Consider the following 56,774-nt stretch of genomic DNA (forward strand, 5'->3'; position numbering starts at 1 on the left):
GCACGCACACGCCGATCTCGGCGCCTTTCTCGGCGGCCAGCTGCTTGAGCCGGATCGCCGCCGACAGCCCGGCGGGGCCGCCGCCGACGATCACGACGTCGTATTCCATCGATTCGCGCGGGCCGTATTGCTCGATGAGGCTTGCGGGGGTCATTGGCGTTCCTCTAACCGTTAGAATGCTTTTATTCGGGAGCGTATTGTCTGCGAAACGAAACGCTTGCCGCAACAACATGCAGGTAGATTAGCACGATCGTTCTATTTTTGTGCTAGGGTAATGCCGCTCGGGCTGTGCCAGCCCGGGCTGGCGCAACGACATCGAAAGGGGATGTGCAAATGGGTCGATCGATCAATCTGGAAGGCAAGGTTGCGCTGGTCACGGGCGCGTCGAGCGGCCTCGGGCAGCGTTTTGCGCAGGTGCTGTCGCAGGCCGGCGCGAAGGTCGTGCTCGCGAGCCGCCGCGTCGAGCGCCTGAAGGAACTGCGTGCGGAGATCGAGGCCGCGGGCGGCGCCGCGCACGTCGTGTCGCTCGACGTGACCGACGTCCAGAGCATCAAGGCGGCCGTCGCGCATGCGGAGACGGAAGCCGGCACGATCGACATCCTCGTGAACAATTCGGGCGTGTCGACGATGCAGAAGCTCGTCGACGTCACCCCGGCGGATTTCGAATTCGTGTTCGATACGAACACGCGCGGCGCGTTTTTCGTCGCGCAGGAAGTCGCGAAGCGGATGATCATGCGCGCGAACGGCGGCGGCAACGGCAAGCCGCCGTGCCGGATCATCAACATCGCGTCGGTGGCCGGGCTGCGCGTGTTTCCGCAGATCGGGCTGTACGCGATGAGCAAGGCGGCGGTCGTGCAGATGACGCGCGCGATGGCGCTGGAGTGGGGCCGCCACGGCATCAACGTGAACGCGATCTGTCCCGGCTATATCGATACCGAAATCAATCATTACCTGTGGGAAACCGAGCAGGGCCAGAAGCTGCAGTCGATGCTGCCGCGCCGGCGCGTCGGCAAGCCGCAGGATCTCGACGGGCTGTTGTTGCTGCTCGCGGCCGACGAGTCGCAGTTCATCAATGGCTCGATCATCTCCGCGGACGACGGCTTCGGCCTCGCGTGAGCGGATGACATTTCGCAACAAAGAAGACTGCAATGAGCGCCACAAGCGATTACTCCCCCGTTTTTGAGATGTCGATGCCGATCCGCTGGGGCGACATGGACGCGTTCGGCCATGTGAACAACACGGTCTATTTCCGCTACATGGAGCAGGCGCGGATCTCGTGGTTCGAGCAGCTCGGCATTGCGGGCGGCAACGGCGAGGGGCAGGGGCCCGTCATCGTCACCGCGTCGATGGAGTTCCTGAAGCAACTGCACTATCCGGGTGACGTGATCGCGAAGATGTCGGCTGCAAAGCCCGGCCGAAGCAGTTTCGACACCGGCTTCGAGCTCACGCGCGCGGACGATCCGCAGCATGTCTATGCACGCGGCAACGCGCGCTGCGTGTGGGTCGACTACGCGCTCGGCAAGTCGGTGCCGCTGCCGCCACTGCTGCGCGACACGATCGAGCGCGCGCTCGCGACGAAAGTCGGCTGAGCGCGGATACCGGCAGGCCGGCGCAAGGCCGCCGGTGGCACGCCGTGCCCGATATTTCCCCGGATCGGCCGCCGCGCGCGGCCGATCGTCATTCGCGCGTCGCGATGCTATGCAATGCGCGTTTACTGCCCGAGCAGGCGCTGCAGCAGTTCCGGCGTGTTGTTCGTCCAGTATTTGCGCATCAGCCGCGCGCGATAGATGTCGACCGTGCGTGAGCTGATGTCGAGCACGCGCCCGATCTGCTTGCTGGTCTTGCCGGTCGCGAGCTGGGCGGCGATCTCGCGCTCGCGCGGGGTCAGCTCGACCGCGACGCGGCGCGTCGCGCTCAAATCCTCGAAGGTCCAGACGCCCGCCGAGAGCGGCGCGGTGCGGTCGAGCGCGCGGCCCGTCACGTGGCACCAGAACAGCTCGCCGTCCGCGCGTTTCATGATTCTGTCATCCGAGTAGACGCCGTTCGCGACCATCACGCGGGCGATGCGTTCGCCGATGCGCTGGAATTCGTCCGTCGACGGGTAGAGCACCGCGTACGATTTCCCGATCAGGTCGGCCCGTGCGCAGCGGAAGATCGACGCGAGCGCGTCGTTGCAATCCTCGATCACCCGGTCGCGCGACAGCACGAGGCCGAGCGGCGCGAGGTGGAAGGCGGTCTGGTAATCGAGCTCGGGCATGGCGCAGGCAAGCGGAGGCAAATGCTTATGTATTTTTGCGTATTGTGCCGCATCGGCGTCACATCGTACCCTTTCAGGCATCTCGCGGCGGTGTGTCGCGACATAAAAACAGCGCGCTTCGACGCAGGCATCGCCGCGCATGCATAGAATGGTGCGGCGGGCTTGCGCCACGTGGCGCGTGAACCGGTTTTGCTGGTTTCCATAGAGGAAGGGACAACAGATGAACAAAGTCTATCCAAGCGCGGCTGCCGCGCTGGAGGGGATCGTCCGCGACGGACAGACCTTCGCGGTGGGCGGCTTCGGCCTGTGCGGCATTCCCGAGGCGCTGATCGCGGCGTTGCGCGATTCGGCCGTCAAGGGCATCACCTGCATCAGCAACAACGCGGGCGTCGACGGTTTCGGCCTCGGCCTGCTGCTGGAAACGCGCCAGATCAAGAAGATGATCTCGTCGTACGTCGGCGAGAACAAGGAGTTCGAGCGCCAGTATCTGGCCGGCGAGCTCGAGCTCGAATTCACGCCGCAGGGCACGCTCGCCGAAAAGCTGCGCGCGGGCGGCGCGGGCATTCCCGCGTTCTTCACGAATACCGGCTACGGCACCGTGATCGCGGAAGGCAAGGAAACGCGCCAGTTCGGCGATCGCCACTACGTGCTCGAGCCGTCGCTGACGGCCGACGTCGCGCTCGTCAAGGCGTGGAAGGCCGACAAGTCCGGCAACCTGATCTACCGCCGCACCGCGCGCAACTTCAACCCGATGTGCGCGATGGCCGGCAAGATCACCGTGGCCGAGGTCGAGGAGATCGTCGAGAACGGCGCGCTCGATCCGGACCACATCCATACGCCTGGCATCTTCGTGCAGCGCATCGTGCTGAACGCGACGCCTGAAAAACGCATCGAACAACGCGTCGTACGCGCGAAAGGAGACTGACATGGCCTGGAATCGTGACCAGATGGCCGCGCGCGCGGCGAAGGAACTGCAGGATGGCTTCTACGTGAACCTCGGCATCGGCCTGCCGACGCTCGTCGCGAACCACGTGCCGGAAGGCGTCGAGGTGTGGCTGCAGTCGGAGAATGGCCTGCTCGGCATCGGCCCGTCGCCGACCGAGGACGAAGTCGACGCCGATCTCATCAACGCCGGCAAGCAGACCGTCACGACGCTGCCGGGTTCGTCGATCTTCTCGTCGGCCGATTCGTTCGCGATGATCCGCGGCGGCCACATCAACCTCGCGATCCTCGGCGCGATGCAGGTCAGCAAGCAGGGCGACCTCGCGAACTGGATGATCCCCGGCAAGATGATCAAGGGGATGGGCGGCGCGATGGACCTCGTCGCGGGCGTGAAGCGCGTCGTCGTGCTGATGGAGCATGTCGCGAAGGGCGATCAGCACAAGATCCTCGACGAATGCAACCTGCCGCTCACGGGCGTCGGCGTGGTCGACCTGATCATCACCGATCTCGGCGTGATCGAGGTGACGCCGGCCGGGCTGAAGGTGCTCGAGCTCGCCGACGGCGTGAGCGTCGACGAGATCCAGGCGAAGACGGGCGCACCGCTCGACGTCAGTGCCGTGGCCTGACATTACCTCGTTGCGTCATCCTCGACGCCCCGCGTTCCCGACGGAACGCGGGGCGTTTTGTCATGACCGCATGTGTCACGCAATCGCGCCGCCGCCGTCGATCAGCACCGTCGAGCCAGTCGCATAAGGCGTTGTCGCCAGGTACACGATCGCATTCGCGACATCCTCCGGCTGACCGACCCTGCGTGCCGGCAGCCGCTGCGCGGCGCCCGCATACATCGCGTCGCGTGCGTCGGGAGCGAGCTTGTCCCACAGCGGCGTCGCGATCAGGCCCGGCGACACGGTATTCACACGCACCGGCGCGAGCTCCAACGCCAGCCCGCGGGCGAGCGCCTCGAGCGCCGCGTTGATCGCGCCTTGCAGGACCGACGACGCGCTCGGCCGCACGCTGAGGTAGCCCGACACGAACGTCAGCGAACCGCCGGGCGCGATATCGATCGCGCGGGCGATGCGGTAGGCGCCCCAGAACTTGCTGTCCATCGCCGCCTGCGCGTCGTCAAGCGGCAGCGCGCGGACCGGGCCCGTGGCCGTCTTCGCGGCAGAAATCACGACGTGGTCGAACTGGCCGGCGCGGGCGCAGAATGCATCGACGTTCGCCGTATCGATGATGTCGAGCGTTTCGGTTCGCACGTGCTCGCCCGGTATGGCGTCGATATCGAACCTGCCCGGATCGCGCGACGCGATCGTCACGCGCGCGCCGCGTTGCGCGAATGCCGTCGCGGTGGCGGCGCCGATGCCGGAGCTTCCTCCGACGACGAGTACTTTCTTTCCGTGGAGCGGATCATTCATGAAGGTCTTTCCTGGGTGATGAGTTGAACGGCATCCGGTCAGATCGTTTCGGTTTCGCGCAGCGTCGACGGGCTATGCAGCGCGAAGCGCGCAATGTCGTCCTTGCGCATGAAAGCGACACCCGGGTGTGATCGCGCGTAGTGCAGGAAATCGTCCCACGCACGGACCATCTGCGGCGTGCCGCTGATCCGGTCGTGCGCACTGATCGACATCAGCCGCCGCCTGTGGCCGGCTTCCGCGTACAACTGGTCGAAATCGAGCTTGATCTGCTCGACGAACATCGTCGGCGAGTAGTTGCGGCCTTCGATCAGCAGGATGTCGTTGTTGCGCAGCGTGTACGGAACCACCGCGAAATCGCGACCATCGACGGTCTCGATGAACGGTTCGTCGCGACTGACGTCGTCGATGTGATACACGTAGCCGAGTTCCTGCAGCAGCGACAACGTATGCGGCCCGCGCCGCAGCCAGTTGCAGTTGTAGCCGGTCGGGCGCTGGCCGGTCACCGCTTCGACCATGTCGCGCGCTTCGGTCAGGAAGCGGCGCTCGTCGTCGCGGTTCATCGCGAATTGCGCGCGCCACGTCGGGCCGTGTGCGGCGGCTTCGTGGCCGCGCGACACGATCTCGCGCGCCAGTTCGGGGTGCCGGCGCGCGGCTTCCCCGATCATGTGCGACGTCACTTTCACGCCGTGTCGATCCCACAGGTCGAGCAGGCGCGGAATGCCTTCCCGGTAGCCATACGCGAACCAGGTGGCCGACGCGAGATCGATCGGCACCGACGGCGGAAACGCGACGGCCGGAAACGGGCTGTCCGCGCCGGTCGACGGTTGTCCGCCCGCCTCGAACTGCATCGAGATCGAGATCACGAGCCGCGCGCCGTCGGGCCAGAACGGCGTAGCGCCCGGCGCCGCGGGCGCCGGCGTCGGCGTCGGCGCGGCGGTGGCAGGCAGGGGCGTGCCTGCGGCCAGCACGACGCCGGCGGCGAGCCCGGCGCCGGCCTGGGCCAGGAACGTGCGGCGCGGCAGGGGTGTCGCGGGCGTGTCGTTATCGTGAGTCATCGTCCCCTCCGTCAGCCGACGAGCCCGAGCTGACGCATCAGCGTCAGGTTGTCCTCGATGTGCCAGTTTTCCGCGATCCGGCCGTGATCGATCCGGTAGATATCGGTCGCGATGAAGTCGATTGCCTGTCCGCGCCCGGCCGTTCCGTTGAATGCGCCGGTGAAATGCCCGCGGAAATGCAGGTGCACGACGACCCGGTCGCCAGCCACGATCATCTGTTCGATGTCGCAGCGCAGGTCCGGGATCGCGCCGCGCATCGTGCCGGAGGCCGCGATCGGCCCCGCTATGCCTTGTTCGCGGCCGGGCGGCAGGGTTTGGTCGGTGAAGTCGTCTGCGAGCGCCGCGCGGGCGAGGGCGGGGTCGCCGGTATTCCAGAAGCTGCCGTAGCGGCGCGCGGCCAGGATTTGCGCGCGAGCCTGCGCGGCCGGCAAGCCTGCCGCGACGGTCAGGCTGTGCGGCGAGACGAGATCGGCGGCCTGGGACGCGGCGGGCCAGAGTGCCACGACGCAAGCGGCTGCCGCGAATGCGTGCGCGACGGGGCGGGCGGCCGAACGAAGGCGGATCGACATGATTTCGAGGGTCCTGTGAAGAGCGTCATGCGACGACGCGGAACAGGTATGGTAGGTTTCCGTTCTACATGCAAATACGGGCAAAAGGCGAATGGATTCTTCGAAAAAAGGAAAGATTGAAGCGAGGCTGGCACCATGACGCTCATCGACGATTTCCCGGCGCTCGATACCTTCGCGCGGATCGTGTCGGCCGGCAGCCTGTCGGCGGCGGCGCGCGAGCTCGACCTGTCGTTGTCCGTCGTCAGCAAGCGGCTCGCGCATCTCGAGTCGCGGCTCGGCGTGCGCCTGCTGCACCGGACGACGCGGCAGCAAACGCTCACCGACGACGGCGCGCAGTTTCACGCGCAGGTGCTGCGCATCCTGGCCGAGGTCGAGCATGCCGAAACGCTGATGCGCGATCGTCGCGGCACGGTCAGCGGCGTGCTGCGCGTGACGGCGCCCGGCGAGCTCGGCCGCCTGCGCATCGCGCCGCTCGTGGCGGCCTTTCAGCAGCGACATCCGCAATTGACCGTGCAGCTGGTGCTGACCGATGCAGTCGTCGATCTGCTCGCAGCCGACATCGACGTCGCCGTGCGAATCGGCAATCTTGCCGATTCGACGATGATCGCGCGCGAGCTGGCGCCGAATCATCGCGTGCTGTGCGCGTCACCGGGCTATCTCGCGGCGCACGGGCGGCCGGCTCATCCGGCCGAGCTCCGCGCGCACCGATGCATCGTGATGGGCGACCAGCCGCGTGCCGAATGGCGGTTCGACGGCGCGCAAGGCGGCGTGGCGGTCGAGGTGACGGCCGCGCTGCTGACGAACGACGGCGGCGCGGCGCGCACGCTGGCGCTCGAAGGCGCGGGCATTGCGTTGAAGTCGATCTGGGACGTCGGCGCCGATCTCGATGCCGGCCGGCTCGTGCGCGTGCTGCCGGCCTTCGAGGCGCCCGCGGCGCCGTTGCATGCCGTCTATCCCGGCGGCCGCCATGTGCCGTTGCGCGTGCGGACGTTCGTCGATTTCCTGCGCGAGCAGTTGCGCCACGCGTGGCGCCGCGACGCTTGAACCCGTCCCGGGCGGTGCGCCGGGCGCGTGGCGCCTCGTGATTCCGAAGCGGTTTACAATCGTTTGCATCGGGCGCCGCAAGCGTTGCCCTGCGCGTCGCCCCCGTTCGACAGGATGCCAACGATGCCAACGACCCCAGCGAATCCTGCGGTTCCCCGCCAGCGGCGCGTGCAGTGCGCGAGCGCGGCCGGCCTTCACCATGTCGCCTATACCGAGTGGGGCGATCCCGCGAATCCGCGCGTGCTCGTCTGCGTGCACGGCCTGACGCGGTCCGGGCGCGATTTCGACCGGCTTGCCGCTGCGCTGTCGGATACGTATCGCGTCGTCTGCCCCGACGTCGCCGGGCGTGGCCGGTCCGATCGGCTGGCCGATCCGCGGCTCTATGCGATTCCGCAGTACGTGGCCGACATGGTGACGCTGATTGCACGGCTGGACGTCGAATCGGTCGACTGGTTCGGCACGTCGATGGGCGGGCTGATCGGCATGGCGCTCGCCGGGCTGCCGGGTTCGCCGTTGCGCCGGATGATCGTCAACGACGTCGGCCCGCGCATCGAGCCCGATTCGCTGACGCGCATCGGCGAGTACCTCGGCGTGCAGCCGCGCTTTGCGACCGAGCAGGAGGGAATCGACTATCTGACGTCGCTGTCGCTGCCGTTCGGTGCGCTGAGCGCCGACGAGTGGCGCGAGATCAACGGGCCGCTGCTGCACGAATTGCCCGAAGGCGGCTGGACGATGCGCTACGACCCGCGCATCGCCGAGCCGTTCAAGGCGACGACGCCCGAGCTGGCCGCGCTCGGCGAGGCCGCGCTGTGGCGCGCGATCGAGACGACGGACGCGACGCTGCTCGTCGTGCGCGGCGAGACGTCCGACCTGCTGTCGCGCGAGACGGCGGATGAAATGGTGCGTCGCGGCCGGCATGTGACGCAGGTCGAGATTCCGGGCGCGGGCCACGCGCCGGCGTTCGTCAGCGCCGACCAGATTGCGCTCGCGCGGCGGTTTTTCGTCGAAGGCGACGCATAAACGCGTCATAATATGCGGTTCGGCGGCACGTGGGCCGTGCCGCCGCCCGATTCCTTACCCATCACGACCGGAACATTTCATGGCAGTCATTCGTCACCACGTCGGGGCCCGTCTCTCCGAAACCGCGATCCACAACGGTACCGTGTATCTGGCCGGCCAGATCGCCGAAGACACCACGCAGGACATCCGCGGCCAGACGCGCGAAGTGCTCGGCCACATCGATCGCCTGCTCGCCGAAGCGAACAGCGACAAGGCGCATCTGCTGTCGGTGCAGATCTACATCTCGGATCTCGCGAACTTCGAAGGCATGAATGCGGAGTGGGACGCATGGGTCGCACCGGGCAACACGCCGCCGCGCGCGACCGTCGAGGCGAAGCTCGCCGATCCGGCGCTGCTCGTCGAGATCGTGGTCGTCGCCGCGCAGCGGAGCTGAGCGTTATCCGACGATGACCGTATTCCGGCAGGCCGTGCCATGACCGAATCCGTTTCCGCTTCTCCCGTCGCGGCGCCGTCGTTCGACGACGTGCTCGCGTTCGTGCGCGAGCGGGCCGGCGACGCGCGCCTGTCGTCGGGCGAGCTGCTCGCCGATCACTCGGCGGGCACGGCGGCGATCATGCGCACGCTGAACGTCGATCCGCACGCGATGCAGGCCGCCGCGCTGTTCGTGCTGACGCCGCACCTGAGCGACCCCGAGCGCGAGCTGACCGAGCGTTTCGGCGACGAGGTCGCGCGGCTCGTGGCCGACGTGCGCAAGCTGTTGCGGCTCGGTACCGTCAGCCTGCGCGCCGCGCAGAACGCGAAGCCCGACGCCGGGCGGGACGCGGCGGAGGAGCGGCGCACGCAGATCGAGGCGCTGCGCAAGATGCTGCTCGCCTTCGCGCAGGACATCCGCGTGGTGCTGATCCGGCTCGCGTCGCGGTTGCAGTCGCTGCGCTACTACGCGGCCGCGAAGCTCGATCCGCCGCCCGACGTCGCGCGCGAGACGCTCGAGATCTATGCGCCGCTCGCGAACCGTCTCGGTATCTGGCAACTGAAGTGGGAACTCGAGGATCTCGCGTTCCGCTTCGAGGATCCCGTCACCTACAAGCGGATCGCGAAGCTGCTCGACGAAAAGCGCATCGAGCGCGAGGCGTACGTCACGCAGGCGATCGCGCGGCTGCAGCACGAGCTCGCGCAGGCGCACATCCAGGCCGACGTGAGCGGCCGGCCGAAGCATATCTATAGCATCTGGCGCAAGATGCGCGGCAAGGAGCTCGATTTCTCCGAGCTGTACGACGTGCGCGCGTTTCGCGTGATCGTGCCCGACATCAAGGATTGCTACGCGGTGCTCGGCATCGTGCATCACCTGTGGCAGCCGGTGCCGAAGGAATTCGACGACTACATCTCGCGGCCGAAGCCGAACGGCTACAAGTCGCTGCATACGGTCGTGATCGGCGACGACGGCCGCGCGTTCGAAGTGCAGATCCGCACGCAGGAGATGCATCGTTTCGCGGAGTATGGCGTCGCCGCGCACTGGCGCTACAAGGAGGCCGGCGCGCGCGGCTATGGCGGCCAGTTCTCGGCGAGCGACAAGTACGACGAGAAGATCGCGTGGCTGCGCCAGTTGCTCGCATGGAAGGACGACGTCGAGGACGGCGCCGAAGTGTCGGGCGATCAGGCGTGGGCGCAATTGCGCGAGACGTCGCTCGACGACGACCACATCTACGTGCTGACGCCGCAGGCGCGCGTGATCGCGCTGCCGCAGGGCGCGACGCCGGTCGATTTCGCGTACCACCTGCACAGCGAGCTCGGCCATCGCTGCCGTGGCGCCCGCGTCGACGGGGCGATGGTGCCGCTGAACACGCCGCTCGCCAACGGCCAGACGGTCGAGATCGTCGCGGTGAAGGAAGGCGGGCCGTCGCGCGACTGGCTGAACCTGCAGCTCGGTTACCTGAAGAGCTCGCGCGCGCGACAGAAGGTGCGTGCGTGGTTCAACTCGATCGAGCAGGAAGAAAACGTCGCGCACGGCCGCGCGCTCGTCGAAAAGACGCTGCAGCGCGAGGGCAAGACGTCGGTCAACCTGGACAACCTCGCCGCGAAGCTCGGCTTCAAGTCGCCCGAGGAACTGTTCTCGGTCGTCGGCAAGGAAGAGTTCAGCCTGCGCAACGTCGAGCACGCGCTGTCCGATGCACCGCCGCCGGAACCGGCGCCTGAGGCGCCGGCCGATTTCGAGAAGCGCAGCAGCGGTGCGAGCGTCGCGCACGGCGCGTCGACCGGCGTGCTGGTGGTGGGCGTCGACGCGCTGCTGACGCAACTGGCGCGCTGCTGCCGTCCGGCGCCGCCCGATCCGATCAGTGGTTTCGTCACGCGCGGCAAGGGAATGTCGATCCACCGCAGCGACTGCCCGACGTTTCGCCGGATGGTCGAGCGCGCGCCGGAGCGCGTGCTGCAGACGACCTGGTCGGCCGACGTGCTGGGCGGGCGCGGCGCGTCCGTCTATCCGGTCGATCTGATGATCGAGGCGGGCGACCGGCAAGGGTTGCTGCGCGATATCTCCGAAGTGTTCGCGCGCGAAAAGATCAACGTCGTGGGCGTGAAGACCCAGAGCCGCCGCAATGCGGCGTTCATGCAGTTCACGGTCGAGGTATCGAATTCGGCGCAGGTGCAGCGCGCGTGCACGCTGCTCGGCGAGGTGCAGGGCGTCGTGCGGGCGGGGCGGAAATCGTGATGGGGTTGGAACGGCGCCATTTTGCTGCGGCCGCATAAAACACTTGCCAAGCCGGCCGCCGCCCCATATAATCTTAGCTTCTCTAGGCTCGTAGCTCAGCTGGTTAGAGCACCACCTTGACATGGTGGGGGTCGTTGGTTCGAGTCCAATCGAGCCTACCAACGAATTGAGAATGCCCGGCCTCCGGGTGTTCGAAGCAGTACACAACTCAACGCGAACAAGGCGAATACGGTTATGACACCGCGAACGTTGACCGAAACCACTTCGGAGCGACGCTAGTCGAGGAACGTTTTCGCCCTTTCAGTTTGAGTGAAGTATCGAATGCGGCCCCTCGAAAGCGGGGCCGCATTTTTTTTGTCGCGAAATTTTCATGCGTGAGTTCGATCTCGCGTACCTGGTCTGCCGCCCACTGTCGGCATCACGGAGAGTGCTATGGTTTCGATACGCTTGCCTGACGGCTCAGTTCGACAATACGAGCATCCGGTGACAGTCGCCGAGGTTGCGGCCTCGATCGGTCCCGGTCTTGCGAAGGCTGCGCTTGGTGGCAAGCTCGATGGCGAGCTCGTGGATACGTCGACGGTGATCGACCGCGACGCGTCGCTCGCGATCGTCACCGACAAGGATGCCGACGGCCTCGACATCATCCGCCATTCGACCGCCCACTTGCTCGCGTATGCGGTGAAGGAACTGTATCCGGACGCGCAAGTGACGATCGGCCCGGTGATCGACAACGGTTTCTATTACGACTTCTCGTACAACCGCCCGTTTACGCCGGAAGATCTGGAAAAGATCGAAAAGCGCATGCAGGAACTCGCGAAGAAGGACGAGCCGGTCACGCGCCGTGTCGTGTCGCGCGACGAGGCGGCCGGTTACTTCCGCAGCATTGGCGAGAAGTACAAGGCCGAGATCATCGAATCGATTCCGCAAAGCGACGAAATCAAGCTGTACTCGCACGGCGGCTTCACCGATCTGTGTCGCGGCCCGCACGTGCCGTCCACCGGCAAGCTGAAGGTCTTCAAGCTGATGAAGGTCGCCGGCGCGTACTGGCGCGGCGATTCGAAGAACGAGCAGCTGCAGCGGATCTACGGCACGGCCTGGACGAAGAAGGAAGACCAGGACCAGTACCTGCACATGCTCGAGGAAGCGGAAAAGCGCGACCACCGCAAGCTGGGCAAGCAGCTCGACCTGTTCCACATGCAGGAAGAGTCGCCGGGCATGGTGTTCTGGCATCCGAAGGGCTGGGCGCTGTGGCAGCAGGTCGAGCAGTACATGCGCCGCCGCGTCAACGAAGCCGGCTATCTCGAGATCAAGACGCCGATGATCATGGACCGCTCGCTGTGGGAAGCGTCGGGCCACTGGCAGAACTATCGCGAGAACATGTTCACGACGGAGTCGGAGAAGCGCGACTACGCGATCAAGCCGATGAACTGCCCGGGCCACGTCCAGGTGTTCAAGCACGGCCTGCGTTCGTACCGCGATCTCCCGCTGCGCTACGCGGAATTCGGCTCGTGCCACCGCAACGAGGCGTCGGGTGCGCTGCACGGCCTGATGCGCGTGCGCGGCTTCGTGCAGGACGATGCGCACATCTTCTGCACGGAAGACCAGTTCATCTCGGAATCGATCGCGTTCAACACGCTGGCCATGAGCGTGTACAAGGATTTCGGTTTCGATCACATCGACATCAAGCTGTCGCTGCGCCCCGATCAGCGTGCGGGTACGGACGAGACGTGGGATCGCGCCGAGCAGGGTCTGCGCGATGCACTGACCGCCTGTGGCCTCACGTGGGAAGAGTTGCCGGGCGAGGGTGCGTTCTACGGCCCGAAGATCGAGTACCACATCAAGGATGCGCTCGGCCGTTCGTGGCAGTGCGGCACGCTGCAGCTCGACATGGTGCTGCCGGAGCGCCTGGGCGCCGAGTACGTGGCGGAAGACAACAGCCGCCGCCGGCCGGTGATGCTGCACCGTGCGATCGTCGGTTCGATGGAGCGTTTCCTTGGCATTTTGATCGAGCACCATGCTGGTGCAATGCCGGTTTGGCTCGCGCCGTACCAGGCAATTGTGCTCAATATCGCCGAAAGTCAGGCCGAATATGCGCAGTCTCTGGCCCAATCGTTGCAAAAACAAGGGGTTAGAGTGGCGGCCGATTTGCGCAACGAGAAGATTAGCTATAAAATACGCGAGCACACGCTGGAAAAGGTGCCTTATCTCCTCGTCGTGGGCGATAAGGAGCGTGATGCGCAAACGGTAGCCGTGCGTGCCCGTGGCGGCGTCGACCTTGGCGTTATGCCGGTCGAAGCCTTCGTTGAGCGTCTGCAGGAAGACCTGCGCTCGTTCAAGTAACCGCCCTGGCAGCGCGGCTCGTTTTTTTAATTTTTAGAGGAAACGTAACATCGCTACTGATAAGTCGTCGCACCGCATCAACGGTGAAATCACTGCGCCGGAAGTGCGCCTGGTCGGGATCGAGAATGAACCGCTCGGTATCGTAAAACTCGCTGACGCTTTCCGTAAATCGGAAGAACTGGATGTTGACCTGGTGGAAATCGCGCCGCAAGCGGTGCCGCCGGTTTGCCGTCTGATGGATTACGGCAAGTTCAAGTACCAGGAATCGAAGAAGCAGCACGAAGCGAAGCTGAAGCAGAAGGTCATCCAGGTCAAGGAAGTCAAGTTCCGTCCGGGTACCGATGACGGGGATTACAACGTCAAGCTCCGCAATCTCGTGCGCTTCCTCGAAGAGGGCGACAAGACGAAGATCACGTTGCGTTTCCGCGGCCGCGAAATGGCTCACCAGGAAATCGGTATGCGGATGCTCGAGCGTCTGCGCACGGATCTCGACGAAGTCGGCCAGGTCGAGCAGATGCCGAAGATGGAAGGGCGCCAGATGATCATGGTGCTCTCGCCGAAGAAAAAGAAGTAACGGGCCCGCGCGCATCGCGCGCAGGTTCGACAGTGGTTCGGCGCGTTGCCCGGTCAGGGCGGCGCGCCAGCAACGACGGCGGCTGCGCAAGCGGTTCGCCGTACACAAGTGGACTGGGTTTCGAAGGGCGGGTCAAGGGCGCAAGCCAACCGCACACCCATCGCCATCTAATAAACTGGAGTTGTTCGTCATGCCTAAGATGAAGACCAAGAAGAGCGCTGCAAAGCGCTTCGTGGTGCGTCCGGGCGGTACCGTCAAGCGCGGTCAAGCCTTCAAGCGCCACATCCTGACCAAGAAAACCACGAAGAACAAGCGCCATCTGCGCGGCGCAACGGCAGTTCATGATTCCGATCTGAACTCCGTCCGCGCGATGCTCCCGTTCGCGTAACCCCTCAACTGATACTCCAAGGAGAGAAACATGCCTCGAGTCAAACGTGGGGTAACCGCACGGGCCCGCCACAAGAAGATCATCAACCTGGCCAAGGGTTATCGCGGCCGTCGCAATAACGTCTACCGCATCGCCAAGCAGGCGGTGATGCGCGCTGGTCAGTACGCGTACCGCGATCGCCGCAACAAGAAGCGTGTGTTCCGCGCACTGTGGATCACGCGTATCAACGCGGCAGTTCGCCAGCACGACATGACCTACAGCGTGTTCATCAACGGCCTGAAGAAGGCGTCGATCGAACTCGACCGTAAGGTGCTGGCCGACATGGCGGTGTTCGACAAGGCTGCTTTTGCTGCGATCGTCAAGCAGGTGAAAGCCGCCGTTGCAGCCTAATTGCGAAATTAGCACTGCGTGGTTAGTTGCAGCGAGGTTCCGGTAGTCTCGGCCGCTGCAGCGAAAACGGGGCTCTTCCGAGCCCCTTTTTTGTTTGGTGGGTAGATTTTCTCGCCAAGACCGAATGACGTTGGAAATGATGGGATCTATGGATCTGGACCAGATTGTCGCCGACGCGCAGCAGTCCTTCGAACAGGCTGCCGACATCACCACGCTCGAAAACGAGAAAGCTCGATTTCTCGGTAAATCGGGTGCGCTGACCGAGTTGCTCAAGGGCCTCGGCAAGCTCGATCCCGAAACACGCAAGACCGAAGGCGCACGCATCAACGTCGCGAAGCAGCAGGTTGAAGCCGCGCTCACCGCCCGTCGCCAGGCACTGGCCGACGCGCTGCTGAATCAGCGCCTCACCGCCGAAGCGATCGACGTGACGCTGCCGGGCCGCGGCGCCGGCACAGGCAGCCTGCACCCGGTGATGCGCACGTGGGAGCGGGTCGAACGGATTTTCGGCTCGATCGGTTTCGACGTGGCCGACGGCCCCGAAATCGAGACCGACTGGTACAACTTCACGTCGCTGAACAGCCCGGAGAACCATCCGGCGCGTTCGATGCAGGACACCTTCTACGTCGAAGGCAAGGATGCCGACGGCCGCCAGCTGCTGCTGCGCACGCACACGAGCCCGATGCAGGTGCGTTATGCGCGCATGAACCATCCGCCGATCAAGGTGATCGCACCGGGCCGCACGTATCGCGTCGACAGCGATGCGACCCACTCGCCGATGTTCAATCAGGTCGAGGGGCTGTGGATCGACGAAAACATCAGCTTCGCCGATCTCAAGGGCGTCTATACCGACTTCCTGAAAAAATTCTTCGAGCGCGACGACATCCTCGTGCGCTTCCGTCCGTCGTATTTCCCGTTCACGGAACCGTCGGCCGAGATCGACATGATGTTCGAGCAAGGCAAGAACGCCGGCAAGTGGCTCGAAATTTCCGGGTCGGGCCAGGTGCATCCGACCGTGATCCGCAACATGGGCCTCGACCCCGAGCGCTACATCGGTTTCGCGTTCGGCAGCGGCCTCGAGCGCCTGACGATGCTGCGCTACGGCGTGCAGGATCTGCGGCTGTTCTTCGAGAACGATCTGCGTTTCCTGCGCCAGTTCGCGTAACGCTGCTCGCCGCGCCGACATGTGCCCGTGCATGCCCCCGCCGGACGTTCCCGACGGGGCCCGGGCGCCGATCTAACCTGTTTCGAACGTAGACATCCATGCAATTCCCTGAATCCTGGTTGAGAACCTTTGTCGACCCGCAGCTGACGACCGACGAGCTGTCGCACGCGCTGACGATGGCGGGGCTCGAAGTCGAATCGCTGAGCAAGGCGGCGCCGCCGACGTCGAAGATCGTCGTCGGCCGCGTGCTCGAAGTCGTCAAGCATCCGGATGCGGACAAGCTCAATGTCTGCCAGGTCGACGCCGGCACCGGCGCGACGCTGAACATCGTCTGCGGCGCGCCGAACGTGGCGCCCGGCATCAAGGTGCCGGTCGCGCTGGTGGGCGCGGAACTGCCGCCGGCGGAAGAGGGCGGCAAGCCGTTCGCGATCAAGCTGTCGAAGCTGCGCGGCGTGGAGAGCCAGGGGATGCTGTGCTCGGCGCGCGAGCTGAAGCTGTCGGAAGACCACAGCGGGCTGCTGATCCTGCCGGAAGACACGCCGATCGGCCAGGACATCCGCGAAACCCTCAATCTCGACGACACGATCTTCGAAATCAAGCTGACGCCGAACAAGGCCGACTGCCTGTCGGTGTTCGGCATCGCTCGCGAGACGGCCGCGATCACCGGCGCGCCGCTGACGCCGGTCGACATCCGCCCGGTGAACGTCGAGCTCGACGAAACGCTGCCGGTGCGCATCGCCGCGCCGGATCTGTGCGGCCGTTTTTCGGGCCGCGTGATCCGCGGCGTGAACGCGCGCGCGAAGACGCCGCAGTGGATGGTCGAGCGCCTCGAGCGTTCGGGCCAGCGCAGCGTGTCCGCGCTCGTCGACATCTCGAACTACGTGATGTTCGAGCTCGGCCGCCCGTCGCACGTGTTCGATCTCGACAAGATCCACGGCGGCATCGAGGTTCGCTGGGGCAAGCGCGGCGAATCGCTGAAGCTGCTCAACGGCAACACGGTCGAACTCGACGAAACGGTCGGCGTGATTGCGGACGACCGTCAGGTCGAAAGCCTGGCCGGTATCATGGGCGGCGACAGCACGGCCGTCACGCTCGATACGACCAACATCTACCTGGAAGCCGCGTTCTGGTGGCCGGACAGCATCCGCGGCCGCGCGCGCAAGTACAACTTCTCGACCGATGCGGCCCATCGCTTCGAGCGCGGCGTCGATTACGCGACGACCGTCGAACACGTCGAGCGCATCACGCAACTGATCCTCGAGATCTGCGGCGGCAAGGCCGGCCCGGTCGACGATCAGGCGGTGAACCTGCCGCAGCGCGCGCCGGTGAAGATGCGCGTGTCGCGCGCGAACCGCATCATCGGCGTGAAGATCGGCGCCGACGAGATCGCGAACATCTTCACGCGCCTCGGCCTGCCGTTCGAGCGTGAAGACGACGCGTTCCTCGTCACGCCGCCGTCGCACCGCTTCGACATCGAGATCGAGGAAGACCTGATCGAGGAAGTGGCGCGCATCTACGGCTTCGAGAAGATCCCCGCGCGGCCGCCGGTCGCGACGAGCGAAATGCGCGCGACCCACGAGACGCGGCGTTCGATCCACGACATCCGTCACGCGCTGGCCGCGCGCGACTACGCGGAAACCGTCAACTTCAGCTTCGTCGATGCGGAGTGGGAGCGCGATTTCGCGGGCAACGACAACCCGATTCGTCTGCTGAATCCGATCGCGAGCCAGCTTTCGGTGATGCGCACGACGCTGTTCGGCAGCCTGATCGCCGTGCTGCGCCACAACCTGAACCGTCGCGCCGATCGCGTGCGCGTGTTCGAGTCGGGCCGCGTGTTCGTCGCCGATCCGTCGGTGAAGGCCGGCGAGCTGGCGGTCGAGGGTCATGCGCAGCCGAAGCGCGTCGGTGCGCTTGCGTACGGTCCGGCACTCGACGAGCAGTGGGGCGTGGCGACCCGCGCGGTCGATTTCTTCGACGTGAAGGGCGATCTCGAAGCGCTGCTCGCGCCGGCGGTGGCACGCTTCGTGAAGGCCGAGCATCCGGCCCTTCATCCGGGCCGCAGCGCCCGCATCGAGGTCGACGGCCGCGCGGTCGGCTGGATCGGCGAACTGCATCCGCGTCTGATGCAGAAGTACGAGCTGCCGCACGCGCCGGTGATGTTCGAGATCGACGCGGACGCGCTGATCGCACGTGCGCTGCCCGCGCCGACCGACGTGTCGAAATTCCCGCCGGTCCGTCGCGATATCGCCGTTGTCGTCGATCAGGCGGTCGAGGTTCAGGCACTTTTCGACGAAATGAAGAAGGCGCTTGCCGAAGAGGCCTGCCGATTCGTTCAGAAGGTTGTACTCTTCGACGAATTTCGTGCAAAATCAAATACTTCCGGTGGCCTTGCCGCGAACGAGAAGAGCCTTGCATTCCGCGTGACGCTGCAGGACGCGGCTGGCACGCTGCAGGACGAGGTCGTCGATCAGGCGATCCAGACGCTGGTCGAGCGGATGGCGCGTGCCGGTGCGCGTCTGCGCGGCTAGGGAGAGGGCCCGCCCGTTCGCGGGCGGCTTTTTTCCATCGTAAGTTTTGATTCAACGCGCTGTATGGCAGATATGAACGACATGACCTCGAGTGAATTCGAAGCCCTCCTGACGGCGCAACGCAGCGCGATGAACCGCGACGCTTCGGCGCCGGCGTCCACCGAGACGCCGACGCTGACGAAGGCGGAACTGGCGGAGCTGTTGTTCGACAGCGTCGGGCTGAACAAGCGTGAAGCGAAGGACATGGTCGAGGCGTTTTTCGAAGTGATCCGCGACGCGCTCGAAAACGGTGAAAGCGTCAAGCTGTCGGGGTTCGGCAATTTCCAGTTGCGCGACAAGCCGCAGCGTCCGGGCCGCAATCCGAAGACGGGCGAGGCGATTCCGATCGCGGCCCGCCGGGTGGTAACCTTCCACGCGAGCCAGAAACTGAAGGCGCTGGTCGAAAACGGCGCGGAGTAACACGCGCCGGCGCCCCTGCGCGGCCCCGCGCATCCCTTACCGACGGTTAACCGACGATGACCACCACGGTTGAGAAAGTCGTTTTGCCTCCGATTCCCGCGAAGCGCTACTTCACGATCGGCGAAGTCAGCGAGCTGTGCGGGGTCAAGCCACATGTGCTGCGTTACTGGGAACAGGAATTCACTCAGTTGCGGCCGGTGAAGCGGCGCGGCAACCGGCGGTATTACCAGCATCACGAGGTGCTGCTGATCCGGCGGATTCGCGAGTTGCTGTACGAGCAGGGCTTCACGATCAACGGCGCGCGCAACCGGCTCGATTCGCCGGGCAGCGAGCGGGCCGCGGCGGAGCCGGTCGACTCCGACGCGCAGGCAAACGATGCGCGTGGGGCGGGCAAGCCCGGCGAAAACGTCGACGTCATCGCGTTGCGGCAGGCGTTGCTCGACGTGATCGACGGACTGAAACACGACTGAGTGCGCGCCGCGCAGGATGCATTGGAAAGCCCGGTTGGCGATCTGCCACCGGGCTTTTTTCATGCGGGCCGTGCTTGCTTGCGGATCAGCGCGACGCAAGCGGATTCTTCTGTCCGATGTCGACGACCAGCGTGCCGTCCGGCAGCATCCGCACCGAGCCCTGCGCGACCTGGCTGCGATAGTCGTACAGGTCGAACCGCATCGGCCCGGCCTCGGCCGAATTCCGGATCAGCGCGCGCACGTTCAGTTCGAGGACGTTGAACATCTTCATGTCGCCGCCTTCCATCCACATGTAGCTCGGCGCGTCGATCTGCGGCCGCTTCGGCACGGGCGCGCCCGCCGCGCGCCGGAACGTGAGACGCAGTCCACCGCGCTCGACGGTGGCCTGGGCGAGCTTGCCGTTCAGCACGGGCGGCGGGAACACGGTGTACTGGTCGAGCACGAGCGTGTCGCCGCGCAGTTCCGCGCCGCGTCGCCGCAACGGCGTCAGCGATGCGAGCTCGATGCCGAGCGAGCGCAGCAGCGTGGCCTGCGGGATGCCGAGCACCGACACCTGCGACGGCGTGAAGGCGAGATGCCGGTCGTCGAGCACCGTCAGCGAGCCCTTCATGTCGGTCGGCAGCCAGACACCCGGTACGTGATTCCACAGCTTGATGCCGCCCTGGACGCGCAGGTCCTGGCCGTCCGCGCTCAGTTGGAGGTCGTTCAGCGAGCGCGGCGAATAGTCGAGCAGGTAGTCGTTGAACAGCGCCGACATCGCCTTCCACGACTCGACGACCGTGCCGCCGAGAATGCGGATGTCGTACTGGTTCGGGTCGTCGAGATCGACGGGTTCGCCCGGGCGCTTCGACACGAGTTCCACGTCGAGATCGTCGACATGAAAGCCGATGTCACCGGACAGGTTGAAATCGACGTTGCGCAGATGGATCGTCGGGTTGCGGTTCGACACGTACCGTTCGTTGAGCGGCGTCGACGACGTGCGTCGCATCGCGACCTTCTGCATGCCGGGCCGCATCGCGTCCGCCGCGAGCGCGGACGCTTCCCAGTGCTGGCGCACGTCGCGTAGCGCATTCTGCTGCGCGGCGAGAAAGCTGTCGTTCAGGCGCGCGGCCGCGTTGCCGAGCGCCGCGCCGCTGCCCGGGCCCGTATACGAAGGCATCCGGATCGTCATCGCGCCGCTTTCGTCGAAGTTGAAGTAGCCGGCCGATACCTGGTCGCGATAGTGATACAGGTCGAACACGAACGTCTGGTCGCGCTTCGACGGGTCGACCGGCCCGATCAGGATGTCCGCGTTCATCGGCATCGAGCGCATGAATTTCACGTCGCCGCCGCGGATGACCATCGCCTGCTGCGGCGCGTTCGCGGGCATCGCGAAGCCGGCATGCGTGCCGTCGTCGAGCTTCAGGTCGAGGCCGGCCGGCGTCACGCGCATGGCGGTGATCGTGAGTTTCAGGCGCGGCGGCGGCATCAGCTTGTCGACGGCCATCACGAGATCGTCGCCGGCGAGTTGCGCGATCGGCGTCTGCACCTTCAACAGGTCGGCCATTTTCACGTTGGCCGCGCGCATCACCGGCTGCGCGTCGAGGCCCGACACGCGTACGCCGGTCGGGTGGAACACGAGCTGGCTGCCGTCGCGGACCGCGAGCGTGCCGGTCAGCGAGAACGGTACCCAGCCGTCGCGCCGCATCTCGCCTTGCAGATGGATCACGCCGTCGCCGGCCGACACCGCGAGCTTGCGCAGCGGCGCGTTGCGATAGCCGAAGATGTAGGTGTTGAAGAGGGCGGTCAGCTTCGCGTTGTCGAGCGTGACCGTGCCTTCGTGCACGTCGATCTCGAAGCTCGTCGGATCGTCGAATACGATCGGCGCGCCGGCTTGCGTCGGCACGAGCGTGGCCGACAACTGATGGATGAAGAAGCCGAGATTGTTGACGACGCGGAAATCGACGTCGCGCAGGAACGTCATCGCGCCGTTCTGGCCCGAGTCGCGCAGCGTGAACGGGCGCGGCTGCGTGAGGCTGATCGACGCGAGCGACGGCACGGTGCGCGCGAGCTGCCGTTCGCGCGCGAGGCGCTCGGCCTTGGCGCGTTCGATCTTCGTGGATGCGATGGATGTGTTGCTGTCGCGCTGCGCGGCGGATTCCGCGCAGCCCGCGCAGAGCAGCGCGAGCGCCAGCGCGCCGCAGCCGAACAGGCGGGATGTCGTGTGCGACTGCGGGGCGGCCGTGCGTCGCCGGCCGGAAAACCAGTCGAAAATTGCCAAAGGCGAGCGATGGCCGCGCCGGACCGTATTCCGCATCGTCTGTCTCCATGTCTTGTCTTGATCGACGGCGGCGCGCCAGTGCCCGGCGCGAGCGTCGATGCCGTGCAGTGTGTCATAGCGCGCTAGAGCGGCGTCACCAAACAACGGGCGATCGCCCGCGGCGCGTCGAGCGACTGTCAGACAATGGAATCGGCGTGGAGGGGGCGCCGAATCAAACGCTCGTTTGGTTTGTTCCGGCGGTGGATCGGCATCTTTCGGGGCGAGCCCCGAAAACCTGCGGCCGGCCTTGGGCGGCGCGACTTTGACGGGATGAGCGCACCGTAGCGATTGGCCGTCAGGCGGTCACCGTCCTTTTCGATCGGGGGCGAATGTGCGTTGCCGGGGAGTCCGGGCATCGACGGATACGACAGACCACGACGGCGAGGTAAGATCCCGACGAGTGGCCGATTCGACATCACAACACGGCAGCCATCACGGGGAAGCGCCATGGACCTGAAGGAAGTCGACGTACTGGGTGCGGGGGTGGGCGATCACTGGTACTACGCGTCGAAGGCGAGCGCGATTCGCCGGTTTCTGGGCGCATCGGGCGCGAACCGGATACTCGACGTCGGTGCGGGTTCCGGCTTCTTCTCGAAGCATCTGCTCGAACGCACGCATGCGATAGAAGCATGGTGTGTCGATACGAGCTATGCCGACGACAGCGATGGCGAGGCGGCCGGCAAGCCGATCCACTTTCGGCGCGCCGTCGATCGATTCGATGCCGATCTCGTGTTGCTGATGGACGTGCTCGAACATGTTGACGACGATGTCGGGCTGCTGACGCAGTACGTGAAGGGCGCGCCCGCCGGCACCCGGTTCCTGATCACGGTTCCCGCGTTCCAGTTCCTGTGGAGCGGCCATGACGATTTCCTCGAGCACAAGCGCAGGTATACGCTCGGCGGCCTCGAGGACGTGGTTCGGCGTGCGGGGCTCGACGTCGAGCACGGCGCCTATTATTTCGGCCTCACGTTTCCGCTCGCGGCCGCATTGCGGCTCGGCGCGCGGGCACGTTCGCATCCGCGCGAGCCCGCGTCGCAATTGCGTCGTCATCATCCGTTCGTCAACGGCTTGCTCAAGACCCTCTGCCGCATCGAGTTGCCGATGTTCCGCTTCAATCGCGTTGCCGGCCTGACGGTCATCTGTGTCGCGCGCAAGCGGTGACGGCGACGGGGGCGGCGCCGTAGATTGCTCGCGTCGACGCCATCGCGCCAAAAAATTTCACGAGAACACGGACAAAATGCATGCGACCCGTTCTAAATCGGGAAACTGTCTGTTATAATTTTTTTCTTTCGGGGCGTAGCGCAGCCTGGTAGCGTACCTGCATGGGGTGCAGGTGGTCGGAGGTTCAAATCCTCTCGCCCCGACCAGACAAGAACCCGCGTCAGCTCAGGCTGACGCGGGTTTTTTCTTGGCCGCCGCTTTTTTGCACATCGCAGCGCGGCCCCGGTAAAATGCAAGGTTGATCCACGGAAAGCGCCGTGATTTAGCGGAAGAGGATTCCCCGAACATGACTGATCTTCGTCTTACCATGCGGTTCGCTGCAGTGCTCGCCACCGGCGCGCTCGTCGCCGGTTGCGGTACGTCGTCGCCCACGAAAGTGGACTACAAGAGCGATTCGAAATCGAAGGAAGCGTCGCTCGCAGTGCCGCCCAACATGCTCGACGAGACGGCCGATCAGCGTTCGCTGCCGCCCCAGGGCGGCGCGACTTCCCTGTCCGCGCTCCAGCAGGTCCAGCAGGCCGCGCCTGCGCTGGACACCGTCGCGCCGGCCGTGGCCGGCATGCATATCCAGCGCGACGGCACGGAAAGCTGGCTCGTGATCGACGGCAAGCAGCCGGCCGCGATCTGGCCGCAGGTTCGCCGTTTCTGGCAGGAGCAGGGCTTCCTGCTCGTGGTCGACCAGCGCGACAAGGGCGTGATGGAAACCGACTGGAACGAAACCCATCCGCAGATCAACGACGGCCTGATCCGCAGCGTGATCTCGAAGGCGATGGGCAATTCGTACGTGACGGCCGAGCGCAACAAGTACCGCACGCGTCTCGATTCGGCGCCGAACGGCGGCACCTATGTGTTCATCAGCCAGAAGGGCATGCGCGAGGCGATCACCGGCGCGAACAACGATTCGAGCAAATGGGAACCGAAGCCGAACGATCCGGCGCTCGAGACGGAATACCTGAAGCGGTTGATGGCCGTGCTCGCGCAGAACGAGCAGCGCGCGAAGAACGGCGAGGCTCCGATCGCGAACATCAAGGACAACGTGGTACCGAAGGACAAGAAGGCGGATACCGACGCGTCGTCGAAGGCTGCCGCGGCGATTGCGGCGCAGAACGTCTCGCGCACGTCGGCGCAAGGCAACGACGCGGCGGAAGCAGCCGTGCCGTCCGAAGTCACGCTCGGCGAGCCGTACGACCGATCGTGGCTGCACGTCGGTCTCGCGCTCGATCGCGCGAACTTCACGGTCGACGATCGCGATCGCTCGAAGGGCCTGTATTTCGTGCGCTATGTCGATCCGAAGGATTTGAGCTCGGCCGAGCAGGGCTTCTGGAGCCAACTGTTCCACGGCAAGAAGGAGAAGCAGGCGAAGCAGTATCGCGTCAACGTGAAGGCGCTCACGGCCGATCAGACGCGCGTCGCGGTCGTCGACGATTCGGGGGCGATCGACACGTCGTCGGCGGCTCGCCAGATCATGGGGTTGCTCGTGAATCAGCTTCGCTGATTCCGGCGTTTCCCGCACCCTTGAAAAGCCCGCCATTCGGCGGGCTTTTTTCATGGCCGCTCGCCGGCGCGGGCGCGCGTTCGGGTGGTTCGGCCCCGCCTCGTGACGTTACGTAACATCCGTCGCGTTACGACGACGGAACACGTGTCACATTGTCGCCGATATAAAAATTATCCTTATGAATCAATGGGGTGAAGGTGGATTGAATGCTTGGCACGCAACCTGCTTTATATGTTCGAATCGTTAGAGCAGGGAGGATGGCGTCAGAGTCCGGAATGCGCCGCGAGCGCCTGAACAACGGTATCGACGCCTTTCAAATGCCGTCGCGACGAGCGTCGGTCAACAGATGACGATCCGCTCCAGCGTGCGGATCTCGATGGCCCCGTCGCCTATCCTCGTAGGGCGACGGTTTCGCCCGCGCTTCTCTGAAGCGCGGGCTATTTTTTTTGTGCCGTCGTCATGCCTTATCGGCGTCGCTGGTGCGCGATGCGCGTATTCTCGGACTTTTTGAATGAAGGAGGCGGGAATGGCGGAAATCGCAGTCGTGGCGCTGATCGTGGCGAAGCCGGGCGCCGAGGAAAAACTGCGCGTCGTGCTCGAGGGAATCGTCGAACCAACCCGCAACGAAGCGGGGGCGTTGCAGTATGACCTGCACCGGGATCTGAGGGAGCCCGCGCGATTCGTATTCGTCGAGCGTTGGGAGAGCGAGGAGGCGCTGGCCGCTCATGCGCGTTCCGCGCACATTCTCGCCTATCGCGAAGCGGCCGCGGACTGGATCGAGCGTTCCGAAATCCGCGTGCTGTCGAAACTCATCTGAGCCGGAGTGCGGCGGAGTGGGGCGACCGGACGTGTCCGGTCGCGGCGGCGCGTCAGTGCGACGCGCTGGGTACGTCGAGGATCAGGATGATGGTCCAGTCGGCGTCGCCGTCGTGGTGATACTGGCGCTCGGCAACGATGAACGGCTGCTGCTTGCCTTGCGGGCCGAGGAACAGCACGTCGCCCTCCATCGGCAGACACTCGATCGGCGGCAGCGCGAGGAACGCGTCGTCCGAGCCGCGGGGCATCAGTTGCTTGATCTTGCGAGTGGCGGCTTCGGTCCACTCGATGTCGAGTTGAATGTTGCTCATGCTGTCCTCCGCACCGGGGTGCGCACGGGTGGAAAATTTCGGTGCGCGACTTTAGCACAGCGCGCGGGCGCCGCAACCAAAAAAGCCGAACCCGGTTGCCCGGATTCGGCTTTTCGCTGGAGCGGTGCCGCCGAACTTACTGGCTGGCAGCGTCTGCAGCCTTCGCCTTCTTGGCGGCCTTCTTCGCTGCTGCCTTGTGATGCGCAGCCTTCTTGCCGTGGTGATGCTCTTCCTGCGCCGCCGGCTGAGCCGCTTCGGCCGCTTGTTGCTGTTGCAGCGCTTGGGCGCGCTGCTCGATCTCGGCGATCTTGGCCGGATCGGTGATGGTCTGGATCTGCGTGCTCTCTTGCGCATACGCTGCGCCAGTCAGCGCCGACATCGCTACCAGGATAGCCAGGGACGTCTTCTTCATTGCTTTACCTCCGCTAAGTGGTGATGAACCCGAGTGTTGCCGTTTTGTCTGGCGACTGCAATCGAGTGCGTGTCGAGTGTAACAAAAGTGACGGATCAATGTGCACCGGATCGTCGCACGACGCAAGGCCCCGTTGAAGTCGCGCAACACTTCGCGTAGTTCGTCACGCGTCGGCCATCGAGGATGGTGCCGCGATTTTCGCGCCGATTTTGACGATGTCGTCAAAACCAGCCGAGCCAACGATATACGTGGAATTGCGCGATCCCGACCAGTTCGTGCAACGCCTGCTCGGCGTTGGCCACGTTGCGCCAGCGCGGCAGCCAGCCCGTTTGCGCGCGTCGGAGATTCGCATAAACGGGTTGTGGATCGATGCCGAAATGGCGGAAGTCGAGCAGGGCCCGGCGCATCTGGTACGACGACGTGACGAGAATGCGCGCGTCGTCACACTGTGGGCGTAGTATAGATGCAGTGAATTTCGCGTTTTCGTAGGTTGTGCGGCTGTTCGGTTCGAGCACGAGATCGGCCGGCGCCACGCCTTGCGCGACGAGCTGGCGCCCGTAGACGGCCGCCTCGGTGTCGCCGTGATGCTGCGGGTCGCCGCCCGACATCACCACGGTACAGCGTTCGGCCTGTTGCCGGCACGTGCGATAGAGCGCCGCAACCTTGCGGATGCGCGCGACGCCATCGGGCGGCGGCTGCAATCCGGTGTCGGTGCGGCGCGTGCCGGCGCCGATCAGGATCAGCGTGGTTCGCCCGTGCATGTCGGGATGTTCGACCGGCGTGACGCCGGCCTCGGTCCAGGCGATCAGCGGCGCCGCAAGCCAGCCCGTCGCCAGCAGCCAGAACAGCGCGACGGCGACGATCGAAATGGTTCTACGCTGCTTGCGGCAGAGCATGAAACCGATGAAGAGAAGTACAAATGAATCGAACAGAATCAATTTGATTGGGGTATGGTGTCTTTTTATGGAGGACTGACGATCTGGCCCTGACGCGACGCCGGAGAACGTCGGCCTCCAGAATCGGTGGCGGTTGGGGCGGGCGGAGACCCCGCCCGGCGCGCCGCTTCGCATTGTCGCTGCACTTTAAGAAAGAATCGAGATGGCCACGTATTCCAACGAAGCGGTGCTCGACGCATTGAGACGAGTGCAGTACCGCCAGGTACCGTGGGCACGCCGCCCGGGCGTGTTCGAGTATCTCCGTTCGCTCGGGCTGATGGACACGGTCCGGCAGAAGACCGTTGCCCCCGCACCGGGCTTCCATGCACCGGTCGACATTGCCGTACTGACCGACAGCGGTCGAGCCGAATTCTCGCGCCTCGAGCGCGAAGAGAAATTACTTTCCTGGACGGATCGCCGCATGGACGACTACGCGTTGAGCGAAGCGAGCGCCGTGGCGATTCTCGAAAGCCGTCTGTAGCGGTATTCCATCCCGTCCCGTGCATCGCCACGCGGGCCCGCGACGCAAAAAAGCCCGTATCGCGAAGATACGGGCGTACCGGATACTTTTGCTGCTGCCACGCTGTGCTCATGGCAACGATGTTGACCCGCCGCATGCGGCGCAGTTCCCGGATGCGGACATTTTCTTTCGCGAAATCTCGAAATCGGCAGGACGTCTACGGATGGCGTGGCACGCCGGGCGACTGAGAGCCGATCCGCGCCCGCGCGTTGCTGGCGATGTCGCCGCGCAAGTCGCCGCGCGGCACGGTTTGCCGGCTGGACGGGTTGGCGGACGGCGGCTGGCGGAGGGTATTGCGGTGATCCTGCTGGCGATGGGGCGGCTTCACGCGATCGTCGGCATGGGCCGGAGCTGCGAGCGCCACGGAAACGACAATGCCGCATGCAACGAGCAGTGACATTGTTTTCATGGCGGGGCTCCCTTCAAGCCGTCCGTGCGGCCTGTTGATATGTCGCTAAGGTAAGCGTGGGAGTGCAGGCTTGCTGTAAATATTGGTAAATAGATGTTTCGCGGCACGACAACGGTAATCGACTGCAATGCATGCGGCGCAACAAGATCGCGTCGCAGAAAGAAACCGGGCGGCCGAAGCCGCCCGATCGAGCATTCGTTACGCCATCTTGACGGGCGCGCGCCAGGATTCCGGATTGGTCCAGAAGGCGCCGCGCAACCGATCGCGGCTCGGCGGCGCGGGTGGCTTCGCCGCGCTTGCGCCGATGCGTCCACGCAGCGAAATCTGCCGGCCGCTCGTGCCGAGTCGCTTCACGATTTCGGCGAGCGTACCGTCCGCCTGCCATTCGTCGAAGCGGCGGCGGCAGGTCGGCGGGGACGGATAGCGGCCCGGCAGTTTGGACCAGCCTTCGCCCGTCGACAGCACCCACAGCACGGCGTTGACCACCGAACGAGCTTCCACGCGAGGACGGCCGCGCCGCTCACTCCGTGCGGGTTCCGAGCAAAACAGACCCTCGACCAGCGCCCATTCGTTATCTCTCAAATCGTCGAACAGCATCATGTCCTCACCTCAGCGAAGCTAACTCCGGTGCGCTGCCCTGCGCCGCGCACTCTTCAAGCACTCGATCGTCGAGTGCCGGGTGGGGGCGTCCGGTTGGCCGGCAGCGGTGTTTCTGCTCTTCCGTCCGACGAAACCTGCACCCTGTGCGCAAGGTAATGCACGAAGCGTGCCATGTCGGAGGTGAATCCCTCGAGAGCCGCTTGGCAGCGAGCTAACGGCTAAGTCAGCTAGGGGCGTATAAGACGCCAAAATAACCCGTGAGCAAATCGGGACAATCACCAATCTTGTGCAATTCGCCCATGTCACGTGCGTTTGCGAACGTATTGCACCGCAGCGAAACATGGGCGAAGGACGCCGGATTCGTCACCGAAGCCGGTTTCGCGCATTAAAATCGCGCATCGATATCGACGATTGATGAGGTCAGGGGATGAACGTTACGCTGCGCCAGCTTCGCGTGTTCATCGAAGTCGCGCGGCTCAAGAGCTTCAGCCGGGCGGGTGACGAGATCGGGCTCACGCAGTCCGCGGTCAGCCGCTGCGTGCGCGAGCTCGAGGCCGAACTCGGGCTGAAGCTGATCGACCGCACGACGCGGGACGTGCAACTGACCGACGTCGGGGCGAATCTGATCGCGAGCGTGTCGCGCCTGCTCGACGATCTCGACGATACGCTGCGCGAGATCCGCGAGATCGGCGAGCAGCGCCGCGGGCGCGTGATCGTCGCGGCAAGCCCGACGATCGCATGCAGGCTGATGCCGCGCGTGGTGGCGTCGTGCGAGCGGCAGTTCCCGTTCGTGACGCTCGGCCTGCGCGACGACGTGCAGAGCGACGTGCTGCGCAAGGTGAAGTCGAGCGAAGTCGATTTCGGCGTCGTGATCGGGCCGCTGACGGTCGCCGATCTCGTCTGCGAACCGTTGATGACCGATTCGTTTTGCCTTGTCGCGCGCGCCGACCATCCGCTCGCGGCGCGGTCCGAGGTGCCGTGGGCGGCGCTGGACGGCGAGCGCCTCGTGCTGCTCGACCATGCGTCGGGCAGCCGGCCGCTGATCGATGCGGCGCTGGCCACGCATCGCGTCAACGCGACGGTCATGCAGGAACTCGGGCATTCGGCAACCGTGTTCGGGCTGGTCGAGGCCGGTGTCGGCGTGAGCGTGCAGCCATGGCTGTCGCTGCCGCTGCCCGCCGGCTCGACGCTCGTCGCGCGGCCGCTCACGCCGCGCACCGAACGCACCGTCGAACTGGTGCGCCGCCGCGACCGATCGTTGTCGCCCGCCGCGCAGGCGATCTGGGAGCTCGTGCGGCAGATGCCGGCGCGGGCCGAGGACCTCGAGTGATGCGCATCGGCGTGAGCCGGCCCGGCTTGCCGGCCGGTACACTACGTGGATCGTGTTCGTTGGCGGTGGTTCTCGATGACGCATTCCGCAGGTTTTTTTCCGGTGAACGATGAGCCTGCGGCGCGCGCCGCGGTGCACGCGCTGCGCCCGTCGCTGATCCGCGAAGTCGCGAACGCCGGCTTCGGCGTGCCGGACGTGCTGCCGTTCTGGTTCGGCGAATCCGATCGCGTGACGCCGGATTTCATCCGTGACGCCGCAGCGGCGGCGCTGCGCGAGGGCGCGACCTTCTACACGCACAATCTCGGCACGGCGCCGCTGCGCGACGCGATCGCGGCCTATGTCAGCGCGCGTCACGGCGCGACGGCGGCCGGCACGGTCGCCGTGACGAGTTCGGGCGTGAATGCGCTGATGCTGGCTGCGCAGATGCTCGTCGGGCCGGGCGAGCGTGTCGTCGCGGTCACGCCGTTGTGGCCGAATCTCGTCGAGATTCCGAAGATTCTCGGCGCGCGGGTCGACTGCGTGCCGCTCGATTACGGCGACGCGGGCTGGCAGCTCGACGTCGGCCGGTTGCTCGCGGCGCTGACGCCCGATACGCGGATGCTGTTGATCAATTCGCCGAACAACCCGACCGGCTGGACGATGTCGCGCGACGATCAGCAGGCCGTGCTCGCCCATTGCCGTCGTCACGGCATCTGGCTGGTCGCCGACGAGGTGTACGAGCGGCTTGCATTCGGCGAGGGCGGTGCGCCGTCGTTCCTCGATATCGCGTCGCGCGACGAGCGCGTCGTGGTCGTGAATTCCTTCTCGAAGGCATGGGCGATGACGGGCTGGCGGCTCGGATGGCTGGTTGCGCCGACGTCGGTGATGGGCGAGCTGTCGAAGCTCGTCGAATACAACACGTCGTGTGCGCCGGGCTTCGTGCAGGCCGCGGCCGTGGTCGCGTTGCGCGACGGCGAGCCGTTCGTGCGGTCGTTCGTCTCGGCGCTGCGCGACGCGCGCGACCATCTGGTCGCCGCGCTGCGGACGTTGCCGGGCGTCGAGGTGCCGCCGCCGCCGGGCGCGATGTACCTGTTCCTGCGGCTGCCGGGCGCGGCCGACAGCCTGGCGTTCTGCACGACGCTGGTGCGCGAGGCAGGGCTCGGCCTTGCGCCCGGGCGCGCGTTCGGCCCCGAGGGGGAGGGGTTCGTGCGCTGGTGCTATGCGTGCGATCCGGCGCGACTCGACGCGGGCGTGGAGCGGCTGCGCCGGTTCCTGGCACGCGGCGCCGGCGCTCGCTGAAGCGGGGCCGGAGCGGGCATGCGGCCCGGGCGGCGGCCTGTTCCGCTCATCTTTACGCACCGGGCAATTTTGCGTAATATGGCGTTCAGTCACGCGGTTCCGTCGTTGAGCCGTGCTGTTCCGTCCGGTTTGGGCCTGGCCTGAAGTTGGTTCGCCGCCCCCGGTTCGTGCTCCCATCAATATGACCGATCAGAATCGGGCGAGCGCGTCTTCCGTTCCTTTCGTCTGTTTGTTGATCCGGTTCGTTTGACCACAGGGTCTGGCCTAGCTGCATGAATACCCAAGAGGCGAAGATCGTCCTCGAGACTGCTTTGATCTGTGCGCAGGAGCCGCTGAAGCTCGGCGATTTGCGCAAGCTCTTTGCCGACGGCGTGTCGGCTGACACGGTCCGCACGTTGCTCGAAGATCTGAAACAGGATTGGTCCGGTCGCGGTGTCGAACTGGTGGCGCTGGCGACCGGGTGGCGCTTTCAGAGCAAGCCGGCGATGCGTCATTATCTCGATCGCCTGCATCCCGAGAAGCCGCCGAAATATTCGCGCGCGGTACTCGAAACGCTCGCGATCATCGCGTACCGGCAGCCCGTCACGCGCGGCGACATCGAAGAGATTCGCGGCGTCACGGTCAATGCGCAGGTGGTCAAGCAACTCGAGGATCGCGGCTGGATCGAGGTGATCGGTCATCGCGACGTGCCGGGGCGTCCGGCGCTGTATGCGACGACCAAGCAATTCCTCGACGATCTCGGCCTGAAGGCGCTCGACGACCTGCCGGCGCTCGAAGAGCCGGCCGCGAACATCGAGGCCGCGCTGCTCGCGCAGCAGGCCATGGATTTCGACGGCGACGTGCCGGTGACCGACGAGGCTGCGGCCGACGTGCCGCAGGCGCAGGCGGATGACGTGCCCGCCGGCGAGTCGGCCGAGGTGCCGGGCGATGCCGTGGCCGACGTCGCGTCGACGCAGGAATTCCCGAGTCGCGATACGCTCGATGCTGATCGTGGGCACGCGGAACGGACGGAACAGGTCGGCGCCGAAGCCGTGTCGACCGATGTGCAGCCCGAGCCGCAGCGTGCGGATTCGAGCGAGGAAGATCGCAAGCCGGCCGCCGAAGCGGCTGCCGGAGACGGAGCGGAAGCGGCCGGCGACACGCCCGGCGAGGCCGATCAGGCCGACGCCCCCCGCTCCCGTCCTGCGGACGACGAGACGCTGGACGACACGTCCGACAGTCTCGCGGATGCCGTACGAAGCGCCAGTGCGCCCATCGGCGCCGACGCGCTGCCGGACGACGAAGCAGAACCCGAACAGCGTCGCGCCTGATCGCGGCCAACTTCTTGCCGCGCCCGCGCCGGGCGCGAGACCTGACATTTTGAGGTTGTTTTGACAGATATCCACGATATTGAATCGTCCGCGCCTGCCGTGCAGGCAGCGCGTGCCGACGATGCGCCGGAGCAGGATGCTTCGGCCGCGGGTGGCGACGAGCGTCCCCGCCGCGGTCTGCGGCGCGGTCCGCGCAGCCTGATCGCGCGGCGTCGCGCGGCGGCCAAGTCGAAGGGCGCCGAAGGCGAGCAGCAGGGCGCCGAGGGCGCGGATGCGCAGCCGGTCGAGGCTGCCGATGCGCAGCCGGCGCGTGCGCCGCGCAAGGAAGGCGCGGCCAAGGGCACTCGCAAGCCGGCCGGCAAGCGCGAAGGCGCGGCCAAGGGCGGCCAGGGCCGTCGCGGGGCATCGAAGGCAGAAGGTGGCTCGGCGAAACCCGTTGAAGGCGATGCGTCCCAGGACGAACTGTTTGCGTACGTGACGTCGCCCGCCTTCGATGCGGACAACTCCGCGGGCGGTAGCGGCGTACGTGCGCCGATGCTGCGCCGCGGGCGCAACCAGCCGGCGAACAAGCGCGTGCTGTCGCCGGACGACGACGCGCCGAAGCTCCACAAGGTGCTGGCGGAAGCAGGCATGGGTTCGCGCCGCGAAATGGAAGAGCTGATCGTCGCCGGCCGCGTGTCGGTGAACGGCGAGCCCGCGCACATCGGCCAGCGGATCATGCCGACCGACCAGGTGCGGATCAACGGCAAGCCGGTCAAGCGCAAGCTGCCGAACAAGCCGCCGCGCGTGCTGCTGTATCACAAGCCGACCGGCGAAATCGTCAGCCACGCGGATCCGGAAGGCCGTCCGTCGGTGTTCGACCGCCTGCCGCCGATGAAGACGGCGAAATGGCTTGCGGTGGGGCGCCTCGACTTCAATACCGAAGGTCTGCTGATGCTGACGACTTCCGGCGACCTCGCGAACCGCTTCATGCATCCGCGTTACAGCGTCGAGCGTGAGTATGCGGTGCGCGTCGTCGGCGAGCTGTCCGAAGGCATGCGGCAGAAGTTGCTGCACGGCGTCGAGCTCGACGACGGTCCGGCGAATTTCCTGCGGATCCGCGATGGCGGCGGCGAAGGCGCGAATCATTGGTATCACGTCGCGCTGGCCGAAGGCCGCAATCGCGAAGTGCGCCGGATGTTCGAGGCGGTCGGCCTGATGGTGAGCCGGCTGATCCGTACGCGTCACGGCCCGATTCCGCTGCCGCGCGGCTTGAAGCGTGGCCGTTGGGAAGAGCTCGACGACGCGCAGGTGCGCAAGCTGATGGCGACCGTCGGGCTGAAGGCGCCGTCCGAGGAGAAGGGCAAGCGCGGCGCTGTCGGTCCGGCCGAGCGTCGCCAGCCCGATCCGATGCAGACGTCGATGGGCTTCATCAGCCGCGAGCCGGTGCTGACGACGCACGGGCAACTCGACCAGCCGCGTCGCGGCGGTGGCCGGCGCGGCGGCCCGGGGTTGCCGGGCCTGAGCGGCTACGGCAGCCTGCCGGTTGCGCCGTCGGGCTACGGCAATCGCACGGGCGGCGGCCGCGACGGCAACCGCATGGGGCGTGACGGCAACCGCGCCGGCGGCGGTCGCGATGTCGACGGCAATCGCGCGTCGTATGGCGCCGGTCCCAAGCGCGATGGCGCGGGCGGCAAGCGCGGCGGTGGCAAGGGCGGCGGCAATCGCAATCCGGGCGGCAATCGTGCCGACGGCGCAGGCAACGGCGGCCCGCGCGGCGGCCAGCGTCCGCAGCGCAGCCGCACGCGCAGCCGTTAAGTCGCTGTCGATTGGCGTCGTACGGCGGCGTAAAGCCGCCGGCTCGTCGGTCTGGCCGGCATCCGGCCGGTTGTGTCGACGCGACGCATTGTATTGACGGGGTTCGGCTGCATCGATGTCGCGTGCCGCGACAACGGCGATCACCGGTACGGCAGGGTGATATCGGTCGATCGGGCAGCCCGATTTCGCATTTTCGGTCCGTAAAGGCAGCCGACGCGCTGCTTTTACCGGCTGGCTTGGCGTTTGCGCCAAAAATCGCTATAATCGCGGAGTCGCTGGGCGTACGGATTCAATGTGCGGCTCAGGTGCGACCACCAGTAAGAAGATGGGCGTTCCGCCCATTTTTTTTTTGCTGAAACGGTTAGGCATCTCGGGTAGCGCTTCCTGCGCCGGCTAAGGCGCGCGCCCGCGGGTGAATCGCGAGCGGCGGGCGCGAACACCTGAGAGGACACTGTGCAACTGACGGAACTGATAGAAACCACGGTCACCGGGCTCGGCTACGAGCTGGTGGATCTCGAGCGCACCGGGCGCGGCATGCTTTGCATCTATATCGATCAGCCTGCCGGCATCTCGCTCGAAGATTGCGAAAAGGTCACACGTCAGCTCCAGCACGTCTTGACGGTCGAAAACATCGATTACGAACGGCTCGAAGTCTCGTCCCCGGGGCTCGACCGCCCGTTGAAGAAGCTGGCCGACTTCGAGCGCTTCGCCGGCAGCGAAGCTTCCGTGACCTTGAAAAAGCCGCTGGACGGGCGCAAGACGTACCGGGGCATTCTGCACGCGCCGAATGGCGAAACGATCGGTTTGGAATTTGAGGGGAAGAAGGGCGAGGCAGCCATGCTGGATTTCACGCTGGCCGATATCGACAAAGCCCGCCTGATTCCGCAAGTTGACTTTAGGAGCCGCAAATAATGAGTCGCGAAGTGTTGATGCTGGTGGATGCGCTGGCGCGCGAGAAAAACGTCGACAAGGATGTGGTGCTGGGCGCCCTCGAGGCCGCGCTCGCTTCCGCTTCCAAGAAGCTGTTCGACGAAGGCGCCGAAATCCGCGTCCATATCGATCGCGAAAGCGGCGAGCACGAAACCTTCCGTCGCTGGCTCGTCGTGCCCGACGAGGCAGGCTTGCAGGAGCCGGATCGAGAGATCCTGCTGTTCGAGGCACGTGAGCAGAATCCCGACGTCGAAGTCGGCGAGTATGTCGAGGAACCCGTTCCGTCCATCGAATTCGGTCGCATCGGTGCGCAGGCCGCGAAGCAGGTGATCCTGCAGAAGGTGCGCGACGCCGAGCGCGAGCAGATCCTGAACGACTACCTCGAGCGCGGCGAAAAGATCATGACCGGCACGGTGAAGCGCCTCGACAAGGGCAACTTCATCGTCGAATCGGGCCGGGTCGAGGCGCTGCTGCGCCGCGATCAGCTGATCCCGAAGGAAAACCTGCGCGTGGGCGACCGCGTGCGTGCGTATATCGCGAAGGTCGACCGCACCGCGCGCGGCCCGCAGATCGAACTGTCGCGCACGGCGCCCGAATTCCTGATGAAGCTGTTCGAGATGGAAGTGCCGGAAATCGAGCAGGGCCTGCTCGAGATCAAGGCGGCTGCCCGCGATCCGGGCGTGCGCGCGAAGATCGGCGTCATCGCCTACGACAAGCGGATCGATCCGATCGGCACCTGCGTCGGTATCCGCGGCTCTCGCGTGCAGGCCGTACGCAACGAGCTCGGTGGCGAAAACATCGACATCGTGCTATGGTCGGAGGATCCCGCCCAGTTCGTGATCGGCGCGCTCGCGCCGGCAGCCGTCCAGTCGATCGTCGTCGATGAAGAAAAGCATTCGATGGACGTCGTCGTCGACGAGAACGAACTGGCTGTCGCGATCGGCCGCAGCGGTCAGAACGTTCGCCTTGCCGGCGAACTGACCGGCTGGCAGATCAACATCATGACGCCGGACGAATCCGCCCTGAAGCAGGGCGAAGAACGCGACCGGCTGCGTGCACTGTTCATGGCGCGTCTCGACGTCGACGAAGAAGTTGCCGACATCCTGATCGACGAAGGCTTCACGAGCCTCGAAGAGATCGCCTACGTGCCGCTCAACGAAATGCTCGAAATCGAAGCGTTCGACGAGGACACCGTGCACGAACTGCGCAACCGCGCACGCGACGCGCTGTTGACGATGGCCATCGCGAACGAAGAAAAGGTCGAGAACGCGGCGCTGGATCTCAAGAGCCTCGACGGCATCACGCCGGAGTTGCTCGCGAAGCTGGCCGAACATGGCGTGCAGACGCGCGACGATCTCGCCGAGCTGGCTGTGGATGAACTGGTCGACATGACCGGGATGGAAGAGGATGCCGCTAAGGCGTTGATCATGAAAGCACGTGAACACTGGTTCCAGTGAGAAATGACCATGGCGCACTGATTTGATGGCGGCCGTATGGCCTGACCCGATGCTAACCGCAAGGAATCGGTCCTTGCACTAAGAGGAATGAATGGCGAGTAACAACGTAGCCCAATTTGCCGCGGAACTGAAAATGCCTGCTGGTGTGCTGCTCGAACAGCTGCAGGCAGCGGGCGTCCAGAAAGCGAGTGAAGACGATGCGCTGTCCGAAGCGGACAAGGCGCGTCTGCTCGATCATTTGCGCAAGTCGCACGGCGCAACCGACGGCGACAAGCGCAAGATCACGCTGACCCGCAAGCATACGTCGGAGATCAAGCAATCTGACGCGACGGGCAAGGCTCGCACCATTCAGGTCGAGGTTCGCAAGAAGCGTACGTTCGTCAAGCGCGACGACGTGGCCGACGGTGCGGAACAGGGTCAGGCGCAGGTTGCCGAAGCGGACGACGATGCGGAACTGAAGCGTCGCGAGGAAGAGGCGCGCCGCGAGGCCGAACTGCTCGAGAAGCAGGCGCAGGAGCTGCGCGAGCGTCAGGAACGCCTCGAACGCGAGGAAGCCGAGCGTCGCGCCCGCGAGGAAGCGGCCGAGGCCGAGCGCCGTCGCGCCGAGGAAGAAGCGGCGGCGAAGCGTGCCGCGGCGGAAGCCGCCGCGGCGCAGCAGGCGGCAGCCCGGCAGGCCGCCGCGGCCGAGCAGGAAACGGCGCCGACGCAGTCCGCGCAGGACGAAGCGCGTGCAGCCGCGGAACGTGCGGCGCAGCGCGAAGCGGCGAAGAAGGCCGAGGACGCTGCTCGCGAGGCAGCCGACAAGGCGCGCGCCGAGCAGGAAGAGATCAGCAAGCGCCGCGCGGCGGCCGAAGCCGAGGCACGCGCGATCCGCGAAATGATGAACACGCCGCGCAAGGCCGTGGTCAAGGCAGTCGAGCCGCCGAAGCCGGCGGAACCGGCGAAGCCGGCCGAAGCGAAGGGCACGCTGCACAAGCCGGCGAAGCCGGAAGGTGCGCAGGCGCGTCCGGCCGTGAAGAAGCCGGCCGGCGCCGCGGCACCGGCCGCGACGCAGGCGCCGGCAGGCGCGGGCGACCGCAACAAGAAACCGGGCGCAGGCAAGGGCGGCTGGCAGGACGACGCAGCGAAGCGTCGCGGCATCAAGACGCGCGGCGATTCGAGCGGCGGCGTCGACCGCGGCTGGCGCGGCGGCCCGAAGGGTCGCGGCCGTCACCAGGACAGCGCATCGTCGTTCCAGGCGCCGACCGAACCGATCGTCCGTGAAGTGCACGTGCCGGAAACCGTGTCGGTTGCGGATCTCGCGCACAAGATGTCGATCAAGGCCTCCGAAGTCATCAAGGTGATGATGAAGATGGGCCAGATGGTCGCGATCAACCAGGTGCTGGACCAGGAAACGGCGATGATCATCGTCGAGGAGCTGGGCCACCGCGCGGTCGCCGCGAAGCTGGACGATCCGGAAGCGCTGCTCGTCGAGGGCGAAACCGGTACCGATGCGGAGCAACTGCCGCGTCCGCCGGTCGTCACGGTGATGGGTCACGTCGACCACGGCAAGACCTCGCTGCTCGACCACATCCGCCGCGCGAAGGTTGCCGCGGGCGAAGCGGGCGGCATTACGCAGCACATCGGCGCTTACCACGTCGATACGCCGCGTGGCGTCATCACGTTCCTCGATACGCCGGGTCACGAAGCGTTCACGGCAATGCGTGCACGCGGCGCGAAGGCGACCGACATCGTGGTGCTGGTGGTGGCGGCCGACGACGGCGTGATGCCGCAGACGAAGGAAGCCATCGCCCACGCGAAGGCGGGTGGCGTGCCGATCGTCGTCGCGATCAACAAGATCGACAAGCCGGAAGCGAACCCCGATCGCGTCAAGCAGGAGCTGGTCGCGGAAGGCGTCGTGCCGGAAGAATACGGCGGCGATTCGCCGTTCGTGCCGGTGTCGGCCAAGACGGGCGCAGGTATCGACGATCTGCTCGAAAACGTGCTGCTGCAGGCCGAAGTGCTGGAACTGAAGGCACCGGTCGAAGCGCCGGCCAAGGGCATCGTGATCGAAGCGAAGCTCGACAAGGGTAAAGGCCCGGTCGCGACGATCCTCGTGCAGTCCGGTACGCTGAACCGCGGCGATATCGTGCTGGCGGGTACGGCCTACGGCCGCGTCCGTGCGATGCTCGACGAGAACGGCAAGCCGACGAAGGAAGCCGGCCCGTCGATCCCGGTCGAGATCCAGGGTCTGTCGGAGGTGCCGGGTGCGGGCGAGGAAGTGATCGTGCTGCCGGACGAGCGCAAGGCGCGTGAAATCGCGCTGTTCCGTCAGGGCAAGTTCCGCGACGTGAAGCTCGCGAAGCAGCAGGCCGCGAAGCTGGAAAGCATGCTCGAGCAGATGGGCGAAGGCGAAGTGCAGAACCTGCCGCTCATCATCAAGGCAGACGTGCAGGGTTCGCAGGAAGCGCTCGTGCAGTCGTTGCTCAAGCTGTCGACCGACGAAGTGCGCGTGCAGATCGTGCACAGCGCGGTCGGCGGCATCAGCGAAAACGACGTCAACCTCGCGACGGCATCGAAGGCGGTCATCATCGGCTTCAACACGCGTGCGGATGCACAGGCGCGCAAGCTGGCCGAGGCGAACGGCATCGATATCCGCTACTACAACATCATCTACGACGCAGTGGATGAGGTGAAGGCGGCGATGTCGGGCATGCTGGCGCCGGAGAAGCGCGAAGTGGTCACCGGCATGGTCGAGGTGCGCCAGGTCTTCAAGGTACCGAAGGTCGGCACGGTCGCAGGCTGTATGGTCACGGACGGTATCGTCAAGCGCTCGTCGTCGGTGCGCGTGCTGCGCAACAACGTCGTGATCTTCACGGGCGAACTCGAATCGCTGAAGCGCTTCAAGGACGATGTGAAGGAAGTGAAGCAAGGCTTCGAGTGCGGTATGTCGGTGAAGAACTTCAACGACATCATCGAAGGCGACCAGTTCGAAGTCTTCGAAGTGACCGAAGTCGCGCGTACGCTGTAATCGTCGCGTATCGGCTCATGGGCGGGGCAGGCTTGGGCCTGTCCCGCCCATTTTCATGGTGGCGTGCCGAAAATGGCCGCCGCTTCATCCTGATAAACGGATCACGGATCGATCATGTCCAGGAAACGTACTTCCCCCAATCGCAACGTTCAGATCGCCGATCAGATTCAGCGCGATCTGTCCGAACTCATCATGCGCGAGGTCAAAGATCCGCGCATCGGTATCGTGACCATCCAGAGCGTGGAGCTCACGCCGGACTATGCGCACGCGAAGGTCTACTTCACGGCGCTCACCGGCGATCCGGACAAGACGCAGGAGGCGCTGAACCACGCGTCGGGCCACCTGCACAACCTGCTGTTCAAGCGCCTGCACATTCATACGGTGCCGACGCTGCATTTCCATTACGACCAGACGATCGAGAAGGCCGTCGAAATGTCGCGCCTGATCAAGGAAGCGAACTCGACGCGCGCGAAGGACGACGACGAGGCCGATGCGCCTGCCAAGGACGATTGAGCTCGACCGGCCTATGACGAATGCAGCACCCCAACGTCCGCGCGTGCCTCGGCGCGTGCTGGACGGCGTTCTCCTGCTCGACAAGCCGGTCGGCCTGTCGAGCAACGATGCGCTGATTCGCGCAAAGCGCCTGCTTCTCGCGAAGAAAGCCGGTCACACCGGCACGCTCGATCCGCTGGCGTCGGGCCTGCTGCCGCTGTGCTTCGGCGAGGCGACCAAGTTCTCGCAGGATTTGCTCGACGCCGACAAGACCTATGAAACGACGATGCGTCTCGGCCAGCGCACGGCCACCGGCGACGCGGAAGGCGACGTGATCGACACGCGGCCCGTCGAATGCGATCGTGCGGCGGTGGAAGCCGCGCTCGTGCGCTTCACCGGCGACATCGTGCAGGTGCCGCCGATGTATTCGGCGCTCAAGCGCGACGGCAAGCCGCTGTACGAATATGCGCGGGCCGGCCAGACGGTCGAGCGGGAAGGCCGCAACGTGACGATCCACGCGCTCGAACTGCTTGCCTGCGAGCTGCCCGACGTGACGTTTCGCGTGACCTGCAGCAAGGGCACGTATGTGCGCACGCTGGCGGAGGATATCGGCGAGGCGCTGGGTTGCGGCGCGCATCTGACGATGCTGCGTCGCACGGGCGTCGGCGCGCTGACGCTCGAGCATGCGGTGACGCTGGATGCGCTGTCGGACGTTGCCGAGGCGGCGCGCGATGCATGGCTGCAGCCGGTCGATGCGTTGCTGTCGACGTTCCCCGCCGTTCGGCTCGACGACGCGTGCGCGAAGCGGTTTCTGCACGGCCAGCGCCTGCCGCTGTCGGCATTGGAGCCGATCGACGCGGCCGAGGGCGAGCGCGTGCGCGTGTACGACGCAACGCGGTTGCTCGGCGTGGCGCGCAAGGCGAATGGCGTGCTCGCACCGGAACGGCTCGTCGTGACGGCTCAATGACGCAGCAGCGCGCATGACTGCACGCGGCGGAATAAGAAAAGCCCGGTCGATTTCGACCGGGCTTTTTGTTTCGCGTGACCGCGCAGTGATGCGCTGCCGGGTAGTGCTCAGTGTGCCGCCGACGCCGCCGCACCGGCATCGCCGCCGCCCGCACGTTCGGGCTTGGTGATCCAGATCAGCGCGATCAGCAGCACGAAGATCACCGCCGAGATGTAGAACAGGTCGTTCACGCCGAGCTGCGCGGCCTGTTGCGTGGCCATGTTGTTGATGAGCCCGTGCGCCTGGTTCTGCGACAGCCCGAGATTGCCCATCTGCGTGACGGCCTGGTTGAACGTCGGGTTGTACGGGTTCGCCTGCTCGACCAGTTGCGCGTGATGGAAGTTGTTGCGGTGGTCCCACGCGGTCTGGAAGATCGACGTGCCGATGCCGCCGCACATGATCCGCACGAAGTTCGACAGGCCGGATGCCGCGGGAATGCGGTGGCCGGGCAGGCCGGACAACGTGATCGACACGAGCGGGATGAAGAAGCCCGCCATCGCGATACCCTGCACGAGCGTCGGCAGCGTCAGCGACCATTCGTCGACGCCCGTCGTGTAGCGCGAACGCATCCAGAAGCACAGCGCGAACGTCAGGAACGACGCCGTCGAGATGAAGCGTGGATCGGTGCGCGGCAGATACTTCCCGGTGAGTGGCGACAACAGGATGGCGAACAGCCCGACCGGCGCCATCACGAGGCCGGCGTCGGTCGCGGTATAGCCGATTTGGGTCTGCAGCCACAGCGGTAGCAGCACGAGATTGCCGAAGTACAGGCCGTACCCGATCGACAGCGCGACTGTCCCGCCGGTGAAGTTCCGGATGCGAAACAGCGACAGATCGACGACCGGGTGCTCGGCGGTCAGCTCCCAGATCACGAAGAACGCGAACGCGATGACGGCGGTCAGCGCGAGCACGATGATGGTCGTCGATGCGAACCAGTCGAGATCCTTGCCCTTGTCGAGCATGATCTGCAGCGAGCCGACCCAGACGACCAGCAGCGCGAGGCCCACGCCGTCGATCGGCGCGCGACGCACGGCCGACTCCCGATTGCGATAGATCATCCACGTCGCGGCGGCGGCGGCGACGCCGACCGGGATGTTGACGTAGAAGATCCACGGCCACGAATAGTTGTCCGAGATCCAGCCGCCGAGAATGGGGCCCGCGACGGGTGCGATCAGCGTCGTCATCGCCCATAGCGCGAGCGCCATCGGCGCCTTTGCGCGCGGATAGCTCGACAGCAGGAGCGCCTGCGACAGCGGAATCATCGGGCCCGCGACCGCGCCCTGCAGCACGCGCGACCCGAGCAGGAACGGCAGGTTCGGCGACAGCCCGCACATCCACGACGAGATGACGAACAGGATGATCGACGCGAGGAACAGGCGCACTTGCCCGAAACGGTCGGTCAGCCAGCCGGTCAGCGGCACCGAAATCGCATTCGCGACCGCGAACGACGTGATGACCCACGTACCCTGGTCGGACGACACGCCGAGGTCGCCCGAGATGGTCGGGATCGCGACGTTCGCGATGGACGTGTCGAGCACGTTCATGAACACCGCGAGCGACACCGCGATCGTGCCGAGTATGAGTTGCCCGCCCTGCAGGGGCGGGTAGGAGGCGGGAGCCTGTGCCATATCGGTTGCCTTTCCGAAGTCGGAACGGTTACATCATCTTCGCGGCGGTGCTCTGCTTCGCCGCGACCGGCGTCGACGCATTGCCGCCTGCGTTCTCGGCGATGATGCGCGCGATTTCGGCGTCGGCTTCGTCGCCGTATTTCGCGAACACGTTGGTCTCGTAGACGGTGTTCGGCGCGTTGACGAGCTGGTCGCCGCGTTCGTCCTTGATGTTGACGTCGACCTGCATCGACAGGCCGATGCGCAGCGGATGCTTGTCGAGATCCTTCGGGTCGAGCTCGATCCGCACCGGCAGGCGCTGCACGACCTTGATCCAGTTGCCGGTCGCATTCTGCGCCGGCAGCAGCGAGAACGCCGAGCCCGTGCCGGCCGAGAAGCCGACGACCTTGCCGTGGTACGTGACCGACGAGCCGTAGATGTCGGCCGTCATTTCGACCGGCTGGCCGATGCGCATGTGCTTCAACTGGACTTCCTTGAAGTTCGCGTCGACCCACACGGCATTGAGCGGCACCACCGACATCAGCGGGTTGCCGGGCGACACGCGCTGGCCGACCTGCACCGAGCGCTTCGCGACATAGCCGGTGACCGGCGCCGGCAGCACGTTGCGCGCGTTCGCGAGGTAGGCGTCGCGCACCTTCGCGGCGGCGGCCATCACGTTCGGGTGCGATGCGATCGTCGTGTTCGCGGTCAATGCGCGATTCGAGGCGAGCTGCTGCTGCGCGGCGTCGACCGATGCCTGCGCGGCCTTCACGGCGTCGCGGGCATGCGAGATTTCTTCCTGCGACACGGCGCCCGTTTGCGCGACGGCCAGGCGGCGGCGCAGGTCGTCCTGGGCCTTCGACAGGTCGGACTGGCGCAGCGCGACTTGCGCGCGGTACTGATCGTCGTTGACGAACAGGCCGCGCACCTGGCGCACGGTCTGCGCGAGGTTGGCTTCCGCCTGCTGCAGCGCGACCTGCGAATCGGCCGGGTCGAGCACGACGAGCGGATCGCCGGCCTTGACCGTTTGCGTGTCGTCCGCCTTCACGGCGATCACGGTGCCGGTGACCTGCGGCGTGATCTGCACGACGTTGCCGTTCACGTATGCATCGTCGGTGTCTTCATGGAAGCGGGCGACGAGGAAGTAATAGAGGCCGTATGCGATGGCCGCGATCACGATGACCGCGACGAGCAGCGTCATCATTCGCTTGCGCTTGCCGTTATTCTGCGGCTGCGCGCTGGCGGCGTTTTGTTGGTCGCTCATGGCGATTTTCTCCGTCCGTTATTTCGAGTGTCTGCGTAGTGGTGGCGCCGGATCAGTTGGCGGCCTGTTTGGTCGGCGCGGCGGCATCGGGTGCGGCGAGCGGCGTGCCGGTTGCGTCGAACCCGCCGCCGAGCGCCTTGATCAGGGCGAGCTGCATGTCGCGCCGGCGCATCTTCAGGTTGGTCACCGTCTGCTCCGAGGCGAGGCGGTTGCTGTCCGCCGTCAGCACCTGCAGTTGCGGCGACAGGCCGGCCTTGTAGCGGATGACCGCGAGATCGTACGCGCGCGTCGACGCGTCGAGCGCACGTTGGGCGTCGCCCATCTGGCGATCGACCGCGCGGATCGACGCGACCTGCGTCGCGACGTCGTTCAGCGCGCTGATCAGCGTCTGGTTGTAGTTCGCGACCGACAGGTCAAAGTCGGCATAGCGGCCCTTGAGCTGGGCGCGCAGCGCGCCGGCATCGAAGATCGGCAGGTGGATCGCCGGCCCGAACTGCGCCTGGCGGCTCGCGAAATTCAGGAATTTGCCCCAGCCGAACGCATCGAAGCCGAAACCGGCCGCGAGGTTCACGTCGGGGAAGAACTCGGCCTTCGCCTCCTTCACGTCGTGCATCGCGGCTTCGACCTGCCAGCGCGCGGCGACGATGTCGGGGCGGCGCGACACGAGGTCGGCCGGCAGGTTGCCGGGCAGCGTGACGTCGCCGCTCGGGTTCATCACGGGCGCCGCGATCTGCAGCCCGCGATCCGGGCCCTTGCCGAGCAGCGCGGCGAGCTGGTAGCGCACGGTCGTGATCTGGCCGTCGAGGTCCGACAGCGAAGCCTGCGTCGTCGCGATGTTGCCGCGGGCCGTCTGGCGCTCGACGTTGGTGTCGAGGCCGGCCGATACGCGGCCGTCGGTGATCTTGCCGACCGTCTCGCGGCTGGTGATCTCGCGCTGCGCGATGTCGCGCAGCGCATAGAGCTGCGCGAGCGAGTTGTAGGTGCGCGCGACCGACGACGCGAGCGTGATGCGCGCCTGTTGCAGGTCGGCTTCGGCGGCCTTTTCCTGCGATACGGCCGTGCGCAGGCGTTCGCGGTTCTTGCCCCACAGGTCGAGTTCCCACGAGGCGCTCGCGAGCGCGTTGTTCTCGCTGTACCACTGGCCGCCGTACGGGGGGGCGGGAACAGCGCGTTCGACGAGTACAGCTCGCGCGTCCACGAATAGCTGGCTTCGGCCTTCGGCATCAGGTTCGAGCGCGACGACTCGATGTACGACGAGGCCTTCGCGATGCGCGCCTGTGCCTGCGCGATCGACGGGTTGCCCTGCAACGCTTCGTCGATCAGTTTCGGCAACTGCGGATCGCCGAACTGGCTGGCCCAGTCGAGCGCGGGCCACTGGCCGCCCTGGGCCGGCAGGCTCTGGGCGGATTCGAATTGCGACGCGGGGGCGATCTGCTTGTCGCTCTTGATGCCGATGTAATTCGCGCAGCCCGCGAGCGCCAGCGCGGCGACCGCGGCGGCGACGGCGGCGCGGCACGACCCGGCGCGCACGGACAACGGGGAGGATTTCATCGCGCTAACCCCTGACTCGGAATGAATGATGGACACTGCAAGGATTTCCTTACATTAATCTGTCAAAAGTAATTGTTATGGCAACTATTACGTGACGCTACCGCCGGCCGTCTCGCAATAGTTGCTGAGAATGCGGCGCAGCATGCTCTTCAGGAACCCGACTTCTTCCGGCGTAAACCCGTCCAGCACCTGGTCGAGCACGCTGCGGAAAATGGGCGGCAGCCGTTCGGCCAGCGCACGGCCTTCGTCGGTGAGCTCGAGGCGCACGACGCGACGATCCTCGATGCTGCGCACACGCGACAGCAGGCCGCGTTTCTCGACCCGGTCGAGCAGACGCGTGACCGCGCTGGCGTCGATCCCGTATTCGCGCGCGAGTTCGGCGGCCGTCGAGCACTTGCCGACGGCGATCATGAACAGCATGCTCGCCTGCGTGCCCGTGATGCCGAGTTCTTCCTGCGTGCGCTGCGTGACGAGGTTGGTCATCACCGACTTCACGCGGGACATCAGATAACCGACGCTATCGTTCATCTGATACGTAGACAGCGGCGAAACGGGCGGTGGGGTAGAAGAATCCGACATAAAACCCTGAAGCTGCAATAGTTGACTAGGCAGCAGTATAGGCACAATTGCTTGCCGCGGCAAATGTTAATCGAACGGCAAAACGCGCGCTGTGTCCCGCGAGAGTCCCTTGTCCGGGTAAGGTTTCTTCGCCGCACGGTGCCGGTGCGCCGGACCTTTGAGCGGTTCGGGAGCGCCGCGCGGCGCAGCCGTTTTGCTGCGTTGCAACGGGCGGGTCGGCTCTCGACACGCGCACGTGCTATAATTTGAGGCTTTCCAAGCTGCAACGCGCGCGCCCGTGAAAAACACGAGCGCGCGCGTTTGCGCGTTCAAACGATTTCCAGGTTTCTATGACCCGCGCCCTTCGCAATATCGCCATCATCGCCCACGTCGACCACGGCAAGACCACGCTCGTCGACCAACTGCTCCGCCAGTCCGGCACCTTCCGCGAGAACCAGCAGATTGCGGAGCGGGTGATGGACTCGAACGACATCGAAAAAGAGCGCGGGATCACGATTCTCGCGAAGAACTGCGCGGTCGAGTACGAAGGCACGCACATCAACATCGTCGACACGCCGGGGCACGCGGACTTCGGCGGCGAAGTCGAGCGCGTGCTGTCGATGGTCGACTCGGTGCTGCTGCTCGTCGACGCGGTCGAAGGCCCGATGCCGCAGACGCGCTTCGTCACGAAGAAGGCGCTCGCGCTCGGCCTGAAGCCGATCGTCGTCGTCAACAAGATCGATCGTCCGGGCGCGCGGATCGACTGGGTGATCAACCAGACCTTCGACCTGTTCGACAAGCTCGGCGCGACCGAAGAGCAGCTCGACTTCCCGATCGTCTACGCGTCGGGCCTGAACGGCTATGCGTCGCTCGATCCGGCCACGCGCGAAGGCGACATGCGCCCGCTGTTCGAAGCGATCCTCGCGCACGTGCCGGTTCGCCCGGCCGATCCGGAAGCCCCGCTGCAGCTCCAGATCACGTCGCTCGACTATTCGACGTACGTCGGCCGGATCGGCGTCGGCCGCATCACGCGCGGCCGCATCAAGCCGGGCCAGCCGGTCGTGATGCGCTTCGGCCCGGAAGGCGAGGTGCTGAACCGCAAGATCAACCAGGTGCTGTCGTTCAAGGGCCTGGAGCGCGTGCAGGTCGAGTCGGCCGAAGCGGGCGACATCGTGCTGATCAACGGCATTGAAGACGTCGGCATCGGCGCGACGATCTGCGCGGTCGACACGCCGGAAGCGCTGCCGATGATCACCGTCGACGAGCCGACGCTGACGATGAACTTCCTCGTCAACTCGTCGCCGCTCGCCGGCCGCGAAGGCAAGTTCGTGACGAGCCGCCAGATCCGCGACCGCCTGATGAAGGAACTGAACCACAACGTCGCGCTGCGCGTGAAGGATACCGGCGACGAAACGGTGTTCGAAGTGTCGGGCCGTGGCGAGCTGCATCTGACGATTCTGGTCGAAAACATGCGTCGCGAAGGCTACGAGCTGGCCGTGTCGCGTCCGCGCGTGGTGATGCAGGAGATCGACGGCGTGCGGCACGAGCCGTACGAGCTGCTGACGGTCGACGTCGAAGACGAACACCAGGGCGGCGTGATGGAAGAGCTTGGCCGCCGCAAGGGCGAAATGCTCGACATGGCGTCGGACGGCCGCGGCCGTACGCGTCTGGAATACAAGATCTCGGCGCGCGGCCTGATCGGCTTCCAGAGCGAATTCCTGACGCTCACGCGCGGCACGGGCCTGATGAGCCACATCTTCGACTCGTACGCGCCGGTCAAGGAAGGCTCGGTGTTCGAGCGCCGCAACGGCGTGCTGATCTCGCAGGACGACGGCGCAGCGGTCGCCTACGCACTGTGGAAGCTGCAGGATCGCGGCCGCATGTTCGTGAAGCCGGGCGACGCGCTGTATGAGGGCATGATCATCGGCATCCACAGCCGCGACAACGACCTCGTCGTGAACCCGATCAAGGGCAAGCAACTGACCAACGTGCGTGCGTCGGGTACCGACGAAGCCGTGCGTCTCGTGCCGCCGGTCCAGATGTCGCTGGAATACGCGGTCGAATTCATCGACGACGACGAACTGGTCGAAGTGACGCCGCAGTCGATCCGCCTGCGCAAGCGCTTCCTGAAGGAGCACGAGCGTCGCCGCGCGAGCCGCGAAGGCGCGGTCGACTGAGCATCGACCGTTCCCGAGCACGACGAAAAGGCTGCCTTCGGGCAGCCTTTTTCGCATCCGCGCATCGTGCAGCCGGATTGCCTGCAAAACACTGTTCCCGCGGGCCGCCGCAATCCGGCAAAACCCCGTCGCGCGGTGCTTTCACGCACATTTCGCCGCGAACTCCGGTATCGGTTCTGTGATATGCTGCGCGCACGCAAGTTTTAGGTCCTTCCAAGCAAGACTTGATTCGCAATCCGCTAAACGGTCAGGCCGTGTCGCGGAAGGTTGAGTAACCCGCTATTTCTCGAGAAGCTCGAAGAAAGGTGAGCGTAAAATGTCAGATGTAATGAAGCAGTTTCAGCTGAACTCCTATCTGTTCGGCGGCAATGCTTCGTACGTTGAAGAACTGTACGATGCATACCTCAACAATCCGGCGTCGGTGCCGGAGAACTGGCGAGAGTATTTCGACGCGCTGCAGAACGTGCCTGCAACGGACGGCTCGAACGCCAATGACGTCGCTCACTTCCCGATCGTCGAATCGTTCGCCGAGCGTGCGAAGGCCAATGCCTTCATCCCGCGCGAAAGCACCAGCAACCTCGCGACCGCACGCAAGCAGGTGCACGTCCAGTCGCTGATCAGCGCCTACCGCTTCCTCGGCTCGCAATGGGCCAATCTCGATCCGCTGAAGCGCCGCGAACGTCCCGCCATTCCCGAGCTCGAACCGGCTTTCTACGACTTCTCCGAAGGCGATCTCGACCAGACGTACAGCGCAAGCAACCTGTACTTCGGTTTCGACCAGGCGTCGCTGCGCGACATCGTCAAGGGCCTGCGCGACACGTACTGCGGCACGATCGGCGCCGAGTACATGTACATCAGCGATCCGGAACAGAAGCGCTGGTGGCAGGAGCGCCTGGAGTCGACCCGCGCGACGCCGTCGTTCTCGGCCGACAAGAAGAAGCACATCCTGAATCGCCTGACGGCCGCCGAAGGCCTCGAGCGCTACCTGCACACCAAGTACGTCGGCCAGAAGCGCTTCTCGCTCGAAGGCGGCGAAAGCTTCATCGCGGCGATGGACGAAGTCGTCCAGCACGCGGGCAAGAGCGGCGTGCAGGAAATCATCATCGGCATGGCGCACCGCGGCCGTCTGAACGTGCTGGTCAACACGCTGGGCAAGATGCCGGCCGACCTGTTCGCCGAATTCGAAGGCAAGCACGTCGACGATCTGCCGGCCGGCGACGTGAAGTACCACAAGGGCTTCTCGTCGGACGTGTCGACGGAAGGCGGCCCGGTCCACCTGTCGCTCGCGTTCAACCCGTCGCACCTCGAAATCGTGAACCCGGTGGTCGAAGGTTCCGCGAAGGCGCGGATGGACCGCCGCGGCGACGAGGACGGCCTGCAAGTGCTGCCGGTGCAGATCCACGGTGACGCGGCCTTCGCCGGCCAGGGCGTCGTGATGGAAACGCTGAACCTCGCGCAGACGCGCGGTTACGGCACGCACGGCACGCTGCACATCGTCATCAACAACCAGATCGGCTTCACGACGTCCGACCCGCGCGACGCGCGCTCGACGCTGTACTGTACCGACGTCGTCAAGATGATCGAAGCGCCGGTGCTGCACGTGAACGGCGACGATCCGGAAGCTGTCGTGCTCGCGATCCAGATCGCGATCGACTACCGGATGCAGTTCCACAAGGATGTCGTGATCGACATCGTCTGCTTCCGCAAGCTGGGTCACAACGAGCAGGACACGCCGGCCGTCACGCAGCCGCTGATGTACAAGAAGATCGCGCAGCACCCGGGCACCCGTGCGCTGTACGCCGAGAAGCTCGTGCAGCAGGGCGTGATCACCGCCGAAGACGCCGACAACTACGTGAAGGCGTACCGCAAGGCGATGGACGACGGCCACCACACCGTCGATCCGGTCCTGTCGAACTACAAGAGCAAGTACGCGGTCGACTGGGTGCCGTTCCTGAACCGCAAGTGGACGGACGCGGCCGACACGGCCGTGCCGCTCGCCGAACTGAAGCGCCTGGGCGAACGCATCACGACGGTCCCGGAAAACTTCAAGGTTCACCCGCTCGTCGAGCGCGTGATCAACGACCGCCGCAACATGGCGCGCGGCGATCAGCCGCTCGACTGGGGCATGGCCGAGCATCTCGCATTCGCGTCGCTCGTCGCATCGGGCTACTCGGTGCGCCTGACGGGCCAGGACTCGGGCCGCGGTACGTTCACGCACCGTCACGCGGTGCTGCACGACCAGAACCGCGAGCGCTGGAACGACGGCACGTACGTGCCGCTGCAGAACATCGCCGAAGGCCAGGCGAAGTTCACGGTGATCGACTCGGTGCTGTCGGAAGAAGCGGTGCTGGGCTTCGAATACGGTTACTCGACCGCCGAGCCGAACACGCTCGTGCTGTGGGAAGCGCAGTTCGGCGACTTCGTCAACGGCGCGCAGGTCGTGATCGACCAGTTCATCTCGTCGGGCGAAGTGAAGTGGGGCCGCGTGTCGGGTCTCACGATGCTGCTGCCGCACGGCTACGAAGGCCAGGGTCCGGAACACTCGTCCACGCGTATCGAGCGTTTCCTGCAGCTGTGTGCCGATCACAACATGCAGGTCGTCCAGCCGACGACGCCGGCGCAGATTTTCCATCTGCTGCGCCGCCAGATGATCCGCCTGTTCCGCAAGCCGCTGATCGTCGCGACGCCGAAGTCGCTGCTGCGCCACAAGGAAGCGGTGTCGGACCTGTCGGAACTCGCGAAGGGCTCGTTCCAGCCGGTGCTGGGCGAAATCGACGGCGGCATCGACGCGAAGAAGGTCAAGCGCGTGCTGGTGTGCTCGGGCCGCGTGTACTACGACCTCGTCGCGCACCGCCGCGAAGCGAAGGCGAACGACGTCGCGATCATCCGTATCGAGCAGCTGTATCCGTTCGCGCACAAGCAGTTCGAAGCCGAAATGAAGAAGTACGAGAACGCGACTGAAGTGGTCTGGGTGCAGGACGAGCCGCAGAACCAGGGCCCCTGGTTCTACGTCGAGCACCACCTGAAGGAAGGCATGAAGGAAGGGCAGAAGCTGGCGTACAGCGGCCGTCCGGCTTCGGCCTCGCCGGCGGTTGGCTACTACGCGAAGCACTACGAGCAGCAGAAGGCCCTGATCGAAGGTGCATTCGGCCGCCTGAAGAGCGCATCGATCGCGAAATAACCGACGTCAAGCGAAACGGGAAGGCGCACGGCGCTTTCCCGTTCCTTTTGGCCCGCCGGCGCGTGGCGCGCCGCACCGGCCGAAGGAATCGCACGAACCTCGTCATACCCCAGATTAAGCATCCAGGAAAATCACATGGCTATCGTAGAAGTCAAAGTCCCCCAGCTGTCGGAGTCGGTGTCGGAAGCCACCATGCTGCAGTGGAAGAAAAAGCCGGGCGAAGCAGTCGCGCAGGACGAAATCCTGATCGAACTCGAGACCGACAAGGTCGTCCTCGAAGTGCCGGCGCCGGCGGCGGGCGTGCTCGCGCAAGTGCTGCAGAACGACGGTGACACGGTGGTCGCCGATCAGGTGATCGCGACGATCGACACCGAAGCGAAGGCAGGTGCCGCCGAAGCCGCGGCAGGCGCCGCCGAAGTCAAGCCGGCGGCCGCGCCCGCCGCGGCCGCACCGGCTGCGCAACCGGCCGCCGCCACCGCATCGAGCTCGGCGGCTGCGTCGCCGGCCGCGGCCAAGCTGCTGGCCGAGAAGGGCCTGTCGACGGGCGACGTCGCGGGTTCGGGCCGCGACGGCCGCGTCACGAAGGGCGACGCGCTGGCGGCAGGCAGCGCACCGAAGGCTGCTCCGGCCGCCGCACCGGCGAAGACCGCCGCCGCGAAGCCGTCGCTGCCGGAAGTGAAGGTGCCGGCGTCGGCAGCGACCTGGCTGAACGACCGTCCGGAACAGCGCGTGCCGATGTCGCGCCTGCGTGCGCGTATCGCCGAGCGTCTGCTCGAGTCGCAGCAGACCAACGCGATCCTGACGACGTTCAACGAAGTGAACATGGCTCCGGTCATGGAGCTGCGTAACAAGTACAAGGACAAGTTCGAGAAGGAACATGGCGTGAAGCTCGGCTTCATGTCGTTCTTCGTGAAGGCGGCCGTCCATGCACTGAAGAAGTTCCCGCTGGTGAACGCGTCGATCGACGGCAACGACATCGTCTACCACGGCTACTTCGACATCGGTATCGCGGTCGGGTCGCCGCGCGGCCTGGTCGTGCCGATCCTGCGCAACGCGGATCAGCTGAGTCTCGCCGAGATCGAGAAGAAGATCGCCGAATTCGGCCAGAAGGCGAAGGACGGCAAGCTGTCGATCGAGGAAATGACGGGCGGTACGTTCTCGATCTCGAACGGCGGTGTGTTCGGCTCGATGCTGTCGACCCCGATCATCAACCCGCCGCAGTCGGCCATCCTCGGCGTGCACGCGACGAAGGAGCGCCCGGTCGTCGAAAACGGCCAGATCGTGATCCGCCCGATCAACTACCTCGCGCTGTCGTACGACCACCGCATCATCGACGGCCGCGAAGCCGTGCTGTCGCTCGTCGCGATGAAGGACGCGCTGGAAGATCCGGCACGCCTGCTGCTCGACCTGTAAGCCGAGTCTCACTGCATCGACCCGTTCTGCACGTTCGCGCCCACGCGCGAACGTGCAGGCGTACAAGTAGAAAGGATTGTCATGTCCAAGGAATTTGACGTCGTCGTGATCGGCGCCGGCCCTGGCGGCTACATCGCCGCGATTCGCGCCGCGCAGCTCGGCAAGACCGTTGCCTGTATCGAGAAGTGGAAGAACCCGGCCGGCGCGCTGAAGCTCGGCGGCACCTGTCTGAACGTCGGCTGCATTCCGTCGAAGGCGCTGCTGGCTTCGTCGGAAGAGTTCGAGAACACGTCGCATCACCTGGCCGACCACGGCATCACCGTCGACGGCGTGAAGATCGACGTCGCGAAGATGCTCGGCCGCAAGGATGCGATCGTCGAGAAGATGACGAGCGGGATCGAGTTCCTGTTCAAGAAGAACAAGATCACCTGGCTGAAGGGCCATGGCAAGTTCACCGGCAAGACCGATGCCGGCGTGCAGATCGAAGTGAGCGGCGAGGGCGAAGCCGAAGTCGTCACCGCGAAGAACGTGATCATCGCGACGGGCTCGAAGGCGCGTCATCTGCCGGGCATTCCGGTCGACAACAAGATCGTGTCGGACAACGAAGGCGCGCTGACGTTCGACTCGGTGCCGAAGAAGCTCGCCGTGATCGGCGCAGGCGTGATCGGCCTCGAGCTCGGCTCGGTGTGGCGCCGTCTGGGCGCCGAAGTGACGGTGCTCGAAGCGCTGCCGGCATTCCTCGGCGCAGCCGACGAAGCGCTCGCGAAGGAAGCGGCCAAGCTGTTCAAGAAGCAGGGCCTCGACATCCATCTCGGCGTGAAGATCGGTGACGTGAAGACGACCGCGAACGGCGTGTCGATCGCCTACACGGACAAGGACGGCAATGCGCAGACGCTCGACGCCGACCGCCTGATCGTGTCGGTCGGCCGCGTGCCGAACACCGACAACCTCGGCCTCGAGGCCATCGGCCTGAAGGCGAACGAGCGCGGCTTCATCGATGTGGACGACCACTGCCGTACGGCCGTGCCGAACGTCTACGCGATCGGCGACGTGGTGCGCGGCCCGATGCTCGCGCACAAGGCGGAAGACGAAGGCGTGCTGGTCGCGGAAGTGATCGACGGCCAGAAGCCGCACATCGACTACAACTGCATTCCGTGGGTGATCTACACGTACCCGGAAATCGCATGGGTCGGCAAGACGGAGCAGCAGCTGAAGGCGGAAGGCCGCGAGATCAAGACGGGCAAGTTCCCGTTCTCGATCAACGGCCGCGCGCTCGGCATGAACGCGCCGGACGGCTTCGTGAAGATGATCGCGGATGCGAAGACCGACGAATTGCTCGGCGTGCACGTGATCGCCGCGAACGCGTCGGACCTGATCGCGGAAGCCGTGGTGGCGATGGAATTCAAGGCGGCGTCGGAAGACATCGCCCGCATCTGCCATCCGCACCCGTCGATGTCGGAAGTGATGCGCGAAGCGGCGCTCGCCGTCGACAAGCGCTCGCTGAACAGCTGAGCACGGCGTAGCGCCTGCCGGCCGTCGGCCGGCGCAGCCGTCTCATGACGAAGGCGGGCGGGGTTTCCCGCTCGCCTTCGTTCTTTCCGGTTTGCCCGATGAACGTCACCGAATACTACACGCGCGAGCTGACCACGCGCGGCTATCAGTCCGATCCCGCTCAGCGCGCGGCCGTCGATCGCCTGCAGCGCTGTTTCGACGAATGGGTCGAGTACAAGGCGCGCCGCTCGAACGCGTTCAAGAAGCTGATCAATCATCCGGATCTCCCGCGCGGCGTCTACATGTGGGGCGGTGTCGGCCGCGGCAAGAGCTTCCTGATGGACAGCTTCTACGCGGTGGTGCCCGTGCAGCGCAAGACGCGCCTGCATTTCCACGAATTCATGCGCGAAGTGCACCGCGAGCTCGAGGAGCTGAAAGGGCAGGCCGATCCGCTCGACGAACTCGCACGACGCATCGCGAAGCGCTACCGGCTGATCTGCTTCGACGAGTTCCACGTGTCGGACATCGCCGACGCGATGATCCTGTATCGGCTGCTCGATCGCCTGTTCAACAACGGCGTGCAGTTCGTGATGACGTCCAATTACGATCCCGACGACCTGTATCCGGACGGCCTGCATCGCGACCGCATGCTGCCGGCGATCGCGCTGATCAAGGAGAAGCTCGACGTGCTCAACGTCGATGCGGGCGTCGACTATCGCCAGCGCACGCTCGCGCAGGTGAAGATGTATCACACGCCGCTCGGCGCCGACGCCGATCGCGAATTGCGCCATGCATTCGGCAAGCTCGCGGCCGTGCCCGACGAGAGCCCGATCCTGCATATCGAGAAGCGTGAGCTCAAGGCGCTGCGCAAGGCGGACGGTGTCGTGTGGTTCGATTTCGCGACGTTGTGCGGCGGCCCGCGTTCGCAGAACGATTACCTGGAACTGGCGAGCCGCTTCCATGCGATCGTGCTGTCCGAGGTGCCGCAGATGTCGCCGCGGATGGCGTCCGAAGCGCGCCGCTTCACGTGGCTCATCGACGTGCTGTACGATCACAAGGTCAAGCTGCTGATGTCCGCGGCGGTACCGGCCGAGGCGTTGTACGTCGAAGGCCCGATGGCCAACGAATTCGCGCGTACGGTCTCGCGCATCGTCGAGATGCAGTCGAAGGAGTATCTCGAAACGCCGCGCCGTATCGTCGATACGTCGTTGACCTGAACCGGTTGCCGGTCGGGGAAGTGGCGGGGTTTAAACATCAATTTCGGTTAAATTTCGTCAATCTTCGGGTATTTTCGGATTTGTCTTATATTCATCGTTGAGGTGAGCCGATATTGTGGTGTCATGGTTATTAAGGCTGGAGATGTCCATGACACCGTATCGCGATTTGACCGACCACGAATGGCGCTGCGTCGCGCCGCTTCTGCCCGAAATGCAGCCGCGCACCGAGTTGCGCGGCCGGCCGTTAGCCAATACGCGCGCCGTGCTGAACGGTGTGCTGTGGGTGATCTACAGCGGCGCAACGTGGTCGGCCATGCCGCGCCGTTACCCGTCGTATCAAACATGTCATCGCCGCTTCAAGGTATGGCACGAAACGGGCACGTTGATGAACGTGATGCGCGAGCTCTATGGCGACGCCGGCATGAATCTTTGCAATGAACTGTCCGCGCGGATGCGCAAGCACACGCAATCGAAGGCGGCGCAGGCGCGCAGCAACGCGGCGCCCGCATATCGCGCACCGGGCAGCTATGCACCGGATGCGATGAAGCACGCAGCGTGATGACCATCGGTTTCCGTTGTGCGCGCACCAAAAGCAATCGGCCTGGCGACGTCGTCGCAGGCCGATTTTTTATTGAGCCGTGCTAATCGCGCGTTCGGGCGCGTACCGCGTTATTGCTGGCGAACCCAGGTTTGTGACCGGCCCAGCAGCGACACGCCGATGTAGCCGCGCACCACGAGCTTCTGGCCGCCGTCTTCAAGCGTCATCTTGCACTTGTAGACCTTGCCGTTCTCCGGGTCGAGGATGTTGCCGCCGTCCCAGTGGTCGCCGTCCTTCTTCATCGCCTTGATGATCGTCATGCCCTTGATGAGCTGATCCTTGCGCTCGTCCGTGCACGCAGTGCAGCGGCGATCGGGTGTATCGTTCGCGCCGAGTCCCTTGACGACCTTGCCCGTCAGCGAGCCGTCGCCGTCCTCGGCGATCTGTACCAGTGCCTTCGGTTGATGGGTGTTGTCGTCGATCGTCTGCCACATGCCGATCGGGCTGTCGGCCTGCGCGAACGTGGGCGCTGCGCACGCGAGCAGGGCGCCGGCGATGGCGATTGCACGCAACGGGCGGGTCAGTTGAATCATTGTCTTCCTCCTTGTTTTGCATGTCTGTCGATTCGCTCGCACGACCGTCTGCATGGGGCGGGCATGTTGCGAGCTTCGCCAGAATACGTGAAACAGCACGCCACGTTTGATAGAGGGGACTCTAATCGAAACCGCCGGCATCGCGCCGGCCGTTTCGTGGCTTGGGTGACCGATCAGTTGAGCTGATACGAGAACGCGGCGTTGATGCGCGGGCTGCGTGACGCGCTTTCGACCGG

Annotated in this window: 50 protein-coding genes, 2 tRNA genes and 2 pseudogenes (1 of these 54 running past the window's edge); 37 read left to right on the plus strand and 17 right to left on the minus strand. The window is 65.2% G+C overall.

The features are described from left to right. Positions 1-226: FAD-binding protein (locus LGN10_RS10145; protein ID WP_226223384.1), on the minus strand; the 226-nt coding region annotated here is incomplete at its 3' end. 107 nt (positions 227-333) lie between these two features. Between LGN10_RS10145 and LGN10_RS10150 the strand changes: the two genes are divergently transcribed. Both LGN10_RS10150 and LGN10_RS10155 read left to right on the plus strand, forming a co-directional pair. Then, complete coding sequence (locus LGN10_RS10150) at positions 334-1,116, plus strand: SDR family oxidoreductase (protein ID WP_011545236.1); 783 nt, start codon at positions 334-336, stop codon at positions 1,114-1,116. Between the two features lie 32 nt (positions 1,117-1,148). Then, a complete protein-coding gene (locus LGN10_RS10155) occupies positions 1,149-1,589 on the plus strand; it encodes an acyl-CoA thioesterase (RefSeq protein ID WP_059575825.1) in 441 nt (146 codons plus the stop codon). Between the two features lie 122 nt (positions 1,590-1,711). Here the strand turns inward: LGN10_RS10155 and LGN10_RS10160 are convergent, their stop codons facing one another. Next, positions 1,712-2,257 carry a LuxR C-terminal-related transcriptional regulator gene (locus LGN10_RS10160; RefSeq protein ID WP_226223172.1) on the minus strand — a complete coding sequence of 182 codons (546 nt, stop codon included), beginning with the start codon at positions 2,255-2,257 and terminating at the stop codon, positions 1,712-1,714. Between the two features lie 220 nt (positions 2,258-2,477). Here LGN10_RS10160 and LGN10_RS10165 point away from each other — a divergent pair, with 220 nt between their 5' ends. After that, positions 2,478-3,182, plus strand: coding sequence for a CoA transferase subunit A (locus LGN10_RS10165; protein WP_059638825.1), 705 nt, complete (start codon positions 2,478-2,480; stop codon positions 3,180-3,182). Position 3,183: 1 nt separating this feature from the next. Further along, positions 3,184-3,825 (plus strand): CoA transferase subunit B, encoded by a 642-nt coding sequence (locus tag LGN10_RS10170; RefSeq protein ID WP_059575820.1) that lies wholly within the window; start codon positions 3,184-3,186, stop codon positions 3,823-3,825. 75 nt (positions 3,826-3,900) lie between these two features. On the opposite strand, the gene LGN10_RS10175 is transcribed toward LGN10_RS10170, so the two are convergent. From LGN10_RS10175 to LGN10_RS10185, 3 genes are read right to left on the minus strand one after another with little or no spacing between them, the layout of a single operon-like run. Then, the gene (locus tag LGN10_RS10175; RefSeq protein ID WP_226223174.1) at positions 3,901-4,614 is read right to left on the minus strand and encodes an SDR family oxidoreductase; all 714 of its coding nucleotides are present in this window, start codon (positions 4,612-4,614) and stop codon (positions 3,901-3,903) included. Between the two features lie 38 nt (positions 4,615-4,652). Continuing rightward, positions 4,653-5,669, minus strand: a complete 1,017-nt coding sequence (locus LGN10_RS10180) for a polysaccharide deacetylase family protein (RefSeq protein WP_226223176.1) — start codon at positions 5,667-5,669, stop codon at positions 4,653-4,655. Between the two features lie 11 nt (positions 5,670-5,680). Beyond that, complete coding sequence (locus LGN10_RS10185) at positions 5,681-6,238, minus strand: ester cyclase (protein ID WP_099316342.1); 558 nt, start codon at positions 6,236-6,238, stop codon at positions 5,681-5,683. Between the two features lie 135 nt (positions 6,239-6,373). On the opposite strand from LGN10_RS10185, the gene LGN10_RS10190 reads away from it, so the two are divergent. The 13 genes from LGN10_RS10190 (at position 6,374) to LGN10_RS10250 (ending at position 19,320) form a co-directional block, all read left to right on the plus strand. Further along, positions 6,374-7,282: a LysR family transcriptional regulator gene (locus LGN10_RS10190; protein WP_059575810.1), complete on the plus strand. Its 909-nt coding sequence runs from the start codon at positions 6,374-6,376 to the stop codon at positions 7,280-7,282. A gap of 123 nt (positions 7,283-7,405) precedes the next feature. Then, positions 7,406-8,302 (plus strand): alpha/beta fold hydrolase, encoded by an 897-nt coding sequence (locus LGN10_RS10195; protein WP_059575808.1) that lies wholly within the window; start codon positions 7,406-7,408, stop codon positions 8,300-8,302. A 79-nt stretch (positions 8,303-8,381) separates the two neighbouring features. Beyond that, positions 8,382-8,735 carry a RidA family protein gene (locus LGN10_RS10200; protein ID WP_006486103.1) on the plus strand — a complete coding sequence of 118 codons (354 nt, stop codon included), beginning with the start codon at positions 8,382-8,384 and terminating at the stop codon, positions 8,733-8,735. A gap of 39 nt (positions 8,736-8,774) precedes the next feature. Further along, entirely contained in the window at positions 8,775-11,009 is a 2,235-nt protein-coding gene (locus LGN10_RS10205) for a RelA/SpoT family protein (protein ID WP_226223178.1), read from the plus strand. Between the two features lie 84 nt (positions 11,010-11,093). Continuing rightward, positions 11,094-11,170, plus strand: a tRNA-Val gene (locus tag LGN10_RS10210). 271 nt (positions 11,171-11,441) lie between these two features. Further along, positions 11,442-13,349, plus strand: coding sequence for a threonine--tRNA ligase (gene thrS, locus LGN10_RS10215; protein WP_006486105.1), 1,908 nt, complete (start codon positions 11,442-11,444; stop codon positions 13,347-13,349). A gap of 49 nt (positions 13,350-13,398) precedes the next feature. After that, on the plus strand, positions 13,399-13,923 hold the full coding sequence (infC, locus tag LGN10_RS10220) for a translation initiation factor IF-3 (protein WP_081066449.1): 525 nt from the start codon (positions 13,399-13,401) through the stop codon (positions 13,921-13,923). Between the two features lie 190 nt (positions 13,924-14,113). Next, complete coding sequence (gene rpmI, locus LGN10_RS10225) at positions 14,114-14,311, plus strand: 50S ribosomal protein L35 (protein WP_004191477.1); 198 nt, start codon at positions 14,114-14,116, stop codon at positions 14,309-14,311. A 30-nt stretch (positions 14,312-14,341) separates the two neighbouring features. After that, positions 14,342-14,701 carry a 50S ribosomal protein L20 gene (gene rplT / locus LGN10_RS10230; protein WP_004192938.1) on the plus strand — a complete coding sequence of 120 codons (360 nt, stop codon included), beginning with the start codon at positions 14,342-14,344 and terminating at the stop codon, positions 14,699-14,701. A gap of 148 nt (positions 14,702-14,849) precedes the next feature. Then, positions 14,850-15,863, plus strand: coding sequence for a phenylalanine--tRNA ligase subunit alpha (gene pheS, locus LGN10_RS10235; protein WP_226223180.1), 1,014 nt, complete (start codon positions 14,850-14,852; stop codon positions 15,861-15,863). 98 nt (positions 15,864-15,961) lie between these two features. Next, complete coding sequence (gene pheT / locus LGN10_RS10240) at positions 15,962-18,391, plus strand: phenylalanine--tRNA ligase subunit beta (RefSeq protein WP_226223182.1); 2,430 nt, start codon at positions 15,962-15,964, stop codon at positions 18,389-18,391. Positions 18,392-18,463: 72 nt separating this feature from the next. Then, on the plus strand, positions 18,464-18,850 hold the full coding sequence (locus LGN10_RS10245; protein ID WP_006486093.1) for an integration host factor subunit alpha: 387 nt from the start codon (positions 18,464-18,466) through the stop codon (positions 18,848-18,850). Positions 18,851-18,906: 56 nt separating this feature from the next. Beyond that, the gene (locus tag LGN10_RS10250; RefSeq protein ID WP_060318240.1) at positions 18,907-19,320 is read left to right on the plus strand and encodes a MerR family transcriptional regulator; all 414 of its coding nucleotides are present in this window, start codon (positions 18,907-18,909) and stop codon (positions 19,318-19,320) included. Between the two features lie 85 nt (positions 19,321-19,405). Here the strand turns inward: LGN10_RS10250 and LGN10_RS10255 are convergent, their stop codons facing one another. After that, positions 19,406-21,616 (minus strand): hypothetical protein, encoded by a 2,211-nt coding sequence (locus LGN10_RS10255; RefSeq protein ID WP_226223184.1) that lies wholly within the window; start codon positions 21,614-21,616, stop codon positions 19,406-19,408. 450 nt (positions 21,617-22,066) lie between these two features. Here LGN10_RS10255 and LGN10_RS10260 point away from each other — a divergent pair, with 450 nt between their 5' ends. The 4 genes from LGN10_RS10260 (at position 22,067) to LGN10_RS10275 (ending at position 25,152) form a co-directional block, all read left to right on the plus strand. Further along, entirely contained in the window at positions 22,067-22,780 is a 714-nt protein-coding gene (locus LGN10_RS10260) for a class I SAM-dependent methyltransferase (protein ID WP_099316346.1), read from the plus strand. A gap of 129 nt (positions 22,781-22,909) precedes the next feature. Continuing rightward, positions 22,910-22,986: transfer RNA gene (locus LGN10_RS10265), tRNA-Pro, on the plus strand. 140 nt (positions 22,987-23,126) lie between these two features. Continuing rightward, positions 23,127-24,335 (plus strand): outer membrane protein assembly factor BamC, encoded by a 1,209-nt coding sequence (gene bamC, locus LGN10_RS10270; RefSeq protein ID WP_059575791.1) that lies wholly within the window; start codon positions 23,127-23,129, stop codon positions 24,333-24,335. A gap of 526 nt (positions 24,336-24,861) precedes the next feature. Next, positions 24,862-25,152, plus strand: a complete 291-nt coding sequence (locus tag LGN10_RS10275; protein ID WP_059575789.1) for a putative quinol monooxygenase — start codon at positions 24,862-24,864, stop codon at positions 25,150-25,152. A 52-nt stretch (positions 25,153-25,204) separates the two neighbouring features. On the opposite strand, the gene LGN10_RS10280 is transcribed toward LGN10_RS10275, so the two are convergent. From LGN10_RS10280 to LGN10_RS10290, 3 genes are all read right to left on the minus strand, one after another. Continuing rightward, entirely contained in the window at positions 25,205-25,462 is a 258-nt protein-coding gene (locus LGN10_RS10280) for a hypothetical protein (protein WP_006486090.1), read from the minus strand. Positions 25,463-25,598: 136 nt separating this feature from the next. Next, positions 25,599-25,874 (minus strand): hypothetical protein, encoded by a 276-nt coding sequence (locus tag LGN10_RS10285; protein WP_059575785.1) that lies wholly within the window; start codon positions 25,872-25,874, stop codon positions 25,599-25,601. Between the two features lie 221 nt (positions 25,875-26,095). Beyond that, entirely contained in the window at positions 26,096-26,812 is a 717-nt protein-coding gene (locus LGN10_RS10290; RefSeq protein ID WP_226223386.1) for a YdcF family protein, read from the minus strand. A 160-nt stretch (positions 26,813-26,972) separates the two neighbouring features. On the opposite strand from LGN10_RS10290, the gene LGN10_RS10295 reads away from it, so the two are divergent. Continuing rightward, entirely contained in the window at positions 26,973-27,290 is a 318-nt protein-coding gene (locus LGN10_RS10295; RefSeq protein ID WP_059575782.1) for a hypothetical protein, read from the plus strand. A gap of 196 nt (positions 27,291-27,486) precedes the next feature. Here the strand turns inward: LGN10_RS10295 and LGN10_RS10300 are convergent, their stop codons facing one another. Then, positions 27,487-27,738, minus strand: a complete 252-nt coding sequence (locus LGN10_RS10300) for a hypothetical protein (protein WP_060965968.1) — start codon at positions 27,736-27,738, stop codon at positions 27,487-27,489. 201 nt (positions 27,739-27,939) lie between these two features. Continuing rightward, positions 27,940-28,335, minus strand: a pseudogene (locus LGN10_RS10305) (transposase); the annotation flags it as partial. Positions 28,336-28,765: 430 nt separating this feature from the next. Here LGN10_RS10305 and LGN10_RS10310 point away from each other — a divergent pair. The 9 genes from LGN10_RS10310 (at position 28,766) to truB (ending at position 40,909) form a co-directional block, all read left to right on the plus strand. Then, positions 28,766-29,668, plus strand: coding sequence for a LysR family transcriptional regulator (locus LGN10_RS10310; RefSeq protein WP_059575780.1), 903 nt, complete (start codon positions 28,766-28,768; stop codon positions 29,666-29,668). A 75-nt stretch (positions 29,669-29,743) separates the two neighbouring features. Then, positions 29,744-30,946, plus strand: coding sequence for a pyridoxal phosphate-dependent aminotransferase (locus LGN10_RS10315; protein ID WP_059575778.1), 1,203 nt, complete (start codon positions 29,744-29,746; stop codon positions 30,944-30,946). Positions 30,947-31,218: 272 nt separating this feature from the next. Beyond that, positions 31,219-32,256 (plus strand): SMC-Scp complex subunit ScpB, encoded by a 1,038-nt coding sequence (gene scpB, locus LGN10_RS10320; RefSeq protein ID WP_226223186.1) that lies wholly within the window; start codon positions 31,219-31,221, stop codon positions 32,254-32,256. Between the two features lie 60 nt (positions 32,257-32,316). Beyond that, positions 32,317-34,053, plus strand: coding sequence for a 23S rRNA pseudouridine(2605) synthase RluB (rluB, locus tag LGN10_RS10325; RefSeq protein WP_226223188.1), 1,737 nt, complete (start codon positions 32,317-32,319; stop codon positions 34,051-34,053). Between the two features lie 453 nt (positions 34,054-34,506). Beyond that, the gene (gene rimP, locus LGN10_RS10330; RefSeq protein WP_059575772.1) at positions 34,507-34,965 is read left to right on the plus strand and encodes a ribosome maturation factor RimP; all 459 of its coding nucleotides are present in this window, start codon (positions 34,507-34,509) and stop codon (positions 34,963-34,965) included. After that, entirely contained in the window at positions 34,965-36,440 is a 1,476-nt protein-coding gene (gene nusA, locus LGN10_RS10335; RefSeq protein ID WP_059499058.1) for a transcription termination factor NusA, read from the plus strand. Before rimP ends, nusA begins: the two co-directional genes overlap by 1 nt. Before the next feature lie 91 nt (positions 36,441-36,531). Continuing rightward, positions 36,532-39,450 (plus strand): translation initiation factor IF-2, encoded by a 2,919-nt coding sequence (gene infB / locus LGN10_RS10340; RefSeq protein ID WP_226223189.1) that lies wholly within the window; start codon positions 36,532-36,534, stop codon positions 39,448-39,450. Positions 39,451-39,564: 114 nt separating this feature from the next. After that, positions 39,565-39,963, plus strand: coding sequence for a 30S ribosome-binding factor RbfA (gene rbfA / locus LGN10_RS10345; protein ID WP_006495346.1), 399 nt, complete (start codon positions 39,565-39,567; stop codon positions 39,961-39,963). Positions 39,964-39,976: 13 nt separating this feature from the next. Then, entirely contained in the window at positions 39,977-40,909 is a 933-nt protein-coding gene (truB, locus tag LGN10_RS10350; RefSeq protein WP_226223191.1) for a tRNA pseudouridine(55) synthase TruB, read from the plus strand. A 107-nt stretch (positions 40,910-41,016) separates the two neighbouring features. Here the strand turns inward: truB and LGN10_RS10355 are convergent, their stop codons facing one another. From LGN10_RS10355 to LGN10_RS10370, 4 genes and pseudogenes are all read right to left on the minus strand, one after another. Further along, positions 41,017-42,576 (minus strand): DHA2 family efflux MFS transporter permease subunit, encoded by a 1,560-nt coding sequence (locus LGN10_RS10355; RefSeq protein WP_059575763.1) that lies wholly within the window; start codon positions 42,574-42,576, stop codon positions 41,017-41,019. Positions 42,577-42,604: 28 nt separating this feature from the next. Further along, complete coding sequence (locus LGN10_RS10360; protein WP_059638805.1) at positions 42,605-43,819, minus strand: HlyD family secretion protein; 1,215 nt, start codon at positions 43,817-43,819, stop codon at positions 42,605-42,607. A 52-nt stretch (positions 43,820-43,871) separates the two neighbouring features. Continuing rightward, positions 43,872-45,370 (minus strand): annotated as a pseudogene (locus LGN10_RS10365) (efflux transporter outer membrane subunit). 87 nt (positions 45,371-45,457) lie between these two features. Then, positions 45,458-45,949 carry a MarR family winged helix-turn-helix transcriptional regulator gene (locus LGN10_RS10370; protein ID WP_059575757.1) on the minus strand — a complete coding sequence of 164 codons (492 nt, stop codon included), beginning with the start codon at positions 45,947-45,949 and terminating at the stop codon, positions 45,458-45,460. A gap of 329 nt (positions 45,950-46,278) precedes the next feature. On the opposite strand from LGN10_RS10370, the gene typA reads away from it, so the two are divergent. From typA to LGN10_RS10400, 6 genes are all read left to right on the plus strand, one after another. Next, a complete protein-coding gene (gene typA, locus LGN10_RS10375; protein WP_059575756.1) occupies positions 46,279-48,105 on the plus strand; it encodes a translational GTPase TypA in 1,827 nt (608 codons plus the stop codon). A 316-nt stretch (positions 48,106-48,421) separates the two neighbouring features. Further along, complete coding sequence (locus LGN10_RS10380) at positions 48,422-51,286, plus strand: 2-oxoglutarate dehydrogenase E1 component (RefSeq protein WP_059575755.1); 2,865 nt, start codon at positions 48,422-48,424, stop codon at positions 51,284-51,286. Positions 51,287-51,421: 135 nt separating this feature from the next. Further along, positions 51,422-52,699, plus strand: a complete 1,278-nt coding sequence (odhB, locus tag LGN10_RS10385; protein ID WP_059575753.1) for a 2-oxoglutarate dehydrogenase complex dihydrolipoyllysine-residue succinyltransferase — start codon at positions 51,422-51,424, stop codon at positions 52,697-52,699. An 81-nt stretch (positions 52,700-52,780) separates the two neighbouring features. Then, positions 52,781-54,211, plus strand: coding sequence for a dihydrolipoyl dehydrogenase (gene lpdA / locus LGN10_RS10390; RefSeq protein ID WP_059575751.1), 1,431 nt, complete (start codon positions 52,781-52,783; stop codon positions 54,209-54,211). Positions 54,212-54,309: 98 nt separating this feature from the next. Beyond that, complete coding sequence (gene zapE, locus LGN10_RS10395; protein WP_059575749.1) at positions 54,310-55,407, plus strand: cell division protein ZapE; 1,098 nt, start codon at positions 54,310-54,312, stop codon at positions 55,405-55,407. A 148-nt stretch (positions 55,408-55,555) separates the two neighbouring features. After that, a complete protein-coding gene (locus LGN10_RS10400; RefSeq protein WP_059575747.1) occupies positions 55,556-55,966 on the plus strand; it encodes a transposase in 411 nt (136 codons plus the stop codon). Between the two features lie 110 nt (positions 55,967-56,076). Here the strand turns inward: LGN10_RS10400 and LGN10_RS10405 are convergent, their stop codons facing one another. Together LGN10_RS10405 and LGN10_RS10410 are read right to left on the minus strand one after the other, a co-directional pair. Next, positions 56,077-56,538 (minus strand): DUF2147 domain-containing protein, encoded by a 462-nt coding sequence (locus LGN10_RS10405; protein WP_006483501.1) that lies wholly within the window; start codon positions 56,536-56,538, stop codon positions 56,077-56,079. Between the two features lie 173 nt (positions 56,539-56,711). Then, positions 56,712-56,774 carry the final stretch of a ShlB/FhaC/HecB family hemolysin secretion/activation protein gene (locus LGN10_RS10410; protein WP_226223193.1) on the minus strand. It continues 1,623 nt past the right edge of the window, so 63 of the gene's 1,686 nt are visible here — the last part of the coding sequence; the start codon falls outside the window, past its right edge; the stop codon is at positions 56,712-56,714.

Source organism: Burkholderia sp. AU32262 (genome assembly GCF_020419985.1).
In the GTDB taxonomy this organism is placed as follows: domain Bacteria; phylum Pseudomonadota; class Gammaproteobacteria; order Burkholderiales; family Burkholderiaceae; genus Burkholderia; species Burkholderia semiarida.

Excerpts from the sequence above, each read along its gene's own strand:
- lpdA (WP_059575751.1), top strand. The coding sequence starts at position 52,781 with ATGTCCAAGGAATTTGACGTCGTCGTGATCGGCGCCGGCCCTGGCGGC.
- rbfA (WP_006495346.1), top strand. The coding sequence starts at position 39,565 with ATGTCCAGGAAACGTACTTCCCCCAATCGCAACGTTCAGATCGCCGAT.
- LGN10_RS10360 (WP_059638805.1), bottom strand. The coding sequence starts at position 43,819 with ATGAGCGACCAACAAAACGCCGCCAGCGCGCAGCCGCAGAATAACGGC.
- LGN10_RS10150 (WP_011545236.1), top strand. The coding sequence starts at position 334 with ATGGGTCGATCGATCAATCTGGAAGGCAAGGTTGCGCTGGTCACGGGC.
- LGN10_RS10250 (WP_060318240.1), top strand. The coding sequence starts at position 18,907 with ATGACCACCACGGTTGAGAAAGTCGTTTTGCCTCCGATTCCCGCGAAG.
- LGN10_RS10315 (WP_059575778.1), top strand. The coding sequence starts at position 29,744 with ATGACGCATTCCGCAGGTTTTTTTCCGGTGAACGATGAGCCTGCGGCG.
- LGN10_RS10185 (WP_099316342.1), bottom strand. The coding sequence starts at position 6,238 with ATGTCGATCCGCCTTCGTTCGGCCGCCCGCCCCGTCGCGCACGCATTC.
- LGN10_RS10405 (WP_006483501.1), bottom strand. The coding sequence starts at position 56,538 with ATGATTCAACTGACCCGCCCGTTGCGTGCAATCGCCATCGCCGGCGCC.
- LGN10_RS10155 (WP_059575825.1), top strand. The coding sequence starts at position 1,149 with ATGAGCGCCACAAGCGATTACTCCCCCGTTTTTGAGATGTCGATGCCG.
- LGN10_RS10180 (WP_226223176.1), bottom strand. The coding sequence starts at position 5,669 with ATGACTCACGATAACGACACGCCCGCGACACCCCTGCCGCGCCGCACG.
- LGN10_RS10205 (WP_226223178.1), top strand. The coding sequence starts at position 8,775 with ATGACCGAATCCGTTTCCGCTTCTCCCGTCGCGGCGCCGTCGTTCGAC.
- LGN10_RS10310 (WP_059575780.1), top strand. The coding sequence starts at position 28,766 with ATGAACGTTACGCTGCGCCAGCTTCGCGTGTTCATCGAAGTCGCGCGG.
- thrS (WP_006486105.1), top strand. The coding sequence starts at position 11,442 with ATGGTTTCGATACGCTTGCCTGACGGCTCAGTTCGACAATACGAGCAT.
- LGN10_RS10355 (WP_059575763.1), bottom strand. The coding sequence starts at position 42,576 with ATGGCACAGGCTCCCGCCTCCTACCCGCCCCTGCAGGGCGGGCAACTC.
- LGN10_RS10275 (WP_059575789.1), top strand. The coding sequence starts at position 24,862 with ATGGCGGAAATCGCAGTCGTGGCGCTGATCGTGGCGAAGCCGGGCGCC.
- truB (WP_226223191.1), top strand. The coding sequence starts at position 39,977 with ATGACGAATGCAGCACCCCAACGTCCGCGCGTGCCTCGGCGCGTGCTG.
- LGN10_RS10380 (WP_059575755.1), top strand. The coding sequence starts at position 48,422 with ATGTCAGATGTAATGAAGCAGTTTCAGCTGAACTCCTATCTGTTCGGC.
- zapE (WP_059575749.1), top strand. The coding sequence starts at position 54,310 with ATGAACGTCACCGAATACTACACGCGCGAGCTGACCACGCGCGGCTAT.
- LGN10_RS10400 (WP_059575747.1), top strand. The coding sequence starts at position 55,556 with ATGACACCGTATCGCGATTTGACCGACCACGAATGGCGCTGCGTCGCG.
- LGN10_RS10190 (WP_059575810.1), top strand. The coding sequence starts at position 6,374 with ATGACGCTCATCGACGATTTCCCGGCGCTCGATACCTTCGCGCGGATC.
- LGN10_RS10195 (WP_059575808.1), top strand. The coding sequence starts at position 7,406 with ATGCCAACGACCCCAGCGAATCCTGCGGTTCCCCGCCAGCGGCGCGTG.
- rplT (WP_004192938.1), top strand. The coding sequence starts at position 14,342 with ATGCCTCGAGTCAAACGTGGGGTAACCGCACGGGCCCGCCACAAGAAG.
- LGN10_RS10175 (WP_226223174.1), bottom strand. The coding sequence starts at position 4,614 with ATGAATGATCCGCTCCACGGAAAGAAAGTACTCGTCGTCGGAGGAAGC.
- LGN10_RS10295 (WP_059575782.1), top strand. The coding sequence starts at position 26,973 with ATGGCCACGTATTCCAACGAAGCGGTGCTCGACGCATTGAGACGAGTG.
- LGN10_RS10245 (WP_006486093.1), top strand. The coding sequence starts at position 18,464 with ATGAACGACATGACCTCGAGTGAATTCGAAGCCCTCCTGACGGCGCAA.
- LGN10_RS10285 (WP_059575785.1), bottom strand. The coding sequence starts at position 25,874 with ATGAAGAAGACGTCCCTGGCTATCCTGGTAGCGATGTCGGCGCTGACT.
- scpB (WP_226223186.1), top strand. The coding sequence starts at position 31,219 with ATGAATACCCAAGAGGCGAAGATCGTCCTCGAGACTGCTTTGATCTGT.
- pheT (WP_226223182.1), top strand. The coding sequence starts at position 15,962 with ATGCAATTCCCTGAATCCTGGTTGAGAACCTTTGTCGACCCGCAGCTG.
- LGN10_RS10280 (WP_006486090.1), bottom strand. The coding sequence starts at position 25,462 with ATGAGCAACATTCAACTCGACATCGAGTGGACCGAAGCCGCCACTCGC.
- rpmI (WP_004191477.1), top strand. The coding sequence starts at position 14,114 with ATGCCTAAGATGAAGACCAAGAAGAGCGCTGCAAAGCGCTTCGTGGTG.
- pheS (WP_226223180.1), top strand. The coding sequence starts at position 14,850 with ATGGATCTGGACCAGATTGTCGCCGACGCGCAGCAGTCCTTCGAACAG.
- LGN10_RS10300 (WP_060965968.1), bottom strand. The coding sequence starts at position 27,738 with ATGAAAACAATGTCACTGCTCGTTGCATGCGGCATTGTCGTTTCCGTG.
- LGN10_RS10200 (WP_006486103.1), top strand. The coding sequence starts at position 8,382 with ATGGCAGTCATTCGTCACCACGTCGGGGCCCGTCTCTCCGAAACCGCG.
- LGN10_RS10255 (WP_226223184.1), bottom strand. The coding sequence starts at position 21,616 with ATGCGGAATACGGTCCGGCGCGGCCATCGCTCGCCTTTGGCAATTTTC.
- LGN10_RS10160 (WP_226223172.1), bottom strand. The coding sequence starts at position 2,257 with ATGCCCGAGCTCGATTACCAGACCGCCTTCCACCTCGCGCCGCTCGGC.
- LGN10_RS10170 (WP_059575820.1), top strand. The coding sequence starts at position 3,184 with ATGGCCTGGAATCGTGACCAGATGGCCGCGCGCGCGGCGAAGGAACTG.
- LGN10_RS10165 (WP_059638825.1), top strand. The coding sequence starts at position 2,478 with ATGAACAAAGTCTATCCAAGCGCGGCTGCCGCGCTGGAGGGGATCGTC.
- LGN10_RS10260 (WP_099316346.1), top strand. The coding sequence starts at position 22,067 with ATGGACCTGAAGGAAGTCGACGTACTGGGTGCGGGGGTGGGCGATCAC.
- typA (WP_059575756.1), top strand. The coding sequence starts at position 46,279 with ATGACCCGCGCCCTTCGCAATATCGCCATCATCGCCCACGTCGACCAC.
- LGN10_RS10370 (WP_059575757.1), bottom strand. The coding sequence starts at position 45,949 with ATGTCGGATTCTTCTACCCCACCGCCCGTTTCGCCGCTGTCTACGTAT.
- infB (WP_226223189.1), top strand. The coding sequence starts at position 36,532 with ATGGCGAGTAACAACGTAGCCCAATTTGCCGCGGAACTGAAAATGCCT.
- odhB (WP_059575753.1), top strand. The coding sequence starts at position 51,422 with ATGGCTATCGTAGAAGTCAAAGTCCCCCAGCTGTCGGAGTCGGTGTCG.
- bamC (WP_059575791.1), top strand. The coding sequence starts at position 23,127 with ATGACTGATCTTCGTCTTACCATGCGGTTCGCTGCAGTGCTCGCCACC.
- nusA (WP_059499058.1), top strand. The coding sequence starts at position 34,965 with ATGAGTCGCGAAGTGTTGATGCTGGTGGATGCGCTGGCGCGCGAGAAA.